41 protein-coding genes and 2 pseudogenes are annotated in these 44,964 nt (G+C 40.4%); 4 read left to right on the top strand and 39 right to left on the bottom strand.

What is annotated here, in order from left to right; genetic code table 11:
• On the top strand, positions 1 to 932 hold a 932-nt coding region (locus ODU55_RS06440), incomplete at its 5' end, for a transposase (RefSeq protein ID WP_398582309.1).
• Positions 933 to 1,982: 1,050 nt separating this feature from the next.
• Here ODU55_RS06440 and ODU55_RS06445 read toward each other — a convergent pair.
• The 16 genes and pseudogenes from ODU55_RS06445 to gyrA form a co-directional block, all read right to left on the bottom strand.
• Entirely contained in the window at positions 1,983 to 3,449 is a 1,467-nt protein-coding gene (locus ODU55_RS06445) for a glucosyltransferase domain-containing protein (RefSeq protein ID WP_398582310.1), read from the bottom strand.
• A 19-nt stretch (positions 3,450 to 3,468) separates the two neighbouring features.
• Positions 3,469 to 5,229: a glucosyltransferase domain-containing protein gene (locus ODU55_RS06450; RefSeq protein WP_398582311.1), complete on the bottom strand. Its 1,761-nt coding sequence runs from the start codon at positions 5,227 to 5,229 to the stop codon at positions 3,469 to 3,471.
• Positions 5,230 to 5,380: 151 nt separating this feature from the next.
• Positions 5,381 to 6,859 carry a nucleotide sugar dehydrogenase gene (locus ODU55_RS06455; RefSeq protein WP_398582312.1) on the bottom strand — a complete coding sequence of 493 codons (1,479 nt, stop codon included), beginning with the start codon at positions 6,857 to 6,859 and terminating at the stop codon, positions 5,381 to 5,383.
• A gap of 116 nt (positions 6,860 to 6,975) precedes the next feature.
• On the bottom strand, positions 6,976 to 8,472 hold the full coding sequence (locus tag ODU55_RS06460) for a hypothetical protein (protein WP_398582313.1): 1,497 nt from the start codon (positions 8,470 to 8,472) through the stop codon (positions 6,976 to 6,978).
• Positions 8,469 to 9,500, bottom strand: a complete 1,032-nt coding sequence (locus tag ODU55_RS06465; protein WP_398582314.1) for a glycosyltransferase family 2 protein — start codon at positions 9,498 to 9,500, stop codon at positions 8,469 to 8,471. The genes ODU55_RS06460 and ODU55_RS06465 overlap by 4 nt, the downstream gene beginning before the upstream one ends.
• Positions 9,501 to 9,502: 2 nt before the next feature.
• The gene (locus tag ODU55_RS06470) at positions 9,503 to 10,504 is read right to left on the bottom strand and encodes a glycosyltransferase family 2 protein (protein WP_398582315.1); all 1,002 of its coding nucleotides are present in this window, start codon (positions 10,502 to 10,504) and stop codon (positions 9,503 to 9,505) included.
• A gap of 2 nt (positions 10,505 to 10,506) precedes the next feature.
• Complete coding sequence (locus ODU55_RS06475) at positions 10,507 to 11,505, bottom strand: glycosyltransferase family 2 protein (protein WP_398582316.1); 999 nt, start codon at positions 11,503 to 11,505, stop codon at positions 10,507 to 10,509.
• Positions 11,502 to 12,524, bottom strand: coding sequence for a glycosyltransferase family 2 protein (locus tag ODU55_RS06480; protein ID WP_398582317.1), 1,023 nt, complete (start codon positions 12,522 to 12,524; stop codon positions 11,502 to 11,504). Before ODU55_RS06480 ends, ODU55_RS06475 begins: the two co-directional genes overlap by 4 nt.
• On the bottom strand, positions 12,521 to 13,525 hold the full coding sequence (locus ODU55_RS06485) for a glycosyltransferase family 2 protein (RefSeq protein ID WP_398582318.1): 1,005 nt from the start codon (positions 13,523 to 13,525) through the stop codon (positions 12,521 to 12,523). The genes ODU55_RS06480 and ODU55_RS06485 overlap by 4 nt, the downstream gene beginning before the upstream one ends.
• A complete protein-coding gene (locus tag ODU55_RS06490; RefSeq protein WP_398582319.1) occupies positions 13,515 to 14,465 on the bottom strand; it encodes a capsular polysaccharide synthesis protein in 951 nt (316 codons plus the stop codon). Before ODU55_RS06490 ends, ODU55_RS06485 begins: the two co-directional genes overlap by 11 nt.
• Positions 14,466 to 14,535: 70 nt before the next feature.
• Positions 14,536 to 15,123 carry a glycosyltransferase gene (locus ODU55_RS06495; protein WP_398582320.1) on the bottom strand — a complete coding sequence of 196 codons (588 nt, stop codon included), beginning with the start codon at positions 15,121 to 15,123 and terminating at the stop codon, positions 14,536 to 14,538.
• Between the two features lie 29 nt (positions 15,124 to 15,152).
• Complete coding sequence (locus ODU55_RS06500) at positions 15,153 to 15,359, bottom strand: glycosyltransferase (RefSeq protein WP_398582321.1); 207 nt, start codon at positions 15,357 to 15,359, stop codon at positions 15,153 to 15,155.
• A gap of 361 nt (positions 15,360 to 15,720) precedes the next feature.
• Positions 15,721 to 16,356 (bottom strand): annotated as a pseudogene (gene galE / locus ODU55_RS06505) (UDP-glucose 4-epimerase GalE); the annotation flags it as partial.
• A 389-nt stretch (positions 16,357 to 16,745) separates the two neighbouring features.
• Positions 16,746 to 17,899 (bottom strand): annotated as a pseudogene (locus ODU55_RS06510) (IS630 family transposase).
• Between the two features lie 225 nt (positions 17,900 to 18,124).
• Positions 18,125 to 18,874, bottom strand: coding sequence for a class A sortase (locus tag ODU55_RS06515; RefSeq protein WP_105131043.1), 750 nt, complete (start codon positions 18,872 to 18,874; stop codon positions 18,125 to 18,127).
• Between the two features lie 6 nt (positions 18,875 to 18,880).
• Positions 18,881 to 21,325 (bottom strand): DNA gyrase subunit A, encoded by a 2,445-nt coding sequence (gene gyrA, locus ODU55_RS06520; RefSeq protein WP_398582322.1) that lies wholly within the window; start codon positions 21,323 to 21,325, stop codon positions 18,881 to 18,883.
• 188 nt (positions 21,326 to 21,513) lie between these two features.
• Between gyrA and ODU55_RS06525 the strand changes: the two genes are divergently transcribed.
• Complete coding sequence (locus ODU55_RS06525; RefSeq protein WP_002940816.1) at positions 21,514 to 22,497, top strand: L-lactate dehydrogenase; 984 nt, start codon at positions 21,514 to 21,516, stop codon at positions 22,495 to 22,497.
• A 42-nt stretch (positions 22,498 to 22,539) separates the two neighbouring features.
• On the opposite strand, the gene ODU55_RS06530 is transcribed toward ODU55_RS06525, so the two are convergent.
• From ODU55_RS06530 to ODU55_RS06570, 9 genes are all read right to left on the bottom strand, one after another.
• Complete coding sequence (locus ODU55_RS06530; RefSeq protein WP_029176385.1) at positions 22,540 to 23,070, bottom strand: dihydrofolate reductase family protein; 531 nt, start codon at positions 23,068 to 23,070, stop codon at positions 22,540 to 22,542.
• 155 nt (positions 23,071 to 23,225) lie between these two features.
• On the bottom strand, positions 23,226 to 24,179 hold the full coding sequence (locus ODU55_RS06535) for an ABC transporter permease (protein ID WP_012775589.1): 954 nt from the start codon (positions 24,177 to 24,179) through the stop codon (positions 23,226 to 23,228).
• A gap of 1 nt (position 24,180) precedes the next feature.
• Positions 24,181 to 25,242 carry an ABC transporter permease gene (locus tag ODU55_RS06540; RefSeq protein WP_398582323.1) on the bottom strand — a complete coding sequence of 354 codons (1,062 nt, stop codon included), beginning with the start codon at positions 25,240 to 25,242 and terminating at the stop codon, positions 24,181 to 24,183.
• On the bottom strand, positions 25,235 to 26,770 hold the full coding sequence (locus ODU55_RS06545; RefSeq protein ID WP_014637858.1) for an ABC transporter ATP-binding protein: 1,536 nt from the start codon (positions 26,768 to 26,770) through the stop codon (positions 25,235 to 25,237). The genes ODU55_RS06540 and ODU55_RS06545 overlap by 8 nt, the downstream gene beginning before the upstream one ends.
• A 194-nt stretch (positions 26,771 to 26,964) precedes the next feature.
• Positions 26,965 to 28,032 (bottom strand): BMP family protein, encoded by a 1,068-nt coding sequence (locus ODU55_RS06550; protein ID WP_002940836.1) that lies wholly within the window; start codon positions 28,030 to 28,032, stop codon positions 26,965 to 26,967.
• Between the two features lie 80 nt (positions 28,033 to 28,112).
• Positions 28,113 to 28,502, bottom strand: a complete 390-nt coding sequence (locus ODU55_RS06555) for a cytidine deaminase (protein ID WP_002940839.1) — start codon at positions 28,500 to 28,502, stop codon at positions 28,113 to 28,115.
• Positions 28,489 to 29,151, bottom strand: coding sequence for a deoxyribose-phosphate aldolase (gene deoC / locus ODU55_RS06560; RefSeq protein WP_398582324.1), 663 nt, complete (start codon positions 29,149 to 29,151; stop codon positions 28,489 to 28,491). The genes ODU55_RS06555 and deoC overlap by 14 nt, the downstream gene beginning before the upstream one ends.
• 15 nt (positions 29,152 to 29,166) lie before the next feature.
• The gene (locus tag ODU55_RS06565; RefSeq protein ID WP_398582325.1) at positions 29,167 to 30,444 is read right to left on the bottom strand and encodes a pyrimidine-nucleoside phosphorylase; all 1,278 of its coding nucleotides are present in this window, start codon (positions 30,442 to 30,444) and stop codon (positions 29,167 to 29,169) included.
• Complete coding sequence (locus ODU55_RS06570; RefSeq protein WP_398582326.1) at positions 30,441 to 31,031, bottom strand: class I SAM-dependent methyltransferase; 591 nt, start codon at positions 31,029 to 31,031, stop codon at positions 30,441 to 30,443. The genes ODU55_RS06565 and ODU55_RS06570 overlap by 4 nt, the downstream gene beginning before the upstream one ends.
• A gap of 108 nt (positions 31,032 to 31,139) precedes the next feature.
• Here ODU55_RS06570 and coaA point away from each other — a divergent pair, with 108 nt between their 5' ends.
• Positions 31,140 to 32,060 (top strand): type I pantothenate kinase, encoded by a 921-nt coding sequence (coaA, locus tag ODU55_RS06575; RefSeq protein ID WP_398582327.1) that lies wholly within the window; start codon positions 31,140 to 31,142, stop codon positions 32,058 to 32,060.
• Positions 32,061 to 32,118: 58 nt separating this feature from the next.
• Positions 32,119 to 32,367, top strand: a complete 249-nt coding sequence (gene rpsT, locus ODU55_RS06580; RefSeq protein WP_012027069.1) for a 30S ribosomal protein S20 — start codon at positions 32,119 to 32,121, stop codon at positions 32,365 to 32,367.
• A gap of 240 nt (positions 32,368 to 32,607) precedes the next feature.
• Here rpsT and ODU55_RS06585 read toward each other — a convergent pair whose 3' ends face one another.
• From ODU55_RS06585 to ODU55_RS06650, 14 genes are all read right to left on the bottom strand, one after another.
• Positions 32,608 to 33,837 carry a transglutaminase domain-containing protein gene (locus ODU55_RS06585; protein WP_398582328.1) on the bottom strand — a complete coding sequence of 410 codons (1,230 nt, stop codon included), beginning with the start codon at positions 33,835 to 33,837 and terminating at the stop codon, positions 32,608 to 32,610.
• Between the two features lie 285 nt (positions 33,838 to 34,122).
• Complete coding sequence (locus ODU55_RS06590) at positions 34,123 to 35,502, bottom strand: sensor histidine kinase (RefSeq protein ID WP_398582329.1); 1,380 nt, start codon at positions 35,500 to 35,502, stop codon at positions 34,123 to 34,125.
• Positions 35,495 to 36,166, bottom strand: coding sequence for a response regulator transcription factor (locus ODU55_RS06595; protein WP_009909965.1), 672 nt, complete (start codon positions 36,164 to 36,166; stop codon positions 35,495 to 35,497). Before ODU55_RS06595 ends, ODU55_RS06590 begins: the two co-directional genes overlap by 8 nt.
• 192 nt (positions 36,167 to 36,358) lie before the next feature.
• Positions 36,359 to 36,772 carry a hypothetical protein gene (locus ODU55_RS06600; protein WP_398582330.1) on the bottom strand — a complete coding sequence of 138 codons (414 nt, stop codon included), beginning with the start codon at positions 36,770 to 36,772 and terminating at the stop codon, positions 36,359 to 36,361.
• 165 nt (positions 36,773 to 36,937) lie between these two features.
• Positions 36,938 to 37,594, bottom strand: coding sequence for a phosphate signaling complex protein PhoU (gene phoU / locus ODU55_RS06605; RefSeq protein ID WP_398582331.1), 657 nt, complete (start codon positions 37,592 to 37,594; stop codon positions 36,938 to 36,940).
• Positions 37,595 to 37,620: 26 nt separating this feature from the next.
• Positions 37,621 to 38,379 (bottom strand): phosphate ABC transporter ATP-binding protein PstB, encoded by a 759-nt coding sequence (gene pstB / locus ODU55_RS06610; RefSeq protein WP_105114823.1) that lies wholly within the window; start codon positions 38,377 to 38,379, stop codon positions 37,621 to 37,623.
• A gap of 11 nt (positions 38,380 to 38,390) precedes the next feature.
• Positions 38,391 to 39,194 (bottom strand): phosphate ABC transporter ATP-binding protein PstB, encoded by an 804-nt coding sequence (gene pstB, locus ODU55_RS06615; protein WP_105114824.1) that lies wholly within the window; start codon positions 39,192 to 39,194, stop codon positions 38,391 to 38,393.
• A 24-nt stretch (positions 39,195 to 39,218) separates the two neighbouring features.
• Positions 39,219 to 40,106 (bottom strand): phosphate ABC transporter permease PstA, encoded by an 888-nt coding sequence (pstA, locus tag ODU55_RS06620; protein WP_014635996.1) that lies wholly within the window; start codon positions 40,104 to 40,106, stop codon positions 39,219 to 39,221.
• Positions 40,096 to 41,013, bottom strand: coding sequence for a phosphate ABC transporter permease subunit PstC (pstC, locus tag ODU55_RS06625; RefSeq protein ID WP_002937619.1), 918 nt, complete (start codon positions 41,011 to 41,013; stop codon positions 40,096 to 40,098). Before pstC ends, pstA begins: the two co-directional genes overlap by 11 nt.
• 2 nt (positions 41,014 to 41,015) lie before the next feature.
• On the bottom strand, positions 41,016 to 41,885 hold the full coding sequence (locus ODU55_RS06630; RefSeq protein ID WP_398582332.1) for a phosphate ABC transporter substrate-binding protein PstS family protein: 870 nt from the start codon (positions 41,883 to 41,885) through the stop codon (positions 41,016 to 41,018).
• Positions 41,886 to 42,023: 138 nt separating this feature from the next.
• A complete protein-coding gene (locus ODU55_RS06635; protein WP_398582333.1) occupies positions 42,024 to 43,325 on the bottom strand; it encodes an RsmF rRNA methyltransferase first C-terminal domain-containing protein in 1,302 nt (433 codons plus the stop codon).
• A complete protein-coding gene (locus ODU55_RS06640; protein WP_105139916.1) occupies positions 43,325 to 44,083 on the bottom strand; it encodes an inositol monophosphatase family protein in 759 nt (252 codons plus the stop codon). The genes ODU55_RS06635 and ODU55_RS06640 overlap by 1 nt, the downstream gene beginning before the upstream one ends.
• On the bottom strand, positions 44,073 to 44,351 hold the full coding sequence (locus ODU55_RS06645) for a UPF0223 family protein (protein WP_024379624.1): 279 nt from the start codon (positions 44,349 to 44,351) through the stop codon (positions 44,073 to 44,075). The genes ODU55_RS06640 and ODU55_RS06645 overlap by 11 nt, the downstream gene beginning before the upstream one ends.
• Positions 44,352 to 44,356: 5 nt before the next feature.
• Positions 44,357 to 44,758 carry a Spx/MgsR family RNA polymerase-binding regulatory protein gene (locus tag ODU55_RS06650; RefSeq protein WP_398582334.1) on the bottom strand — a complete coding sequence of 134 codons (402 nt, stop codon included), beginning with the start codon at positions 44,756 to 44,758 and terminating at the stop codon, positions 44,357 to 44,359.
• Positions 44,759 to 44,964: the final 206 nt, after the last annotated feature.

Raw genomic sequence — 44,964 nt, forward strand, 5'->3', positions numbered from 1 at the left:
AAAAAATAAAGGATGAATTTCCTACAAAACCTCAGGAAGATAATCTTGAAAAAGAGTTGGAATACTCTCAACAACTGATTTCTGTTATCGAGAAACACCAAGAATTAACCGATTTACCTGCAATTTCACAGAAACTCAACTATCTGAAAGAGGCTGTCGAGGATGATATTGAACACATGGAAGCTTCTGTGAAAGAGGAAGCAAGAATCGGGCATAAATCAGCGGACACCTCATTTTATGGTTACAAAGAGCATATTGCCATGACAGATGAACGAATTATTACTGCTTGTGTCGTAACTTCTGGTGAGAAGAGTGATGGTAAGTATTTGAAAGACCTTTATGAGAAGACTCTGCGGAATGGAGTTCCTGTTGAAACAATTATCGGTGATGCGGCTTATTCGGGCAAAGAGAACTTAAAACTGGCACGTAAAGAAAACGTTCATTTGGTTTCAAAACTAAATCCTTCTGTTTCCAAGGGCTGTCGTAAGGAAGGCGATTGCTTTGAATACAACAAGGATGCGGGGCTTTTTGTCTGCCCTCAAGGACATATGGCTGTTCGAAAAGCTCGGACGGGTAAGAAAAATCAGAATAGTAATCAGGTTATTACCCATTACTTTGATGTGGAAAAATGTAAGATTTGCCCTAGTAAAGAGGGCTGTTATAAAGAAGGTGCACAGACTAAGACCTATTCCGTTACGATTAAGAGTCATGAGCATCTTTTTCAAAAACGATTTCAGGAAACACCTTACTTCAAAGAAATGGCAAGAAACCGTTACAAGATTGAAGCCAAAAATGCGGAATTGAAACAAAGACACGGTCTTGATGTCGCCAGAGCATCAGGTCTTTTCAACATGGAATTACAAGCAGCCACCACCATATTTGTAGTCAATATGAAGCGAATTATGACCTTAATAGACCAAAAGGAAGAATAGAAAAATAGGAATTCTCCCAATCATTTAGGAGAATTCCTATTTTTTATAAGAGTCGGAGTAACTGGAGACTTTTTCAGTGGGCTCGGTTTTTCAGCTCTTTTTATAAAACCAAAGAATCTCTCCTCAGTTTTATACCACTTCTTTATTCGATTTTGATTGCCTTGAACAGTGAAAAGGGCTGGGGATAGCCCTTTTCAGCTTATCTCCTGAAAATAGGAAAGAGATAAAGAAAGGGAGTGGGAAAGAACTCGACCATTCATAGAAGAGTTCCCTTCACTTCCAAATATGTAGATTCGGGCAAAAATAGTCCACTGGACTATTTTGACACAAACTTCGTTTGTTTTATTTCCGCGCTCAAACAGTCACTACTCTGACTGTTTGACCTCCCATCCCCGTACAGCTCCAACTGTCTGGGAGACAGTTGGAGGTTGGAAATAAGGCGAACTCTGTTCGCATCAGTCGTAGAGGTCAGATTTGGAGTGTGAAACACGAAGTGCTGAGATTTGCAAAGCAAATCCTATCTCCCACCTTTAACAGTCTCCCAGACTGTTAAAGCCAATCAACCACTGCGCTGAGTTGTTGACACGAACTCTGACTAGTGGAGCTGGGCTTTTTGCCCAGCCTCTAGATGTTAACATTTCATCTACCCACTACAGTTTTATTTACGTTAAAATAAGGTAAAATAAGTTTCAAGATTATTGATAAACCAAGACTTCGTCATCATCTTGGATATATATCGTCATTTAGTTTTTCTTTTATTACTTCGTTAACTCGCTTTGCCGTACTCCAGTACAGCCTGCAGCTCGTTGCCTAGTACTAAAAGTAAACTAAAAGACTATAAAAATCTCAAAGGTAGACCAATTGTTGACTCAAAAATACTCTACATATGCAGAGAAGTATAGGAAGTATTCTCAGATCAAAGACAAAGTCGCTAGAATGACATTTCTAACGACTTTCAGAATGAAGACAAACATCAATCGAGATATTTGTCTTTTTTCCATCTTCTAGCCTAAATTTTTTTCTTTTTTCTAAAATAGAGGACATTTCCCCTCAATACACCGCCATATGGATGGTATCACCTTTGATGATGATTTGGTCTGGTGAGAAGGTTGACCAGTCCTTGCTTTTAAAATAGGCTTTTATAGCAGAATCTCTTTCTACTCGTTCAAGCTTTTCCCCTGTCATATACGTATAGATTGAAAATGGGTAGAGATTTGTAACGGGGCTTTTCACTAAATTCCCCGTGTTAAGTATTCCCGAATGACTATCTATAAAGTCTGTATATTGATTATCCAAGCGAGGATGTGCATCTGTATATATTGCTCGCTTTGTTACTTTTATCTGCGTCTTTTCCTCATAGTCACGAACCATTTGCTGTACCACCTGCATACGGTTTTGGTCCAACTGGGTGACGACTATCTGTTGTAAAAATATTTTGTTAAATGTCAGCGTAAGGACTGCTAGATAGAGGGTGACTAGTGTACCTTTGACTAGCTTAGCCTTTTTGAAGTCTAGTCTAGCCAATAATAAGAATAGACCAACCAAACAAGCAGCCGAATACGTAGACCGAGCACCTGAACCAGCTTTTGTAACCAAACTTAGGGCACATGGCAAAAGAAACAATAAAGGAAGAGCCAGCAAGATAAGCTTCGCTCTTGTCTTCTCAGCTGCTGTCCCATTAAGTTGTCGCTTCACTCTCCAAAGGAGATAGCCAATGGCAAGCAAAAGGGAAAACAAAAGAAAACCATCGGGACCAATGTTGAAACCTAAAATATATGATTTAATCAAACTTTTTAAAAGTTGTAACATTCGAGCGACTAGTCCAAGATTTTCAAGATTAAATCGACCAATGCCGAATAATTTTAGGTAAAAAAGTGAAACAAGACCACTCACGACAAATGGGATAGAGGAGATGAGAAAGCTACGAATAGCAGTCTTAACATCTCGTTTTTCCACCGCAAAACACAGACAAAGCATCAAGTACAAGGAAGTAAAGGACTGGTAGGTGAGCATGGATACTGTCGCTAAAACGGTAGAAACCAGGAGCCAATGCGTGATCGGTTTGCAAATCCGTATATAAGTGGCAAGAATAGCCATCAATAAAGCAAACATCATCATACCACGTTCAACAAATAAAAAATAGCTGATGATAAAGGGATTGACCAAGATGATCAATGATAAAAAAGGAGCCATCAAAGAGGAAGCTACCTCAGTCTTTTCAAACAATCTCGCTAAACACCACACAGACAAGCCCAGAAAACAAAGTGCTAAACAACTTGAGATAAGCAAATAGAGTTCTGGCGCTTGATGCAGACTCCCCATCAGGATAAAGAATAAAGAAATAAAGGGACGACCATTTCTACTAGACATGTTGATGGCAGTTTCCATCCATGTGCGATTAAAATGAATATACGTATCAGCTGTAAAACTCGGATAGAAACTCAATCCAAGGACGAGTAGCAGGAACAGGATTACCCCCCCTGCTACTATTTTTTTATTGTTTTCTTTTGCGGACATGCAATCTCCTTCTCATTTATCATTCAATCAGCTTTCCATCTTCTTTCCATTTAATAATAATCGTCTTATCATCTCCGTAAATCGTATGATAGTAAGTATCTACTAGCATGGGAAGTTGAATATCGGGTATGCCACCAATTATTTCCTCAATAATAAAGTCATTCAACTTTCCTCGTTCCCAATACTCCTTATAGCTTATCTCTAACATTGGGTAGGCAAGAAACTGTTTTCTTAAGGCTGGTGGAGGAGGAGTCTTTTCAGGAAAATACACTTCTACACTTTCTCGATTCTTAAACTGTGGTAAGTGAATCAAATCCTCATAGACCAACTGATAACGGAAGTCTTTATAGTCCTTAGAAACTGTCAAAGAATTCCCATAGACCAAACTATAGATAAAAAAGCTGTAGGCAAGGACAAGAATTGGTAAACGAAAAACAGGTCGTCCCCCCTGCTCTACTAAAACCACTCCACAGAGGACGACAACGACCGCTAGACCGTACATGGCACGAGTATGTGTCTGCGGTTCTACCAGAATGGGGTAGAAACCAAAAGATAGTAACAACATCAATACAAGCGAGACAAGAGGTAGGCTAAATCCAAAAAGATTTCTCTTTTTTCTAATAAAGTACACTAGGAAACTTCCAAAAATGACCAAAGTGGAAATAAGCCACAAAGGGGTAAAACCATTCAATCCCTTGCTAAAATAAGCTGTGTAATTTTTTAGGAGAAACTCAGGAATCTCCAAAAGAGCAGGAATACTTACATCAAGATAATCTTTACGAGGAGCAATCATAACAACTAGATAGAAGTACAGAGCACCTGCTCCATATCCTAACAGCGACTGCCAGAAGAAGTCAACTAACTCCTGATGCCAGCCCTTCTCCTGCCACATTCTCAGGAGCAATAGGATGACTAGCATGGGAAAAATCCCAAAAGAAGCCTGGTAGGATGTCATGACCAGTAAGCTTCCAAGAAAACAAGCTAAGACATACCATCTAGCCCCTGAAAAGCGGAACACAAGCGGAAAGACCGCAGCAAGCAGTGAGAAAGCCATAAAAGGAGCATCAAATTTATAGCTAAGATTGACGATGAAAAAAGGATTTAATCCCAAAGGTACAAGTGCTACTACTTCCCAAATCGTAAATACCTTTCGCCTATAAAGCAGGCCTAATAGGAGGATACCAACAAGAGCTAGTATAGCGACTGCCAGTATCTGACTATAGGGAGAGACATCAACCGCAAACTTACCCCCAAAAAAGTAAATGGAGCTTCTCTCCGTAAAAAAGCGACTCCAATCATCCCATCCACGACTACCACCAGAAAATCGCCAGTTATCATCATTATAGTAGACATTTGCTCTCAAAAGAGCACTAATCCCAAGGAGATAAATGCCAAACAGGATGGCAAAGCTTTTCTTCGCCGAAAAGACCCACTTCTTCTTGGTCACTACTTCACATGATAGACCCTGCCACCAATTGACAAGTAGTCTATGAAAATGCGATAAAACCTGAGCAATAATCGGAATAGCAAGAATCCGAAGAATGTTAGTGGTGATAAAGCCAATCCCCATCCCATCAAAAAGTTTTGTCACCATACCTCCTGCAATCAAGACTGCTAGAGGGAAGTAAGTCGCATAGCGAGACCAATCATAGATTGACCCAAGCCCGTTATATATATATATACAGTCGCTATCGCTCCCAACATCACCAATAGGGCTACGGGTGTACGATGAGTGACAGTCAGCATGAAAAAGGCCGATAGCGATAGCAAACTCGCCCATCTAGGCGGAATGATTTTCTGAACGTTCTTTAAAATCATGGGTTTCCTTTCTGAATATTAAGACGTTTTTCTTACACACTCCATCAACTTTGAAACAAGTAAACAAGAGAGTTGGTGTAGAAGCTACCTCCCCATTCTTTTATCTTTTTCATCTAATCTCTCCTAAAAATATCTCTGGTGTATACCTTATCCGCTACATCATCTAAAACTGCATCGTAGCGATTGGCGATGATGGCATGGCTTTTCTTTTTGAAGCTGGCTAGATGATTGACCACCTTAGAGCCAAAGAAGCGGCTACCATTTTCCAAGGTCGGCTCGTAGACAATGACCTGTGCCCCCTTGGCCTTTATCCGCTTCATCACGCCTTGAATGGCGCTCTGTCTGAAATTATCCGACTGACTCTTCATGGTCAAGCGGTAAATCCCAATCACCAAGTCCTTCTCATTCTCCTGATTATAGCTTCCATGGTCAGTGTAATCATAGTAACCAGCCATCTTCAACACCTGATCAGCGATAAAATCCTTTCTTGTCCGATTGGCTTCGACAATGGCAGACATCATATTTTGAGGTACCTCATCGTAATTAGCTAGTAACTGCTTGGTATCTTTTGGTAAACAGTAACCACCATAGCCAAATGACGGATTGTTGTAGTGCTGACCTATCCGTGGATCCAAACCGATACCAGTAATAATATCCTGAGTATCCAAACCCTTCAACTCTGCGTAGGTATCCAGTTCATTAAAATACGACACACGAAGCGCTAGATAGGTATTGGCAAAAAGCTTCACCGCTTCAGCTTCTGTCGCACCCATCTGTAGCAGTGGTGCATCATTCAAGGCTGCATGAGCAAGTAAAGCAGCAAACTGGCTAGAAAGCTCCTGAACCTCTTCACTGTCTGTAGCTTCGCAAGATACGATAATGCGTGATGGATAGAGATTATCGTATAGTGCTTTTGATTCTCTCAAAAACTCTGGACTAAAGAGGATACGATCCGTTTGGAACTGTTCACGCATCCGCTGGGTAAAACCAACTGGCACCGTTGATTTGATGATCATAACCGCCTGCGGATTGACAGCCCTAACAAGGGCAATCACCGCCTCGACATGACTCGTATCAAAGTAATTTTTCGCACTATCGTAGTTTGTCGGAGCAGCAATTACAATAAAATCTGCTTCTGCATAGGCCGTCTCAGCATCCAAGGTCGCTGTCAAGCTCAAGTCCTTTTCAGCCAGATAGGCTTCAATATAGTCATCCTGGATGGGAGAACGACCAGCCTGTAAAAGCGCCACCTTTTCCTCCACGACATCTACTGCGGTGACATCATGGTATTGTGCCAGCAGAACAGCCAAGGAGAGGCCGACATAACCAGTCCCAGCCACTGCAATCTTCGCCCGAGAAGGGAGGTCTCGCTCCTTCTTTTTCTCCACATAAAAATCCGTCACATCACATGCCAATGCCTGAGCCAGCAACTCCAACTGAGTTAGACTGGGAGTATGTTCTCTCTGCTCAATACGACTGATGACAGAGCGATTGATGCCTGTCCTATCAGCTATATCTTGCTGTGACAGGCTGTCTTGACGGCGTTTGTTTAGTAATGTATTCGCTAAAACTGCTAATGAAAATTGTTTCATCACATCTATCTCCTAACATAATTGATAAAATCTATTATACAATTTGTGACGAAAACAATCAAATCGTGAATTTGTTGCGATATTTATTTACGAAAATGTTTCATTTAAGAACACTGTTACCCGAATACTCTTGCTACAAGTTTTTTTGTCAGTTGTCGAAATTCCTGACTCAAGACCCAGTTACAGACAAATAAGAGTACGGATACATAGACAAGTGCCGCAAGCCCTGGAAGGATAAAATCGAGATAGCTCGTGACCTGAAATGGATATAGGAATTGAAAAGATAAACCTACCACCACGATAAACAAAGCACCGCCAACACTCATCAGAGAAGATTTTTTTCCATCTATATAGAGTATCTCTCGGCTCAGATAGTGATTATTGTAGAACAGGCGGTATAAATTGGCAACGACTGCTGCTACCGCCAAGCCCACGAGACCAACGGATAAAAACAAAACAAGAGACAAGACGATGAGCACTATAGACTCAAAAATAAAACTCTTTCGATTCCTTTCCCAATGTCCTGCCGCCTTAAAAGCATAGGAAGACATCGTCCGTGCATTTTGTAAAAAGTCAGCCACAAGGTAAACATAGGCAAAGAGAGGCTGTACATAATCTGCTCCTGAAAATTTTCTCGCATAGTGGGATAAAAATGCCATGAAGAGACAGGCCGCCACTGTATAGATATAGACAAACCAATTATGCCAGAGATAGACCTGATGCTGGTAACTCTTCCGAGTTTCCTCGATTGACTTCGTGGCTAACTGATGCCCCAAAACAAAGTCCAGATTATTAAAAGCTGTTATAGCTAGACTGCTAAACATGGAGACAAATCTCGTATAGAGCGTAAAAACGGACACCAGCGCTAGCCCATTGAAATACGAAATAATAAAAATAGCACTGGAGTTTCGAGTGGTATAAAGGATATGGTCAATGACCGCCAGAGGGTTATTTTTCAAAGGGATAACTTCTGTCGATTCATTCTTGAGAAAAGGATAGTGTCGCTTCACATACAGCCAGATTAGGATAGGGGTTAGCAAGCCAAGTCCAGCCATCAAGCTCTTATAGCCAAGATAGGAAATTCCTGCTGTTACAGCCACAATCACAGAAAGCTGCGTCACGACCCGTATCCCAATACCGATGCTCATGTATACATAGGACTTCCCATCTGCCCGAAGCAACATCCGATGCTTGCGCCGAAACATATACTCTACAAACGTACCGAATGCTGAAATAAGAGTCAATACAAGTATGGTCCAGCGGTCAAACGGCATCTGGATAATAAAGGGCAAACCAATACCAATCAACAGTGCATACAGCACAAACATCAGCCCCTGCCGTTTAAAGAACTGATCCGCAGAACTCAAAATCGTATTGACTTTCTTATAGTCCTTATCCGCCAAAGGTTTGTAAAGCTGAGCCTGGACAATGGTCGGAACACTAGAGTCAAAGGCAGCAAAATAACCCAGATAGGCAGACAAGGTAACCCCCAAGCCTCTCAAATCTGATCCAAAATGACTGATAATCAACCCCGGAGCAATTAAGCCAAATACAATCCCAACCAGTTGAGAAAGATAGGAGGTTAAAACCGTTCTAAAAATCTTTTTTTTCATCTTTGTTTTCTCAACTTCCATATCTTTCTAGCATACCAATGATACCCTATCGCAAGATGATAGTGGTGTTTGGCAACGAGCTTCACCAGCTTTTTATAGCGGTGAAAAATGGGCATTGTATCTAGATAGTCAACACTCTCTTGAAAGTAAGGAGATTGACCTAATTGTTTTAAAAACAGATATTTTTCGGTGTAACTTCCACTGCTTCGTAAGCCATTTTTTAGCAACTTCACCTGATTGCGAAGGGCGACTTCTCGCAGAGATTGTTGATAAACGTTTCTCTCTTCCAAAGGATAAGCCTGTAACCGCTCAAAAAGAAGAGCATTGAGGTAGCTCCTAATCTGGTAACGCTTGGCTAGCGTGAGTGACATAAACTTGCTCTCCTCGTATATCCGATGAAAATAAAGATTTTCCCCCAGATAATAGGGCGACTGACATTTTTCAAAGAGGACAATCGTAGGCAAGACATCTCCAAATATACTTGGATCATGCTCGCCACATTCCTCTACTGTAGGAGCTAACTCACGTTTAAACGCCTTGTACCACATGGCAGACCCATACTGACTATAATACCATGAGAGCAAGTCTTTTTTAGCAATCCTCTCAGACGACGTAAAAGGAAAGTCCTTACAGGCCACCTCAAAATCTGCCTGCTCTGAAAAATTATATAATACCATATCGGCATGGGTCTCTACTACTAAGTTATAAATCTGCTCCAGACAGTCCTTGCGAAGGAGGTCATCATGGTCAAGACTGACGATATAGCGACCTCTTGAAGCTTGATAGCCCGTCAAACGAGATGCCAGCTCCCCTTTATTGACCACATGAGATAGGATACGCAGAGGCTGATCCAACTTCTTCTGAAACTCTTGGCTGATACCAACCGTCCTATCTGTCGAACAATCATCCACCAAAACAATCTCAAAATCTTGAAAAGTCTGATAACGACAGGATTCTAAAGCCTGTTCCAGATAATCTTCGCCATTGTAAACAGGGATATTGATCGAAAAAAAAGGTCTGTGACTCATTTTCAAAATAACCTTCTCCAAATTCTTGATAGGTAGGTAGTGAGATACGCTACTGACGCTAAAATAGGGTAACGATGAACTGTAAACCAGCGACGTTGCTGAAGAGCGACTGCATCAAACTCCAGATAAGCCAAGCTCTGCTGAAAGACAACAGAGGAGCGCACATGCCTTAATCGTTTCAAAAAATCAAGATAATTCTTCGCCGCTGAAAGATAGAGAGCGGAAAACCAGCTCACACGACGAACCATACTAGACTTCACAACATCGCCAAGTTTTTTATACTTTTCTTGAAAATAAAGCTCTTGTTCCACTTTTGAGTCAAAAAAATATGTGTCCAGTGTATTACTCAAACTATTTGGAACCTGTCGATAAAAATAATAGGCTTCATCAATAGAAAGTGGTTTCTGAGCATGCTCAATCACATAAGCAGAAACAACGGCATCCGTACCTGTTCGAAAGTCAGGCAAGTCCTTGTAAAAATCAGTAGGCGGGCAAAGCGAACGGTGAAAGACTTTAGTCCACAGTGTCATCAGATTCCCTTTACTAAAAAAAGCATCTAACACTTGCTTAGGGTCTAAAATCTCATCTGTCGGAAAGAGACAAGGTCTTTTTTTCCTTGAAAAATCAGCTTTGATAGAATAATTTGTCAACACTAGATCCGCACCCGTCTTCTGTATCCGCTGATAGACACCCTCAAGATAGTCACTTCTCATCTTATCGTCAGCGTCAATACAGAGGATGTAGTTTCCTCTAGCTTTTTCCATCCCTAAAGCACGCGCAACCAATGACCCCTGATGGTGGCCTTCAATCAAGGTTATCTGCTTCTCATACCGCTTCTGAAAGTCTGTGACAATCGCCATACTACCATCATCTGACCCATCATCGACCGCTATCAATTCAAAGTCTTGGTTGGTCTGCCCAAATACAGCCTCCAAAGCCTCTACCAGATAAGGCTCGGCATTGTAAATCGGCATGACAATCGAAAAAAAAGGTCTGTGACTCATTTTCAAAATAACCTTCTCCAAATTTTTAATAGATAGGGAACAACATATGCTAACGGGTCTAGGATGGGATAGCGATGAACGGTAAACCAGCGGCGTTGGTAGCGAGTGACTTCGTCAAAATTCAGATAGACCAAGCTTTGCTGAAAGACAGCAGAGGAACGCACATGCCTTAATCGTTTCAAAAAATCAAGATAATTCTTCGCCGCTCGAAGGTAGAGGGTGGAAAACCAACTTATACGACGAACCATACTGACTTTTACAACATCGCCAAGGTCCTTGTACTTTTCTTGAAAATAAAGCTCTAGTACCACTTTTGAATCAAAAAAATTTGCGTCCAGAGTATTACTCAAACTATTTGGAACCTTACGATAAAAATAATAGGCTTCGTCAATAGAAAGTGGTTTCTGTGCATGCTCAATCACGTAAGCAGAAACAACGGCATCCGTACCCGTTCGAAAGGCAGGCAAGTCCTTGTAAAAACCAGCAGGTGGACAAAGGGAACGGTGAAAGACTTTGCTCCACAATGTCCTCAGATGCCCTCTTCTAAAAAAAGTATCCAACACTTCTTGCGAATCTAGTAGCTCGTCCGTTGGAAAGAGGCAAGGGCGTTCTTTGTTGGAAAAATCAGCATAGATAGAATAATTAGTCAATACCAAATCAGCACCAGTCTTTTGTATCCGCTGGAAGACCCCCTCAAGATAGTCATGTCTCATCTTATCGTCAGCATCAATGCAGAGAATATAATCACCTTTCGCCTTTTCCATTCCTATGGCACGTGCAACTAATGACCCCTGATGAGGACTTTGAATCAAGGTCAGCTGCTTCTCATATCGCTTCTGAAACGCTTTGACAATCGCCACACTGCTATCATGTGAGCCATCATCAACCGCTATCAATTCAAAGTCTTGGAGGGTCTGTCCAAAAACAGCATCCAAAGCCTCTACCAGATAGGATTCAGCATTGTAGATTGGCATGATAATAGAAAAATACGGTTTATTCATCTAGCCTCCCTCTGCAGATACCATTTTCTGATGCGTCCCAATGGAAAATACAACAATAACATTGGGTGTGTAAAACGATGCTCAACAAGATACAAGAATACCTTATCACTAAAACGCAATTTTGCGGAACTTCCAACTGCTATTGCTCTCTTGAAAAATAAAGATTCCTTGATATGCTGAGTATTTTTTAATATATCACTTAAAGGACTTGAGAGCAGTAATCGTTTTCCTGACCAAGAAACACGTCTCATCAAACGTTCCGCCATCTCCACTGGCAAATCGGTCGCATATTTTTCATGAAAATACCAATCTGAAAAGGCTACGGATTCAAAGTGTTTTACCGTGTAAGAGTTGCTGAGGCTACTTGGCACAAATCGATAATAATAGAGTGCCTCATCAAGAACAACAACATGATGGATGTTTGAAAAAATGGCTTCAATGGTCACTAAGTCAGAACCACATACTAATCGCTGAAAAGACCCAAAAAAGTGGTCATCTGGTAAAAAACGTGACTGAAAGACCGTACACCACAAGGTCATTAGCACACGATTTGCCAGTATCATCTCTTTCACAACCTCTGGTCCAGTCATCTGACGATGAACATAAGGAGTGTAATCAACAGGCTTTTGTGAAAAATCTATCCGACGAGAAGAGTTAATCACCACAGCCTCTGCCTGCGTCTCATCAATCGTTTGCCTAACCATTTCTAAATAATCCGCTCTCAAGACATCATCCGCATCCATGCACAGGCAATACTGACCTCGCACTTCTGCCATGCCTGTCGCACGTGTCAAAAGTAAGCCCTTGTTTTCAGGATGAGAGTAGAGGCGGACTTTATCCTGATGCGAAGCGACAAACTCCTGACAAAGCGTCTCAGACTGGTCAGTCGATGCATCATTGACCAAGATCAGCTCAAAATCCTGATAGGTCTGAGCTAGAACAGACATAATCGCCTCAGTTAAATAGAGCTCCGCATTATAGACTGGCATGACAATCGAGAAAAAGGGATTGGTCTTCATAATAACCTCCTTAAACGCTTTCTATACCAATTGATAGCCAAAAGCAAATGTAGGATTCGGTAGTTCAAGAGTAAGAGAAATAGGCGGTCATACTGTGACTGCGTGTCTTTCTTTATTTCCATTACCTTCCTAAAAACGAGAGACTGACGAATCACCCTTGCTCTATCACACACTTCCTTGAAAGATTTACTTTTTAGCAACACTTTTTTGCTACACCAGAGAAATCTCCTTACCAAATATGCATCCATTTTTTCTGGAAATTTCTTATGATAACTATCATACAAATACAAATCTGTCTGGGCATACACTTCAAAGTTAGTTATATTGAAGCTATGGCTCAAACTTGTTTCTACCTGACGGTAATAATAGAGAGCTTCATCTAAAACAATCGCTCTTTCTACCCTTGCCAAAATATGGTGCAAGGTTATCCGATCCACACTCCGAACAAAATGTCCAAAACGCTGGTAAAAAGCTTCATCAGGTATAAAAGAAGCCTTAAACACCAGTTGCCATATAGTTGTCAGCTGAGTCTTTTCCAGAAGTAGTTCTTCAATGACTTCCAAGCCTGTCATTTGACGATTCAGAAAAGGACTAAAATCTCTTCGCTTGATAGAAAAATCGGACTCCATCGAAAAATTGATCACCACAGCATCTACCTGCGTCTCATCAATTGTTTGCTTAACAAGCTCTAGATAGTCCACACGCAAGACATCATCCGCATCCATACACAGGCAATACTGACCACGTACCTCTGCCATACCTGTCGCGCGTGTCAAAAGCAAACCCTTATTTTCAGGATGAGAGTAGAGGCGGACTTTGTCCTGATGCGAAGCGACAAACTCCTGACAAATCGTCTCGGACTGGTCAGTCGAGGCATCATTGACCAAAATCAACTCAAAATCCTGATAGGTCTGAGCTAGAACAGACATAATCGCCTCAGTTAAATAGAGCTCCGCATTATAGACTGGCATGACAATCGAGAAAAAAGGCTTAGTCTTCATTGGTCTCCTTTACGTTTGGAAAAAATGGACGATAAATCATATCCGCATAACTGCCATCGAGAATGGATTTACGATAAAATTTCCAAGAAAATTTCACTATGGGACTTGTCTTTAGCACTTCTTGCCATCGCTTCTCATCAAATGGTTCATTAAAATGAACAGACACGAAATCTCTATTTTCAATCCCAGAAACAATAGGCAGGTAATCAATCACCTCTCGAAACTCAGGATGAAGCCGGTAATGAATATCTTGAAATAAATCAATCGTATAGTTGATAGGATTATCTACTTGACTAAAATAATAAAGTAAACAATCACGAATATAGCAAACATGAGGATTTCCCTTCTTTGCAGAAAAACAAAACGAAGTCCACCGCCCTTGCTCTATCCAATATAGATAATAGTTTCTGACACTTTCAATCTGATGTCGAAAGGCAAAAAAATCATTTGCAAACAAATGACTGTCTAATTGGTCAGTGACATAAAGCGTCGCATCCATCCAAACGCCACCATGTTGGGCAAGCAGAGCATAGCGAACATAGTTTGAAAAAGGGGTAAACGCCATCTTTTTTCGTGCCAGCTTATCCAACAAATCCTCTGGAATCGCTATATAATCAGCCAGATTATCCTTTGTCAAGAAGATGTGCTGGTAACCATTTTTCTGTGCAAAGCGTTTTTGACTCTCAATCGCATGGCGACAGACTGCGGGAAGCTCTGACTCACCCTGCCACCACAAGGTCCAGATGATTGGTGTTAGGGAGTCAGCTGTATTGTCATTCTCTAAATAAGCAGAAAACGGAGACAAGTGACGAGTAACTGTCTTCTCATAAAAACGTGAATGAACTCGCCACTTTAGGCGCGAAAGCTGCATTCCCAAAAAGGAATCAGGCTTTATGGCCTCTTCAGCCCCAAACTTTGTCAGAACTTTAAACAAAGCCATACTCGGCGATTGTCTGAATACAGTCATAAATTTTCCGACATTCCTTATCATCTAGCGACAAACTCCTTTTCTATCTTCGTAGCATATACTTATAAAACGCCCTTTGTACACGTAAAGGAAGAATCACCATCATCAAGTGAATAAGACTTACCGATAGGAAATCCCAAACTGTCATCTCCTGCCGTCGATAGGAAGCATACCGCAACCGTATCAGTTGCAAGAGACTCGTCCAAGATTTCCGCCTTTTCAAGGTATCACGGTTAAAGCGGAAGTCAAGCAAAATCTCAGGGATATTGGCCGCACGATAGCCATGATGAAGCATCCGCAACCACAAATCCCAATCTTGATTGTAGCGAATGGTAGGATTATATCCACCAACTGCATCAACCGCCGATTTGCGAAACATGACACTTGAGTGATTAAATGGATTTCTTCGTTTCGAAAAATTCACAATCGCCTCGTGATTCAAGGGAACTTTTCGGATACTCAGTGATTCGCTAGTCGTTTCTTCAAATTCTGATACATAACTTCCTACAAGCGAAAGCGTCGGGTCACTCTCAAAACAGCTCACTTGCTTTTCGCACCGCTCCTGCCGTGAGACGTCATCCGCATCCATACGAGCAATCAAGTCTGTCTTAGCAACTGATAAACCAGCCATCAGAGCTGTAGCCAGTCCCGAATGTTTCTCTAAAGCCACTTCAACAATGGGAATTTGTACATTTTTTTTGGGTAATCATTGATAACATCTTGTAAACTAGCTGGAACAGGTCCATCTTTTACAATGATACATTCCTCTGCTGGATAGGTTTGTGAAAGCATACTTTCTATTGCCTCACGAAAATGGTCAGGATTTTCTTCCCGCCACACCGCTAATAAAATCGAATACGGCTCCATGTTCCTCCTTAAACTATTTTTAGAACCTGCATTTACAGTTCAGCACTTCTATCTAAAACTCCTTTTTCATCTTCTCACCCCCGCACAGCTCACAAGGTTCAGTGAACCTTGTGAGGTTGGAAATGAAGCGAACTCTGTTCGCAACAGTCGTAGAGGTCAGATTTGGAGTGTAAAACACGAATTGCTGAGATTTGTTTCACAAATCCTATCTCCAACCTTTAACAGTCCACTGGACTGTTAAAGCCAATCAACCACTGCGCTGAGATGTTGACACGAACTCTGAGAAGTGGCATTAGTCTCAAAAACTGCTTTGATTAGCAAAAAATTTTCTTACATAAAAGCACGAGACATGTGAATAGGGAAGCTGACCAATAGCGACCTGTGTGATATAGGGAAGCAAATTATTAGGGATGTCTTGTGGACTTTCTCCCAGTAATCCCGACTGATGAGCACCAATAGGATTAAAATACCTTAACAGGGTTATCTTCCAAGTCTGATCTGAGTGGTACAAATCACGCAAAATATTCTCAAGCATCAATTTTGTTCTACCGTATGGATTGGTTACAGAAAGTTTTGCATCTTCTGGAATTGGATTTATCTCGGGAGCTCCATACACTGTGGCTGAAGAACTAAATATTATCTTTTTACAATTGTACTGTCGCATCACCTCGAGTAATGTCAATGTTCCTGCCACATTATTGTGATAATATTCCAAAGGTATTTCAACTGATTCCCCAACAGCTTTTAGCCCTGCAAAATGTATAACAGCTTCTATCTGTTCCTGTTTGAAAATATTCTCCAACAATTCCTTATCACGAATATCACCTTGGTAAAATGTTAAAGATTTTCCTGTAACTGTTTCGATAGCCTCTAAACTTTTCTTGCTAGAGTTAATCAAGTTATCAATCACAACAACATCATAGCTTGCTTCAAGTAACGCTATGCAAGTATGAGAACCAATATAACCACAACCACCTGTAATTAATATTCTCTTCATTTTTTCCTTCTATTTTCAGACACTAATATTTCTATTGTACCCCCCCCCGTCATTTTGTCAAATTTTCAACCCACGCCGTCGCAGGACAAACGCATGAAGAAAATGCATGTAACCATACTGTTAAAAGACTAAATTCAGAAATACGAAAAATATTAAAATTCGCTAAACGAGACAAACTTTCTATTACTGATTTTACTGACGGAGTTATCATCGCAGGACAAGCTAGTCGGAAAATCAAAACTGAAAAAGCTATCACAAGTACTGTTGATTACTATAAGCTTCTATCAACTTGAAAATATAACATAAACAAGGAATACAATATTCTTGACTACTTGCTCTATCTTCAATTAAAAACAGGTCTACGCTTTGGTGAAGTCTTAGGTTTATACTCATTCAATTTCAAAATCTGAACAAACCCATTTTCTATGGACAATACTTTTTAGATTCTCACTATTTAACCCTCAAATGATTTCTTGGAGCTTATCAATGACTGATTCCAATGTTTGAAAGGCTCTGTTCTTAAAGCCACGTTTCCGGATTTCTGCCCAAACTTGTTCAATGGGATTCATCTCTGGGGTATATGGTGGTATGAATGTAAATTCAATATTATCAGGAATTTCAAGTGTCTGAGATTTATGCCAATTTGCATTGTCCATGACTAAAATGATGTAGTCATTGGGATAAGCTTCTGATAATTGTCGTAAAAATTCATTCACCCAAGCGGTATTACAACCACCAGCTATTATGAAGAAAGATTCACCTGTATGGGCATCTACCGCACCATAGCAGTAACGAAATTCGCGGATGTGATGACTTGAGATATTCGGACGGTGGTTTTTAGGGCTCCAACATGTCCCTAGTTTACTAATCCGACCAAACCCTGCCTCATCTTGATACAAAAAGTCTGCTGGGAGCAGACTTTTTCCTGAGCTCGGAAATTGGAAAGCGAAGGCGGATTTTTTGATATTCTTTCCCGTCAATAAAACGCTTACTCGTTCTCTCCTCGAATAAAGATTTTATTTTTAGACGCTAAAATGGTTTCGGCGTCTGCTTTTTTCGGATGTTGAGGACGTGGGCTAACTTTTGTTGCTTACTGCGTAAGCTTTAGTTCCCGTCTCAAAGAATCTTTTGATTCTTTGACCCATCCATGACGTTTCAATAGTTGGTAGAAACCATCTTTAGTTGTCGTGCGACCAATTTTATCTTGATAAGCTCTATAGAGGGATTCAACAGTTACAAATTCTCCATTTATAGCAGAAGTTAACTGCTCACTCAAGAAAGCTTGTTCTTCTTCAACTGTCATATAAGAGTGGCGACGACCTCCTCTAGCATCTGAAGTAAGACCTGTTAAACCATGTTCTTGATATTTCTTAGTCAGTCTCCAAATTGTATCGTGTGAGACATCCAGCATGTCCATAATCGTTTTGTAGGGAGTATGGATAGCCCTGAGATATACTGCTTGAATACGTTTGTGATGAGGTGCTAAGTTTTTATCTTTTAGAGCTGTTTTAAGCTCTTTAATCATTTCGTTAGTAAATTCCATGTTTCTATCATACTTCAGTTTTTGAAATTAGTTAAGTATAAGAAATTAGTCCAAGATAATAGAGATAAAAATAAAAACACAAATAGTTCGGCTGGATTTCATTAAAATCAGCTTGAATCTATCTGTGTTTTAAACATAAGGAAAGAGAGAACGCATTTCGTCCTCTCTAGGTGTTAGCTTTTCATCTACCCACTACAGTTGACAAAGAGCCAATATATAGATGTTTTATTGTCCATAATCATACTGATTATAACTCTTATTGAAGGAATCTAAGATGTCTTTTGCAGTTTCATTATATGGAGTTGTTGATTCAAGAACTCCTTTTACAATGATACGTTGTGTTGCATTATAGTCCGTACATGTTACCAATGTAACTTCTGTACGTCCTTCTACATCATCAATGACATAGACACTTTCAGGCGAAACAATTTCCACACTATCAATAACGTAGGTGTAAACATTGGTCTTGTCAGTAATATATATTTTCATGCCGTTTTTAGCACGATCAAGCGGTGAAAAGAGAACATCTGCCGCACCAGTTACACCAAAAATATGGTGGCTGGCCAACGCATAATTTCCTTTCCCCATCTCTTGGTTTTCCTTCATGGTACCAGCTCCATACATGAGCGAAGTATTGAAGACCCCTTTAAAAATAGGAAGGTTGATACCAAGCTCAGGAACCGCAATTCCACCAATTACAGGTAAGCGTTGTGCATCCCACTGAGCTGCTAAAATAGCCTCTGTAGAAATAGACTGAACCTGATCGAAATCAAATGTTGTTTCAGCCTGTTTATTCTTTTCGATATCCTCTGTCGTAACATTGCTAATCTGGTATTTATTCGTATTCCAACCAATAATAAAATTTCTAATTGATGTATTAAAAATCAATGCTAAAGAAATCAATATCAATACAACTGTTAAAAGATTGCGCCAAAAAGAACCTTTACTCTTCTTCTTTTTTTCACGTTTTGACATGATTATTTATTCCTTTTCTTCTTTAATTTCGGCAGCATCTACCAAGGCAAAGGTCATGATTTTCGCTTCATCATTCAAGCGCATCACTTTTACACCCATGGTTGAACGACCTGTTTGTGAAATATTTGCAACACTTGTACGAATAATCACACCAGTATCGGTAATAACCATAATATCTTCATCACCAGATACCGTTGTCAAACCTGCCAGAGAACCGTTTTTCTCAGCAACCTTAAGGGTCTTAATTCCCTTACCGCCACGACCTTTTGTTGGGTACTCGCTGGCTGGGGTACGCTTACCAAAACCTTTTTCTGTCAAGACAAGAACTTCCTGATCATCTGAAATCATGGTCGCACCAACTAACTGGTCTCCCTCGCGTAGTTTAATACCGCGAACACCAGTCGCAGTACGGCCCATATTACGAACATCTGTTTCTGTAAAACGAACAGAATAGCCAAATTTGGTCCCCATGATAACATCTGCCTGGCCATTGGTCAAGAAAACGTTAATCAACTCGTCATCTTCTTTCAAGTTCAATGCCTTGAGACCACTTTGACGGATATTAGCAAATTCTGAAACACTTGTCCGCTTGACCACACCTTGACGGGTTGCAAAGAAGAGATAGCTATCTGCTTCCTGATCTTTGGTCACATTGATAATGGTTTGAATGGACTCATTTTCTTCCAACTTGAGGAGGTTAACCACTGGAAGTCCCTTGGCAGTACGGCCATATTCTGGAATTTCATACCCTTTGAGACGGTAAACCCGTCCCTTGTTAGTGAAGAAGAGCAAGCGATCATGAGTGCTTGTAGAGACTAATTCTCGTACAAAATCATCATCCTTGACGCCAGTTCCTTGAACCCCACGTCCTCCACGCTTCTGAGCTTGAAACTCATCCTGTGCCAAACGCTTGATGTAGCCTTGGTTTGACAGGGTAATCAAGACATCTGTTTCTTCAATCAAGTCCTCATCTTCAAGGGAAAGAACTTCACCAACCATCAATTCTGTACGGCGTGGGTCAGCATATTTACGTTTGACTTCTTCTAATTCGTCTTTAATAATCTGAACAACACGCTCAGGCTTAGCTAGAATGTCAGCCAAATCTGCAATCAATGCCACTAACTCATCATATTCTGATTGAATCTTGTCGCGTTCCAAACCTGTCAAACGACGAAGACGCATATCAAGAATAGCCTGACTCTGACGTTCAGAAAGGTCAAATTTCTCCATCAATTCAGCTTGAGCAATAGCATCAGTTTCTGAATTACGGATAATACGAATGACTTCATCAATATGGTCAAGAGCAATCAGCAAGCCTTCTAAGATATGGGCACGCGCTTCTGCTTTTTCCTTATCGAATTGCGTACGACGAGTGACTACTTCCTTCTGGTGTTCAATATAAGACTCTAGAATCTGACGTACAGAAAGGATTTTCGGTACACCATTTTGGATGGCCAACATGTTGAAACTAAAGTTGGTTTGAAGCTGTGTTTGCTTGAATAGGTTATTCAAAATAACGTTAGCAGAGGCATCACGACGAACTTCGATAACAAATCGTACACCCTCACGGTTGGATTCGTCTCGAACAGCAGTGATTCCTTCAATACGTTTTTCTTGGACTAATTTGACAATATGTTCTTGAACCTTGGACTTATTGACCATGTATGGAAACTCTGTAACAACAATGCGTTCACGACCATTTCCATATTCTTCAATTTCTGTGCGGGAACGAAGAACTATTGAACCTTTACCAGTTTCATATGCACGGTGAATTCCAGATTTCCCCATAACCAAGGCACCTGTCGGAAAATCTGGTCCAGGCAAGACTTCCATAATCTCACGTGTTGTTACCTCGGGATTGTCCATAACCAGCTTAACTGCCTCGATAGTCTCACCCAAGTTGTGTGGAGGAATGTTGGTAGCCATACCAACGGCGATACCTGTCGTTCCGTTTACTAGCAGGTTAGGAAAACGTGCAGGTAGGACTTCTGGCTCACGCTCACTTGCATCGTAGTTGTCCGCAAAGTTTACAGTGTTTTTGTTTATATCACGGAGCATTTCAAGCGCAATCTTGCTCATGCGTGCTTCTGTATAACGCTGAGCGGCTGCTCCGTCGCCGTCCATGGAACCAAAGTTTCCGTGACCATCAACTAACATGTGACGGTAGCTCCACCATTGTGCCATACGAACCATTGCTTCGTAAATCGCACTATCTCCATGTGGGTGATATTTACCCATAACATCCCCTGTGATACGGGCTGATTTTTTATGTGGTTTATCCGGTGTAATTCCTAATTCATTCATCCCATACAAAATACGGCGATGAACCGGCTTCAGACCATCACGTACATCAGGCAGAGCACGTGAAACGATAACACTCATCGCATAGTCGATGAAGGATGATTTCATCTCATTGGTCAGATTAACCGTTACTAAATTTTTATCTTGCATTATATGCCTCTTTCAACAGTCATTGTGCTTCTATTATACCATATTGGCGAATAAATTTCTTTGTTGGAAACTAGCATGTAAACATTTTCAAAGGCGCTTTCACAAGTGACAAAAAGCTTAAAACATGCTAGAATGTATTATGGTCGGGATGAAGTCATCCCCAAATAAAACTAAGGAGATGTTTAGCAATGACTGCAACTAAACAACACAAAAAAGTAATCCTTGTCGGTGACGGTGCCGTAGGTTCTGCTTATGCTTATGCTCTTGTTAACCAAGGGATTGGTCAAGAATTGGGTATCATCGATATCAACAAAGACCGTACTCAAGGTGATGCAGAAGACTTGAGCCACGCATTGGCCTTCACATTCCCTAAAAAAATCTACTCTGCTGAGTATTCAGATGCTCACGACGCAGACTTGGTTGTTTTGACAGCTGGTTTGCCACAAAAACCAGGTGAAACTCGCCTTGAATTGGTAGAGAAAAACCTTCGTATCAACCAACAAATCGTTACAGAAATCGTTAACTCTGGTTTCAACGGTATCTTCCTTGTTGCTGCTAACCCTGTTGACGTATTGACTTACTCAACTTGGAAATTCTCTGGTTTCCCTAAAGAGCGTGTTATCGGTTCTGGTACTTCTCTTGACTCAGCTCGTTTCCGTCAAGCATTGGCTGAGAAAATCGGTATCGACGCACGTTCAGTTCACGCTTACATCATGGGTGAGCACGGTGACTCAGAATTTGCAGTTTGGTCACATGCCAACGTTGCCGGTGTGAAATTGTATGACTGGTTGCAAGATAACCGCGATATTGATGAGCAAGGTCTTGTTGACTTGTTTGTATCTGTTCGTGATGCAGCCTACTCAATCATCAACAAAAAAGGTGCAACTTACTACGGTATCGGTGTTGCACTTGCACGTATCACTAAAGCAATCTTTGATGATGAAAATGCAGTACTTCCATTGTCAGTTTACCAAGCTGGCCAATACGAAGGTGTTGAAGATGTCTTCATCGGTCAACCTGCTATCATCGGTGCCCACGGTATCGTTCGTCCAGTCAATATCCCATTGAGCGAAGCTGAATTGCAAAAAATGCAAGCATCTGCTAAACAATTGAAAGACATCATCGATGATGCTTTCGCAAACCCAGAAATTGCAGCTGGTGTTAAAAACTAATTATATAAAATAGTAAAAAAGGTGAGCAATAGCTCGCCTTTTTTACCTTCTAATATCATAACGTAACATAGCAATTCCATCTGTGACAGTGGACTCTACCAAGAGCAATTTCTTTTCTTTCAAAAGTGAGGCGAAAAGTGGAATACCGTCACCCAAAATAGTAGGAATAATCCCAATAATAAGGTGATCAATCACTCCCGCCTCTAAACAGTCCTGAGCCAGACTTGCTCCACCAAACAACCAAATATCTCCACCTTCTCTAGAACGAAGTTCCATAATCTCCCCGATGATGTCCCTTACAAAACGCACATTACCATAGTCCGTCTGCTCGGTATGACTCGCAACGATAAATTGCTTTTCCTGATATCCTTCAATCATTTCCAACGGACAATCTTCTAATGATTTTCTCCCCATCACAACTGTATCACAGTTGTTAAAGAATTTTTGATTATCAAACTGTAAGACTGTATCGTATTTATCGGTACCATGTCCTTCAATCCAATCGTAGCTTCCATCCTTACGTGCAATGAATCCATCTAAACTCATTGCAATATTTAACACCAATCGTCTCACAATTAACCTCATTTCATAGCTTAGTGACAAAATATTATACCAGTCATTCTTCCTATTTTCAACCAAAAGTCCCTCTAACTCCTCTTCCTTTGAATAGGACAATTATTCATTTCCTGTACAGCAAAGAACATGATAAAAAGGTCCAGTGGACCTTTTTATTTAGATTTGATATAGTTGATACCGTCTGCTTTAGGAGCGACTGCTTTACCAAAGAAAGCAGACAGAGCAATAACAGTAATCAAATATGGTGCAATTTGAAGATAAACCGTTGGAATATCTTTCAATCCTGGTAATTGTCCACCCACTACTGCCAAACTTTGCGAAAGGCCGAAGAATAGACTGGCGAGCATAGCGCCAATTGGATTCCACTTACCGAAAATTACAGCTGCTAGAGCGATGAAACCTGAACCTACGATTGTTGTTGCAGAGAAGTTGATATTCACTGATTGAGCACTTACAGCTCCACCAACACCACCAAGGAAACCAGCAATCAACACACCTGCATAACGCATAGCGTAGACATTGATTCCCAAAGTATCCGCTGCCTGCGGATGTTCACCTACTGAACGAAGGCGCAAACCGAACTTGGTTTTATAAAGGATGAACCAAGCAAGAAATGCTGTTGCAATAGCTACATAACCCATCAAGCTTGTATTTTTGAAGAAAATTTCACCAATGATTGGAATATCTGCCAAGATAGGGAATGAAAATTTACCAAATGATTCAGTAATACTATCAGTTTGACCCTTATTATAGATAACTTTGACTAGGAAAACTCCCAATGCTGGAGCCAAAAGGTTCAACACCGTACCTGATACAACGTGGTCTGCACGGAAATTAATCGTCGCCATCGCATGAATAGCGGCAAAGACAACACCAGCAAGACCTCCTACAATAACAGCTAATAATGGAGTAGCATTACCAAATGTCCCTGCAAATTCGATATTGAAAACAACACCAGCAAAGGCACCGATAACCATGATTCCTTCTAGACCAACGTTTACAATACCACCGCGTTCAGAGAAAACTCCTCCAAGACTGGTAAAGATTAAGGGTGCTGAATAAATCAACATTTGCGAAATGAGTAAGGCAAGAATTGAAACATTCATCTTATTTCGCTCCTTTCGCTTTATTTCTAGATTTTAATAATTGTTCAAAAATAAATTTCACACCGATAAAGAAAATGATTGATGCCGTAACCACGTTGATCAATTCAGGTGGAATCTGTGCACGTACCATACCTGGGGCACCGACAGAAAGAACACCGAATAGAAAGGCAGCCAATGGAATACCTAACGGTGAATTAGAAGCTAAAAGCGCTACTGACATACCATTAAAACCAATATCCAAGTTACCGCTTTGGATGTAAACGTTTTGGAAAGTACCCAAACCTTGGATAGCTCCTCCAAGACCCGCAAGAGCACCTGAAATAACCATAGATAGAATAATCGTACGTTTCGCAGACATACCCGCATAATCCGATGCTGTTGGGTTAAGCCCCACTGAGCGAATCTCAAAACCAAGAGTCGTTTTGGTCAATAGGAACCAAATCACAAAAACTGCAATAATGGCAAAGAAAATACCAATATTCATACGTGAGTTATCTGTCAATGCACGGAGCCACTCTGTTTGGTAAGAGGCATTTGCTGACACGTTAACTGTTGAGTCTGTATTCTTCATCAAACTATCTGCAAATACATCACGAATGATATAGTTACATGAATAGAGTAAGATGTAGTTCATCATAATCGTAACGATAACTTCACTTGTTCCCAAATAGGCACGTAGAATACCTGGAATAGCTCCAGCAATACCGCCTGCCAACATAGCAATCAAGACTGTTCCCAAAATCAAAACTGGACGTGGTAAGTCAGGATTCGCCAAGGCAAACCATCCAGCAAAAACCCAACCAACATAGGCCTGACCAGACAAACCAACGTTGAAGAAACCTGCACGACTAGCTACTGCGAAACCGAGAGCAGTGAAAACAAGTGGTGCCATTGCACGGAAAATTTCACCAATTGATTTGATATTACCAAAAGCTGAATAGAATAACTCTTCATAGCCCCAAATTGGATCGTAGCCAAAAACAAGCATGACAACCGCTCCAAGTAGGATACCACTGACCACAGCCATTAATGGAAGGGCCAAATTCTTATATTTATTAAGCATGTTCTTCTCCCTTCTCAATATGTCCACCTGCCATCAAGACACCTAACTCTTGTTTATTGGTCTTAGCAGGTTCAACAATACCATGGATGACACCATCATGGATAACAGCAATTCTATCTGATACATCCAAAATTTCATCCAATTCGAAGCTGACAACAAGAACAGCCTTACCCTTATCACGTTCTGCAATGAGACGCTTACGAATATACTCAATAGCACCAACGTCCAAACCGCGTGTTGGTTGGCTAACAATGAAAAGGTCTGGGTTGCGATCGATTTCACGCGCGATAATAGCCTTTTGCTGGTTACCGCCTGAAAGAGCCTTGATTGGGACGAGTTCACTCGCCCCACGAACGTCAAATTCTTCCATTAACGCGCGTGCTTTTTCATTAATGACATTATAGTTCAAGATACCATTTTTTGAAATCGGTTCTTTATAGTAAGTTTGAAGCGCAAAGTTCTCAGCAACAGTCATCGGAAGAACGAGTCCATCACGATGACGATCTTCGGGAACGTGGCTCACTTGCATTTCTGTAATTTTACGTGGAGTTTTACCAACTACTTCCTCACCTTTGATAGTGATTGAGCCAGATTTTACCTTACGCAAACCAGTGATTGCCTGAATCAACTCACTTTGACCGTTTCCGTCGATACCGGCAATACCAACAACCTCACCTGCTCGAACATCAAGCGACAAGCCCTTAACTGCTGGAATACCACGGTTTTCATTGACAACCAAATCCTTAATTGACAAAATGACTTCTTTAGGACTCGCTTCAACTTTCTCTGTTTTAAAGGAAACGGAACGTCCAACCATCCACTCAGCCAAATCTTGGTTTGTTGCTCCTTCAACGGCAACTGTTTCGATTGATTTACCTCGACGAATAACTGTTACACTATCGGCAACTGCACGAATTTCATCCAATTTGTGCGTAATCAAAATAATAGATTTACCTTCTTCAACCAAGGCTTTCATAATTTTCAAGAGCTCTGCAATTTCCGCCGGGGTCAATACAGCTGTCGGCTCATCAAAAATTAAAAGGTCTGCTCCACGGTAAAGTGTTTTAAGGATTTCTACACGTTGCTGTGCACCTACAGAAATATCTGCAACCTTTGCAGTTGGATCAACTTCAAGACCATATTTAGCAGAAAGTTCTTTAATTTCTGCGATAGCTTTTTTAAGGTCAATCACGCCACCTTTGGTGGTTTCAGAACCAAGAATGATGTTCTCAGCAACTGTGAAAGCATCAACCAACATAAAATGTTGGTGCACCATACCAATCCCCAATTGGGCTGCTTTGGATGGAGAGTCAATCTTCACGGATTGACCGTTGATAACAATTTCACCGCTTGTAGGTTCCAACAAGCCAGCAAGCATGTTCATCAGAGTAGATTTACCCGCACCATTCTCACCAAGAAGGGCATGGATTTCACCACGTCTGACATTCAAATTGATGTGGTCATTTGCTACAAATTCACCAAATATCTTAGTAATATTGCGCATTTCAATGACATAATCCTTAGTCATAATCTATTATCCTTTCTGACTATAGCCTTCTGAAAATTCTTCAGTACTACTTTAGTACCTTAAAATTCTTCATCAACTATACCATTTTTGTCAGTAAAACCTACCATAGCTGATAGGCTTTACTGAGAAAAATCTCAGCCCGAAAACGGCGACCCCGTCGGGTCGCCGAATCGGAATTGTCGAAAAGAAATTCATTAAGGTTTTTCAGGAACTTCTACTTTGCCATCCAAGATAGCTTGCTTAGCATCTGCAACTGCTTTAGAAGCATCTTCTGAAAGGTTAGTTTCTGCCAATTCAACACCTTTATCTTTCAATGAGAATTGAAGTACTTGACCACCAGGGAATTCACCTGCGACAGCTTTAGTTGCAATATCTTTAACTGAAGTACCAACTTGTTTCAATGTTGAAGCCAATACAAAGTTAGAAGACTTACCATCTTTAGAAGTGTATTCACCTTCTGCTGATTGGTCACGGTCAACACCGATTACCCAAACTTTATCTGCTTCATTACGAGTTTCATTTTCTGCTTTAGCAGCAGCAAATACACCGTTACCAGTACCACCAGAAGCGTGGAAGATAACATCTGCACCTGCAGCATATTGAGCAGCTGCAAGAGTTTGACCTTTAGCAGCATCACCAAATGAACCTGCATAGTCAACTGTAATCTTGATGTCTTTGTTTACAGACTTAGCACCCGCAACGAAACCAGCTTCAAAGCGATCGATGATGACACCTTCCATACCACCGATGAAACCTACGTGGTTTGTTTTAGTTGACTTAGCTGCAGCAACACCAGCAAGATATGATGCTTCATGGTCTGCGAAACCTACGCTAACTACGTTGTCTTGATCTGGAACAACACTATCCACGATTACATAGTGTGTATCAGGATTATTTGGTGCAACCTCAGCAATCGCACTCTCCAAGGCAAAACCAATACCGAACACAAGGTTGTAACCACCAGCAACAGCTGAATCAAGGTTTGTAATGTATTCTGATTCATTAGCTGATTGGAAGTAATCGTAGCCATTACCTTTAGAAAGACCAGCTGCATTACCCCATTCTTGAAGACCTTCCCATGCAGATTGGTTGAATGAACGGTCATCAACACCACCAATGTCAGTAACGATAGCAGCTTTCACAGATGTGTCCGCTGATGAAGATGCTTCTGAGCTACTGCTTTTTGAAGCACGGTTACCACATGCAGCCAAAGATACAGCCGCAACAGCTGCTAGACCAAGTCCAACAAGTTTCTTGTTCATTTCTGAACCCTCCTAAAAATCTTTTTGCAACTACATTGTTGCAGAGTAATATTGCTACAGTCAAATGACTGTCATACAGACTAGGTTAAGTCTGTAAAGGAATATGGAAGTAATTCCCCGACTGTCATCTCGACTGTCGATTTATCTTTAGCGACCAAGGTCACTTTTAAATCCTTATCAAAAAATTCTGCCATAACTTGGCGACAAGCTCCACAAGGAGATATTGGCTTTTCTGTTTCACCATAAATAATGATTTCAGAAAAATCTTTCACTCCTTCAGAAATGGCCTTGAAAATAGCTGTCCTTTCAGCGCAATTGGTCAAACCAAAGCTCGCATTTTCAATGTTTACACCCGTAAATATTTCCCCTGTCTTAGCTACAAGAACTGCACTAACTGGAAACTTTGAGTACGGTACGTATGCTTTTTGACTGTTTTTTACAGCTAATTCAATTAAATCAATAGTCTCCATCCGCCTGTGCTCCATTCATGATTGCAACGCCAGAAGATGCACCGATACGGCTAGCCCCAGCATCGATAAAGGCAATGGCATCTTCATAGGAACGAGCTCCACCAGAAGCTTTAACACCCATCTCAGCACCAACTGTTTTTCTCATAAGGGCGACATCTTCAACAGTTGCACCACCAGTTGAGAAACCAGTTGACGTCTTGACGAAATCTGCACCTGCTTGTTTTGATAGTTCACAAGCTTTTACTTTCTCTTCATCTGTTAGAAGGCAAGTTTCGATAATCACTTTTACAAGCTTATCACCACTTGCATCGACAACTGCTTTAATATCTTCTAAAACAAGGTCATAGTTTTTATCTTTCAAGGCACCGATATTGATGACCATGTCGATTTCGTCAGCACCATTTTCAATAGCATCTTTGGTCTCAAAGGCTTTGACAGCTGGTGTATTAGCTCCTAGAGGAAAACCGATAACAGTACATACCTTAACATCTGTACCTTTCAAGCCTTCTGCAACAAATGATACCCAGGTTGGGTTGATGCAAACACTTGCAAAGTCATATTCTTTAGCTTCTTCTAGCACCTTTGCAACTTGTTCTTTTGTAGTTTCAGGTTTAAGAACTGTATGATCGATGAATTTATTTAATTTCATTATTTTCTCCGTACATTACGAAATAATCTCAATGATTTCTTTCGTTTTTACACTATCTTTATCTATTTTAACATTTTTCTTGAAATTTGTAAGCATATTTTCCGAAATATTTTCATTTGCGTAAATTGTTGCTACGGTTTCTCCTTTGGAAACTGGCTCACCAACTTTCTTATGGAAAACAATTCCGGTCTCGTAATCCAAATCGTCTGTTTTTACAGCCCGACCTGCTCCAATTCTCATAGCGAATAAACCAAATTCCAAGGCTGGCAAACCAACAATGTAGCCATCTTCATCCGCTAAGACAGAAACTTGATGTGAAACCTCGACTGGACGATATAAGTCTTCTAAATCACCACCCTGAGCTATAACCATCTCTTCAAATTTCTTGAGGGCAGCTCCGTTTTCGATATGTTGGCGAACTTCTTCCACTGTCTTTTCAACATTTGCCAAACCAAGCATGATTTGAGCCAATTCACAGATGAATTCTGTCACATCTTCTCTGCCATTGCCCTTAAGAATGTCGATAGCTTCTAGAATTTCCAAACGGTTACCGATGGAAGTACCTACCGGTTGGGACATGTCTGTCAAGACCGCTACTGTCTTGCGACCGACAGCTTTCCCAAGGTCGACCATTGTTCGAGCAAGAACACGCGCATCTTCGATATTTTTCATGAAGGCACCTTCGCCAACCGTTACATCAAGAAGGATGGCGTCCGCACCAGCCGCAATCTTTTTAGACATAACCGAACTTGCAATCAGCGGAATGATATCCACAGTGGCAGTCACATCACGCAGGGCATAAAGCAATTTATCAGCCTTCACTAAATTGTCCGATTGACCAATAACTGCCACACCTGTTTCCTGAACTTGCTTGATAAAGTCTTCTTGACTCACTTCGATTTGGTAGCCTTTGATTGATTCTAGTTTATCAAGTGTACCACCCGTATGCCCCAAACCTCGACCACTCATCTTGGCAACAGGAACACCAAAACTTGCCACAAGCGGTGCTAAAATCAAGGTAACCTTGTCACCTACACCACCTGTAGAATGCTTATCTACCTTGATACCTGAAATAGCAGACAAATCAATCTGCTCCCCAGAACCTACCATGGCCATGGTCAAGTCCGAGATTTCTCTTGTAGACATTCCTTTAAAGTAAATCGCCATTGCCAAGGCAGACATCTGATAATCCGGAACACTGCCGTCAACATAGCCATCAATCAGCCATTGGATTTCTTCTGTAGACAACTCCAAACCGTCACGTTTTTTCTGAATTAAATCAACTGTTCTCATTCTTTCACACTTTCAAGGATGTAATAACCCTTATCTTTTTTTAGAATTTGGCAATTTCCAAATACTTCTTCCATACGTTTCTTTGCACTAGGTGCGCCTTGCTTTTTCTGAATGACAATTGTCAAGCTACCCCCTGTATTCAAATGGTCTTTCGCTCCTGTTATCACCTCATGAACGACAGACTTACCTGCTCGTATTGGTGGATTTGAAATGACATAGTCGAATGTTCCTTCAACCGCTTCATAGACATCTGATTGGAAAATAGTCGCTGATATACCGTTTTTCTCTGCATTTTTCTCAGCCAACTCTAAAGCTCTGCTATTGACATCAATCATCGTAACATCTAAATCATAGACTTTTGCTAGGGTCAATCCCAGAGGACCGTAGCCACAACCAACATCCAAAAGCGTTTTCCCGTTTGCTAAATCAAGGGTCTTTAAAAGCACCTGACTTCCATAATCAACCATCTTCTTGCTAAAAACACCTGCATCTGTCATGAAAGACATTGGGGTGTCTAGTAAGTTTACGTGGATTTCATGAATATCATGTGCTACTGTAGGATTTTTTTCATAATACATATTGGACATGTACTTATTATAACATTTCCTAAAAACGTTTTCAAGAGTTTTTCTTACATGAAAAATATGATAAAATGAAATTGATATTGAAACGCTTACCTATAGGAAGAATTATGTATGAAAAATGAATTTTTAAATTTTGAACAAATTGACCGAGCCACTTGGCAACAACTACATCGTAAAACTACCATTCCACTTAGTCAAAGCGAACTAAATTCTATTAAAAGTTTTAACGACCGCATCCAATTACATGAGGTTTCTGACATCTATCTTCCTTTGGTTAATCTTATCCATATCTATCGGAAAGCACGCAAAGACTTAAATTTTACGAAGAGTTTATTTCTACAGAAAACTATCAAGCCTCAACCATTTATCATTGGCGTTTCTGGAAGTGTTGCTGTCGGCAAATCAACAACTAGTAGATTGCTGCAAATTCTTATCGCTCGGACATTTAAACACGCCAAGGTTGAATTAGTGACAACTGATGGATTTCTCCATCCAAATGCGGTTTTAGAAGAACGGCAACTGTTAAATAAAAAGGGGTTTCCTGAGTCCTATGACATGGAGAAATTGATTGATTTCCTTGATAAGATAAAAAACGGCTACGACTGCCAAATTCCTGTCTATTCACATGAAATCTATGATATTGTCCCCAACAAAACTCAGGAGATTAAGTCTCCAGATTTCTTGATTGTTGAAGGAATCAATGTATTTCAAAATCCACAAAACCAGCGCCTCTATGTCAGCGATTATTTTGACTTGTCTATATACGTTGACGCCGATGTGGAACATATTGAAACCTGGTACTTGGAACGATTCCAAAAATTGCTGACATTAGCAAAGAATGACCCGAATAACTACTACCATCGTTTTACTCGAATGACCTATCCAGAAATTATTGCCATTGCTCAAAATACTTGGAAAAATATCAATCTAGCTAACTTGGAAAAGTTCATCGAACCTACACGAAATAGGGCTGATATTATTCTCCACAAGGCAGACAACCACGAAATTGATAAAATTTATCTAAAAAAATAAATTTCACTTGTCAAAAATACTCTTTTCAGATATAATGGTATAGTTAGTACAAGAAAGGGTGGAGGTGAAACCATTGGCAAACATTAAGTCAGCTATCAAACGCGCTGAATTGAACGTTAAACAAAACGAGAAAAACTCAGCACAAAAATCAGCTATGCGTACTGCAATCAAAGCATTTGAAGCTAACCCATCTGAAGAGCTTTTCCGTGCTGCTAGTTCAGCAATCGATAAAGCAGAAACTAAAGGTTTGATTCACAAAAACAAAGCAAGCCGCGACAAAGCACGTCTTGCATCAAAACTTGCTTAATTAAAAGAGAAACCTTTGGGTTTCCTTTTTTTATTTTTTCCATCGGACAAAGTGGAACAGTTTTCCCCTCGATGAATAACATCATTAACTCGTCAACCACAAAGCCCTCACTAAAATTATACACCTAGTGAGGGCTTTATGTTTGTTTTCATTGAGGGCGGAGCCACCATGGATGTCTTTCCCACTCCCTATTTTTTATTATTAGGGAAGAACACGCTCCTAGAGATTCAAACTAATTCCTTAAAACCAATCTGCCAGTTCAAATGTATAGGTTTGGTCATTATAATAGTACTGATACTCTCCTACATCGCCCAAAGCCTGAAAAATAGCATTATTTTCAGTAGAGACCAATGTAATCATTTGTTGCATTGCTTCGGCTGTTCCGAATTGCAAGACTACTTTATCCGTACCTTGTAGTCGCTGATCAGTGATGGACTGTAAAACTGCAGCTTCATCAAAGCTTGTGAAATAGACTCCCTTTTGAACATAGTAATTCAATGAATTATCTGTGCACTTTGGATAAGTCAATGCTCTAGGTTCATAATACTGTTCTTCTCCCCAGTAGTCGAGGAGGTCGGTATCAGCAATTCTACTTCTCTCTAAGATTTCATCAGGGACACATAGATAATCGTATGAAATATCTGTATGCGCTTCTCCACTTATAGCTTGATCAAAAACTGGGTCTCCCCAAGTCGTATCAACACCATAGTATTGTCCATTTATCTTGACTAGATTCCAAGCATGCCCAAACTCACCGTTTTGCCCATTTTTTGCAATCCCTGTGACATAGATACAATCAATGCCTGCTTTTTTACATAGATATTGGAAGGTGCGACTATAGCCAGCACAAACTGATTTCTTATCTAAGAGTACACTGGTAATTCCTTGGCTTCTCCATGTGACAGAGTTGGTCTGTAGGGCTTCAAGGTCGTAATCCGTTTGCTTTATAATCACCTCGTAAAAATATTTAACCTTCTCATAGTCCGACCCTGTTGGTGCCTGAGCAAGTATCTTATTCACTTCCTCTTCTATTTTATTTCGTGTCGGAGATAAATCAGTCGGATACGCTGGCTCTTCTAAATCCAATATATCAACTCCGCCAGTCATTGCCGCTTCATCTGTTAGCCAGAAAAATTCTGGATAATCGTGAGCGACAGAAAAATAGACGCGCGAATATATTTCATCGTTAACAGAATCAATATCAATCACTTGCATCCGCTTGCTGAGTCCATTAACAAATTGGAGATAGACACGACGTTCCTTATCAGTATCCAATTGTTGGTAGTAGAAATTTCCTTGAACCTCTTCTTTTAATGCTGTTAATTCTGCTTCTAGTTGCTTTTTTTCTTTAGAAAATTCAATTTTAGCTGCTTCCAAACGTTCACTCAGCTCTTGTCCTCCTCCTGAACAAGCAGAAAGGACTGTCGCCGACAATAATATGGTTAAAACGCCACGAGAAACTTTCCTCATATTTACCTCCATTCTTGTTTAATACTCAATAAAAATCAAAAATAGCAAGTCTAAGCTACTTATAACATGTGAAACCTTAATTTATAAGTTTGAGTTGAGGACTGTGGATTTCAAGTAGCTGTTTTCTTCTAAAAAAATAACAAAATCGAAACGCTCCATATCCACTTTGAGTGGTAGGTGGCTATTTTTGATTTTAAATGAGTATAAGTATAACATAATTAGGAGGCTTCTGACGAACTACACAAAAAAATTAGACTAGAATTTTCCTAGCCTAATAATATTGTTTTATTTAGGTAATCCTACCTCAAAAATAGTTCCTTTCGGTTGGTTATCTCTAACAGAGATTTTCCCACCTAGTGTCTTGATAATTTGCTGAGCCAGCGATAATCCTAGACCGAAACCACCTTTTTGACGTGTTCTGGCCTTATCAACTCGATAAAAGCGATCAAAGATTTTCTTCTTATCGGCATCGCTGATTCCCAAACCATTGTCGGCAACTGTGAAGTAGACAGATTTATCCTTGATATTAGCTGTAATTTGAATTCTGCCATCATCGTCGGTATACTTCATGGCATTGTCAAATAAAATGGTAAGCAACTGTTTAATCAGGACCTTATCTGTTCGAATCGGCTGATGAATCAAATTATTAACTGCTAGTATTTTTCCATTCTCTTCGGCAATCATAAGGTAATTAGCAAAGATTTCATCAAAATAGTTCGGTTGGACATCGATCATATCGACTTTTAAGCCATCATCACGACGAGCCAAATTGAGCAGGTTCGTTGTCAATAATCGCATATTTCGGACTTCTTCCAAGCTAGACCCGATGCTTTCACTACTCTCTAAAATCGTCGCTTCGGGATGGCGAAACAGGCTCTCCAAACGATTTTGGAGAACAGCCAACGGCGTACGCAACTCATGACTAGCATTTTCGACAAAGTCCTTTTGTTTTTGATAGCTGATTAGAATTGGACGCATGCTAAGATTTGATAGGTAAATGCTGGCCAAGATAGAAATGAGCCAAGCTGATACCATAACAATAGCAACTGTCGATTCATAGCTCTCAATGGAAGATTTAATTTGGCTGACATTCACCAAAATTGTCGCATATTTTATATCATAGGACGAATAATAACCTAGTTCATCTGTAGCCAGCCCAATCGTTATATAGCGATAATCTTCAGACATACCGAAGCTTGATTCAACCGTTGCTTCCTTAATTTCACCCAATTTTTCCTTATCTAACGGTAGATCGGCCAAACCAGTAAAAGTATCCGGATTGACCATTTCTCCACTTTTACTATAGAGTAAGACATGAGTATTGATACCTAATCTCAGCTGTTCTCCAGCTCTAGTATTTTTTTGATTTTTAGGAACAGGCATGCTATCTGAACTAGAGTTCGTAGTTTCTTCACCAGTTGGACTATCTTGAAGGATAAATACAGAATTGGGCTCATAGGTTCTTGCAATTGCAAAACCAACAGCCATCGCTGGTTCTTCCTTAATCCGTTTCAAGGTATTATCGGAATTTTGATACATAGTCGAACGCATTAATTGAAAAATGATAGCTGTCATCAAGCCAAAAATCAGGGTAAATACTGCAAAATAACGGATAAAGAAGGAAAATTTATCCGTGTACATTAATTTTTTAAATCGCTTAGGCATTTTTTAGAATGTATCCGACACTACGCAGGGTTTGAAGATTTTCCCCAAAAGTCGTTCCTTTCAACTTTTTCCTAATTTTAGAAACATATACTTCTACTACTGAAATTGTAGTATCACTGTCAAAGCCCCAAATACGGTCAAAAATTTGTGTTTTTGGCAAAATAACATTTTGGTTTTGCAAGAAATAAACTAGTAGGTCAAATTCTTTTCCTAGCAGTTCAACTTCTTCGCCATTTACCATCGTCATATTTGTAGATAGGTCAACTGTCACATCTCCAAAGGTTAGTGTGTTTTCATTAAACTTACCCGCTCGTTTTAATAGAGCTTGAATTCGCATCTTCAATTCTTCTAAATAAAACGGTTTTGTCAAGTAGTCATCAGCCCCCAATTCAAAACCATGGCCTTTATCCTCTAGACTTTCCTTGGCTGTTGTAATCAGAACAGGTGTCGTAACACCTTTTTCACGTAACTCTTTCAAAACTTGGAAGCCATCTTTTTCAGGCAACATCAAATCCAAAAGAATCAAATCATAAACGCCTGTTTCCGCCTCATAAACGCCCTCTTCACCATCAAAAACCTGCATAACATCCGCAAAATCATCTAAGAAATCGAAAACAGAATTTGATAGGCTTAAATCATCTTCCACTAACAATATTTTAATCATCATATACTCCTTACGTTTCGGTTTAATAAACAAACCAAAGACCTAGGCACAGGGCATGGTCTTTAATAGAAATGGTTAGATAAAGCCCCACGTGACCATCTTAAAAATGAATGATCGGGTAGGCTTTATCTGACTATTTATTGATACGTGTTCATTATATCATGGAACAAGTAGAAACCAAAATCTCAATGTTTATTGATTAGAAGAACTACTATCCCCTGAAATTTGATCTTTAATTTCTTGATTCCTCTCTTTTAAAGCATTCACTTCATCAGAAGAAGTACTCGAGTTTGACTGGGTTGCTCCACTTGTTGCATCAGGAGGGGTTGTACCTTGTCCTGGTGGCATACCTTTGGGAGCTCCACCCTGTCCTGGCAACATGCCTTGAGGTGCTCCACCCTGTCCTGGTGGCATGTCTTGGGTAGCTACTTGTCCACTCTTAGCTACGGAACCATTTTGCGCCAAAGTTGCCTGACTTTGTGTTGAAACTCCTGCTGAGCTTTTAGAAATACTCATTCCCCCTGCAAAGCCCAAGGTAGCAGCTGAAATAGCAACAGCAGCTAGTACTGTTTTTGACTGTGACTTAAATTGATTAATAAATGACATAAAATTCCCCTTTTCAATAGAATATTATCAGAATGAGCCCTGCTAAATAACTCCTCTTTACCTGATGATAATAGTATAGTATTAAAAACTTAAACCAAGCTAAAGAAGTTCAGCATTTTTATAAAGGTTTATTACATAAAAAAGAAGCCCTCTCGGACTTCTGAATTACAACTCTGTAATATCACCTGTGCGTAGATAAACAACCCACTCACAAATATTTTTAGCATAATCACCGACACGTTCCAAATAAGTCAACACTTGGAAATAGTCACGACCAGCAACCAAAGAATCTGGATTCTTTTTGATTTCTTCTGTAGTTAATTCTTGGATACTTGAATAAAACTCATTAACAACCTCATCACGAGCAGCTACTTCATATGCGACTTCCATATCCGCATCACCAAGATAAAGCTCCAAAGTTTCTTCAACAAGTTTTCGAACTTCGCGCCCCATCTTCTTCACTTCATCTTCTACTACTGGAATACGGACTTCGCCTTTCATACGAATAGCAGCTTTTGCGATCGAAACTGCGTGGTCTCCCATACGTTCCAAGTCACTTGTTGCTTTCAAGACAGTGATTACACGACGTAAATCTGTAGAAACTGGCTGTTGCAATGCAATAATCTCTAAAGATTTCTTTTCAAGTTTAATTTCAAAATCATTAATTTTCTTATCGGCTTCGATCACTTCTTTCGCCAATTCACGATCATGAGTTGTAAAGGCACGAACAGCATTATTAATTTGAGCCAAAACTTCATTTCCCATCGCGTAAAATTGGTTGTGGAGTTTTCCTAATTCTTCTTCAAACTGCGCTCTTAACATATAAACCTCTTTTCTTTTTAACAGGATTAACCAAACTTACCTGTAATATAATCTTCTGTCTCTTTGTTTACCGGGTTCATGAACATTTCTTTAGTAGAATTGTATTCGATTAAATCTCCATCTAAGAAGAAACCTGTTCTATCTGAAATACGAGACGCTTGTTGCATAGATCGTGTTACCAAAACCATGGTGTACTTGTCCTTTAAACCATACAAGGTATCTTCAATCTTACCAGCTGAGATAGGGTCAAGGGCTGATGTTGGCTCATCCAACAAGATAATCTTTGGACTGGTCGCCAATACACGTGCCACACAGACACGTTGTTGCTGACCACCAGACAAACCAACTGCTGAATCGTGTAAACGATCCTTAACCTCGTTCCAAATAGAAGCACCAATCAAGGCACGCTCTACAGTCTCATCAAGAAGTTGCTTGTCCTTAATACCATTGATACGAAGACCGTAGACAACATTTTCATAGATAGACATAGGGAATGGGTTTGGTTGCTGAAAGACCATCCCGATTTCCTTACGAAGGTCTACAGTATCCGTACGAGGACTGTAAATATTTTTACCATTGTAATCAATAGCACCAGTCAAGGTTACTTCTGGGTTCAAATCACCCATACGGTTAATCGCACGCAAGAGCGTTGACTTACCAGAACCTGACGGACCAATCAAGGCTGTAATTTCATTTGGATAGAAATCAATTGAAACACTATTCAAAGCCTTTTTCTTATTGTAGTAAACAGACAAATCTTTTACTTGTAAAATAGGTGATGTCATTGTTTCCCTTTCTATCCAAAGTGTCCTGAAACGTAATCGTTAGTAGACTTGAGTTTGGCATTTTGGAAGATATTTGCTGTTTTATCGTACTCGATTAAGTCACCAAGATAGAAGAAAGCTGTGTAATCACTTGCACGGGCTGCCTGTTGCATGTTGTGCGTAACGATGATAATCGTGTAATCTTTCTTCAACTCAAACATGGTTTCTTCCAACTGCATAGTTGCAATTGGGTCCAAGGCTGAGGCTGGTTCATCCATGAGCAAGATTTGTGGCTTAACGGAGATAGCACGTGCGATACACAAACGTTGCTGTTGTCCACCAGACAAGGTAAAGGCTGACTTATGCAAATCGTCTTTTACCTGATCCCAAAGTGCTGCTTGTCTCAGTGAGGTTTCAACAATCTCATCCAAGACTTCCTTATCTTTTACACCTGCACGCTCATGAGCAAAAGTAATATTGCGATAAATTGATTTTGCAAATGGGTTAGGACGTTGGAAAACCATTCCGATATGCTTACGAATTTCGTAAACGTTCATATCTGGTCTGTTGATGTCAATTCCTTCGTAGAGGATTTGGCCTGTTACCTTAGCAATATCGATCGTATCATTCATACGATTGAGACTGCGAAGATAGGTTGATTTACCACAGCCTGAAGGACCAATCAAGGCTGTAATTTTATTTTTCTCGAACTGCATATCAATGCCCTTGATGGCTTCATTTTTACCATAGTAAACATGAACATCTTTTGTTGAAAGGGCGATTTTTTCCTCTGGGAAAGTGATGATATGGCGTTCATTCCAGTTGTAATCTGCCATTTTTTCTCCTTAAAAGTCAGACTTCTAGGCTGCTGAAGTCATTTTCGCATGAAGTTTCTTACCGATATAACGGGCAGAAAGGTTGAAAATCAAGATGAAGACCAAGAGGATTGCTGCTGAACCAGCGGAAACTTGGGTTGCATCTGGAATTGTACCTTCACTGTTTACCTTCCAAATGTGAACCGCGAGGGTTTCTGATTGACGGAAGATAGAGATTGGACTTGTAACGCTCAAAGGATTCCAGTTTGACCAGTCAAGTGCCGGTGCTGATTGACCTGCTGTATAGATAAGGGCCGCTGCTTCACCAAAGATACGACCAGATGCCAAGACGATACCTGTGACAATCCCTGGAAGGGCTTCTGGAATGACCACGTGAAGGACTGTTTCCCAACGTGACAAGCCAAGTGCCAAACCTGCCTCGCGTTGCGTATGGTGAACGTGGCGAAGGCTGTCTTCTACGTTACGTGTCATCTGTGGCAAGTTAAAGACCGTGAGTGCTAAGGCACCTGATAAGATTGAGAATCCATACTCAAACTGAACAACGAAAATCAAGTAACCAAACAAACCAACGACAACGGATGGCAGGGATGACAAAATCTCAATACAGGTACGGATAAAGTTCGTCAATGGACCTTTTTTAGCATATTCCGCCAAATAAATACCTGCACCGGTTGACAAGGGAACAGAAATTAAGAGCGTTACAACCAATAGGAAGAATGAGTTGTAGAGCTGAATTCCAATACCACCACCAGCTTTGTAAGATGAAGATTTACTTGTCAAAAAATCCCAGCTTACATGTGGCAGACCACGTAGCAAGATGTAAAGAATCAGTGACGTCAAGATAACGACAATCACACCAGCGATTGAGTAAAGAATACCAGTCGCCAATTTATCAAATTTTTTAGCGTGCATAGTTTTTCTTACCCTCTCTCGTAATAAATTTCATAATCATGTTAAAGATAAGGCTCATCAAGAGCAAGACTAGGGCCAAGGACCATAGGACGTTGTTCTGAACAGTTCCCATAACCGTATTACCGATACCCATTGTCAAAACAGAAGTCAAAGTCGCTGCTGGCGTTGTCAAGGAAGTCGGGATAACCGCAGAGTTACCAACCACCATCTGAATCGCCAAGGCTTCACCAAAGGCACGCGCCATACCAAAGATAACGGCCGTAAAAATACCTGGCTTAGCTGCGTTCAAAATAACACGCCAAATCGTCTGCCAGCGAGTGGCTCCCATAGCCAAACTTGCTTCGCGGTAGTGACGAGGTACTGCACGCAAACTGTCAACCGTCATAAAGGTTACTGTTGGCAAAATCATAACGAAAAGTACAAATACACCCGACAAGATACCGAAACCTGTTCCACCGAAGATTGAACGTACAAATGGTACAACTACTTGCAAACCAATGAAACCATATACAACCGATGGAATACCAACCAAAAGTTCGATAACAGGTTGTAAGATTTTTGCACCACGTTTTGGTGATATTTCTGTCATGAAGACCGCTGCACCGATTGCGATAGGGGTCGCAACAACAGCTGACAGAATCGTAACAATGAAAGAACCTGAAATCATTGGCAGGGCACCAAATATTTTCGAGCTTGGTTCCCACTTACTTCCAAATAAGAAATCAGTGATGCTCACACCGTCAACAAAGAAAGTCGATAATCCACGCTGCGCAACGAAAATCAAAATCATTGCAACAATAAAGACAATCAATGATAGACAAAGGAATGTAATTACCTTACCAAACTTCTCTAATCGAGAATTTTTAGATGGAGACGATAACTCTTTTGCTAGTTGTTCGTTTTTCATGCTTACTCCTTCTCAGTCACCGTGCCATCAGCACTTTTCACAACTTTCATATCGTTGATAGAAATGTATCCCATACTTTCAACGATACCATTTTGAACTTCATCTGACATCATGTATGTTAGAAACTCTTCTGTTAATTCAGTAGGCTCTCCCTTAGTGTACATATGCTCATATGACCAAATTGCCCAAGCATTGGAAGCAACGTTTTCAGCAGTTGGTTCAAAACCGTTTAGCTTAATTGTTTTAACGGAATCATCTATATAAGCAAATGATAGGTAGGAAATTGCACCTGGTGTCTGAGCAACAATAGATTTTACCATACCGTTAGAATCTTGTTCTTGACTCTGAGCTGCGGTTTGTCCATCCATGATAACACTATCAAAGGTCGCACGTGAACCTGAACTAGCTGCACGGTTGATGATAGAAATTGGCAAGTCTTTTCCACCAAGCTCCTTCCAGTTGGTAATTTCACCTGTGAAAATCTTACGAAGATCTTCTGTGGTAATATCCTCAACCGTCACTTTTTCATTGACAATAACGGCTAGACCCGCAACGGCAACCTGATGGTCTACCAATTTACTTGCGTCAATACCTTCTTTTTCCTCAGCGAACACGTCTGAGTTACCAATCTGAACTGCTCCAGACTGAACCTGTGACAAACCAGTACCAGAACCACCGCCCTGCACGTTTACAGATTTTCCGATATTAACACTACCGAATTCATCTGCTGCGGCCTCAACCAATGGTTGAAGGGCTGTCGATCCTACTGCAGTGATAGACTCTCCTCGATCAATCCATGAGGAACAACCTGAAAGAGCTATACTACTCAAAAGAAACAAAGCTGCAATTCCAAGCTTCTGCTTTTTTTTCATTTCGTTTTTTCCTTTACATTTTTCAGTGGAATCTCCAATAATTTACTCTGTATTTTACAAGGAATTTACAAGATATTTCCACTCATCCACTATATCATATAAAAAGACAAGTTGCAAAAAAAATCTGCTTATTTTCTTTTAAAATCTGAGACCTTTTGGAAAGGCATTCTTAAGGGTTCCAGACACAATTTTAGCAAATCCTAAACCGTTTCCTTGAACTGCTACCTGATACCAACCATTTGGCAAGTCTTTGGGTACTGCAACGGTTTGTCCAGCAACATAGGCCGGGAAATCTTCTAGGCTGATGTCAACTCGATTCTTGACTTCTGTGCTGTGAAGGGCCAAGCCAAAGGCAAAACTAGGTTCAAAGCGTTTTTTCTTGAAAGTTCCCAAATGAAGCCCATTGCGAGCAATCTTAACTTTTGACAAGTCTGGCAAACCATCTGGTAGGAGATAGAGATTATCGCCAAAAACCTGCAGTAAACCATCCAATTGAACCTTTAAATGCTTCTGTTCAAATTCTTTCCAGAGAGCTTGCTGTTCTCTATTCAAATTGGATTTTCCTGGTTTTAATTTTTTCTGACTGACTTCCCCTAGAAATCTAAATTTGGCAACGAACTGACCTTCTCCTGTAAAATGGTGGGGATACATACGAGCAACTTCTGGATAACCGACTCCTTCTACCATTCCATTGATTTTAGGAATGTCTATTAGTTCCAAATCATACTGTTCTAAGAGCCAAGTCACTACTTCTTCATTTTCCTCTGGTGACCAAGTGCAAGTAGAATAAATCAATTGACCACCTGGAGCCAACATGTTCAAGGCCGATTCTAAAATCTCTCTTTGTAAGCTTGCACATTGTGCTGGATAATGTTTGGACCAATATTGAATCGCTTCGGGGTCTTTTCGAAACATCCCTTCACCTGAACAGGGAGCATCTAGGACGATCATATCGAAATATCCTGGAAAGACCTTTTCCAAGCGGTCTGCTGATTCATTTGTTACAACAACATTCCTCGCTCCGAAACGCTCAATATTTTCAGCCAAGATTTTTGCTCGTTTGTTGGAAATTTCATTACTAACCAAGAGCCCCGTATTTTCTAAGTATGAAAGCAAGTGAGTAGACTTTCCTCCTGGCGCTGCTGCCAAGTCCAACACTTTCATCCCTTTTTCCGGAGCTGCAATCTGACCGACAACCTGTGCAGCTGGGTCTTGTGAGTAGACTAAGCCAGTTACATGTTCTGGAGACTTTCCTGAGACCTTACCATAGTATGACCAAGTCATATTAGGGATTGGTTGCTCAAAATCCAATTGGCTTTCTTTAAGAGGATTTGTGCGAAAGCCTGAGATTGGGTCTTGTTCGAAACTCTTAAAAAATGCTTGGGCTTCACTACCAAGCAAATGATTATATTTATCTATAAAATCCTGTGGCAATTGCATTAGAATATATACCCCTTCACTTCCTCAAGATGGGATTCTGATACTAGCATGACAAACTCTCGCTTATCATAGGCCAGACTCGGACCATCAAAACTTAACATGACTAAGCCTAAAGAGGAACCAATAATACTGGCTGCTGCGTAGTCCCATGGACACAGATAAGAAGCATAGGCAAATAATCTTCCTTCCAGAACGTGAGCAAAACCAATTCCAGCACTTCCTACAGATCTTGTACCTAAACTTTGATTTGCTAATTCTGCCACTCCATGTGCATTGGCTGCATACAACTGTGCATTGACTCCTATCAAACTCTGGCGAAGAGGGCGTAGCTCTGGTTTCTTTAAGCGTTCTTGATTGCAATAAACAGGGAATGAATCTCCTCCATGGAAAAGTTTGTCTCGCATGACATCATAAATGATACCGAACTTTCCTACTCCATTTTCAAAATAGGCAATCATAATGGCAAAATCAGTTTTCTGAGCAATAAAATTTGTGGTGCCATCAATTGGATCAATAACCCAAACATTTCCCTCATGAATAGAAGAAACGTCTCCACCTTCCTCACCTAAAATCCCATCACCTTGATAGCGAGATTGAATCTGTTGAGTCAGCATTTCTTGCACTTGTTTATCAAGGTGCGTTACCAAGTCTGTAAAGTCACCCTTTTCTTCAATCTGAAGATCATCATGTAGATGCTGTCGGAGAAAATTTCCAGCCTCCAGGACAATCGTTTGGGCAAAGTGATACTTAGTTTCCAAAACGAATAACTCCTTTCCCCTTATCTCGAGCAGCCTTAACAACTCGATAGGTTGAATAACCAGAAACTGCTTCAAAGTCACGATCAATTTGACGTTCCTGTCCCTTACTTTTAACAACATCTTTGAAGCTTTTATAACTAGCTAATATAGCTACCGCATCTGCTCCTTTTTCATAAGCTGCCTCCACCTGATTCAAAAAAGAAAGCACGGAGGAAATCTCCTCTGTGCTCCACGAAAAATCAAGTGGATATGAATAATTCTTGTTCATATCTTTTATCCTATTTCTGATCGTAATGTGGCATTTCTCAATTCTTGTTTGCGGTACTTGCGCGGAAGAAATGCACGAATTTCATCTTCGTTAAAACCAATCTGCATCCGCTTCTCATCCAAAATAATCGGACGCCGTAAGAGACTCGGATAGGTTTCGATTAACCCAATAAGCTGCTTCACAGAAAGCTCATCAACATCAATATCTAGTTTCTGAAAAATTTTTGAACGGGTAGAAATCAAATCATCTGTCCCATTTTCTGTCAATGCTAAAATGTTCTTCAATTCCTCAGTAGTTAGAGGGCTAGTCATAATATTGTGCTCAATAAAAGGGACTTCGTGACTTGTCAGCCAAGCACGAGCTTTACGACAACTGGTACAACTCGGTGACAAAAATAAAGTAATCATGTCTTCCATCCCCTCTAAAAACATTTTTCTTCTTACTATTATACTCTAACTTAAAAGAGTTTTCAATAGTAAATCTAATCGAATCATTCCCGTAGTTCGTATTTTATCCAATTTGTTACCGTCCAAAAGAAGATTCTAACGACTTTCCTTATCTCACAATTGGTCTACAATATTCGCTAGTGCCCTTTTTTCCAATAAAATGCAAA

This window comes from Streptococcus sp. 2022WUSS037 (assembly GCF_044427225.1).
Taxonomy (GTDB): Bacteria; Bacillota; Bacilli; order Lactobacillales; family Streptococcaceae; genus Streptococcus.

Excerpts from the sequence above, each read along its gene's own strand:
- ODU55_RS06445 (WP_398582310.1), bottom strand. The coding sequence starts at position 3,449 with ATGTCCGCAAAAGAAAACAATAAAAAAATAGTAGCAGGGGGGGTAATC.
- ODU55_RS06450 (WP_398582311.1), bottom strand. The coding sequence starts at position 5,229 with ATGGGCGAGTTTGCTATCGCTATCGGCCTTTTTCATGCTGACTGTCAC.
- ODU55_RS06455 (WP_398582312.1), bottom strand. The coding sequence starts at position 6,859 with ATGAAACAATTTTCATTAGCAGTTTTAGCGAATACATTACTAAACAAA.
- ODU55_RS06460 (WP_398582313.1), bottom strand. The coding sequence starts at position 8,472 with ATGAAAAAAAAGATTTTTAGAACGGTTTTAACCTCCTATCTTTCTCAA.
- ODU55_RS06465 (WP_398582314.1), bottom strand. The coding sequence starts at position 9,500 with ATGAGTCACAGACCTTTTTTTTCGATCAATATCCCTGTTTACAATGGC.
- ODU55_RS06470 (WP_398582315.1), bottom strand. The coding sequence starts at position 10,504 with ATGAGTCACAGACCTTTTTTTTCGATTGTCATGCCGATTTACAATGCC.
- ODU55_RS06475 (WP_398582316.1), bottom strand. The coding sequence starts at position 11,505 with ATGAATAAACCGTATTTTTCTATTATCATGCCAATCTACAATGCTGAA.
- ODU55_RS06480 (WP_398582317.1), bottom strand. The coding sequence starts at position 12,524 with ATGAAGACCAATCCCTTTTTCTCGATTGTCATGCCAGTCTATAATGCG.
- ODU55_RS06485 (WP_398582318.1), bottom strand. The coding sequence starts at position 13,525 with ATGAAGACTAAGCCTTTTTTCTCGATTGTCATGCCAGTCTATAATGCG.
- ODU55_RS06490 (WP_398582319.1), bottom strand. The coding sequence starts at position 14,465 with ATGGCTTTGTTTAAAGTTCTGACAAAGTTTGGGGCTGAAGAGGCCATA.
- ODU55_RS06495 (WP_398582320.1), bottom strand. The coding sequence starts at position 15,123 with ATGGCTGGTTTATCAGTTGCTAAGACAGACTTGATTGCTCGTATGGAT.
- ODU55_RS06500 (WP_398582321.1), bottom strand. The coding sequence starts at position 15,359 with ATGGAGCCGTATTCGATTTTATTAGCGGTGTGGCGGGAAGAAAATCCT.
- ODU55_RS06515 (WP_105131043.1), bottom strand. The coding sequence starts at position 18,874 with ATGTCAAAACGTGAAAAAAAGAAGAAGAGTAAAGGTTCTTTTTGGCGC.
- gyrA (WP_398582322.1), bottom strand. The coding sequence starts at position 21,325 with ATGCAAGATAAAAATTTAGTAACGGTTAATCTGACCAATGAGATGAAA.
- ODU55_RS06525 (WP_002940816.1), top strand. The coding sequence starts at position 21,514 with ATGACTGCAACTAAACAACACAAAAAAGTAATCCTTGTCGGTGACGGT.
- ODU55_RS06535 (WP_012775589.1), bottom strand. The coding sequence starts at position 24,179 with ATGAATGTTTCAATTCTTGCCTTACTCATTTCGCAAATGTTGATTTAT.
- ODU55_RS06540 (WP_398582323.1), bottom strand. The coding sequence starts at position 25,242 with ATGCTTAATAAATATAAGAATTTGGCCCTTCCATTAATGGCTGTGGTC.
- ODU55_RS06545 (WP_014637858.1), bottom strand. The coding sequence starts at position 26,770 with ATGACTAAGGATTATGTCATTGAAATGCGCAATATTACTAAGATATTT.
- ODU55_RS06550 (WP_002940836.1), bottom strand. The coding sequence starts at position 28,032 with ATGAACAAGAAACTTGTTGGACTTGGTCTAGCAGCTGTTGCGGCTGTA.
- ODU55_RS06555 (WP_002940839.1), bottom strand. The coding sequence starts at position 28,502 with ATGGAGACTATTGATTTAATTGAATTAGCTGTAAAAAACAGTCAAAAA.
- deoC (WP_398582324.1), bottom strand. The coding sequence starts at position 29,151 with ATGAAATTAAATAAATTCATCGATCATACAGTTCTTAAACCTGAAACT.
- ODU55_RS06565 (WP_398582325.1), bottom strand. The coding sequence starts at position 30,444 with ATGAGAACAGTTGATTTAATTCAGAAAAAACGTGACGGTTTGGAGTTG.
- ODU55_RS06570 (WP_398582326.1), bottom strand. The coding sequence starts at position 31,031 with ATGTCCAATATGTATTATGAAAAAAATCCTACAGTAGCACATGATATT.
- coaA (WP_398582327.1), top strand. The coding sequence starts at position 31,140 with ATGAAAAATGAATTTTTAAATTTTGAACAAATTGACCGAGCCACTTGG.
- ODU55_RS06585 (WP_398582328.1), bottom strand. The coding sequence starts at position 33,837 with ATGAGGAAAGTTTCTCGTGGCGTTTTAACCATATTATTGTCGGCGACA.
- ODU55_RS06590 (WP_398582329.1), bottom strand. The coding sequence starts at position 35,502 with ATGCCTAAGCGATTTAAAAAATTAATGTACACGGATAAATTTTCCTTC.
- ODU55_RS06595 (WP_009909965.1), bottom strand. The coding sequence starts at position 36,166 with ATGATTAAAATATTGTTAGTGGAAGATGATTTAAGCCTATCAAATTCT.
- ODU55_RS06600 (WP_398582330.1), bottom strand. The coding sequence starts at position 36,772 with ATGTCATTTATTAATCAATTTAAGTCACAGTCAAAAACAGTACTAGCT.
- phoU (WP_398582331.1), bottom strand. The coding sequence starts at position 37,594 with ATGTTAAGAGCGCAGTTTGAAGAAGAATTAGGAAAACTCCACAACCAA.
- pstB (WP_105114823.1), bottom strand. The coding sequence starts at position 38,379 with ATGACATCACCTATTTTACAAGTAAAAGATTTGTCTGTTTACTACAAT.
- pstB (WP_105114824.1), bottom strand. The coding sequence starts at position 39,194 with ATGGCAGATTACAACTGGAATGAACGCCATATCATCACTTTCCCAGAG.
- pstA (WP_014635996.1), bottom strand. The coding sequence starts at position 40,106 with ATGCACGCTAAAAAATTTGATAAATTGGCGACTGGTATTCTTTACTCA.
- pstC (WP_002937619.1), bottom strand. The coding sequence starts at position 41,013 with ATGAAAAACGAACAACTAGCAAAAGAGTTATCGTCTCCATCTAAAAAT.
- ODU55_RS06630 (WP_398582332.1), bottom strand. The coding sequence starts at position 41,885 with ATGAAAAAAAAGCAGAAGCTTGGAATTGCAGCTTTGTTTCTTTTGAGT.
- ODU55_RS06635 (WP_398582333.1), bottom strand. The coding sequence starts at position 43,325 with ATGCAATTGCCACAGGATTTTATAGATAAATATAATCATTTGCTTGGT.
- ODU55_RS06645 (WP_024379624.1), bottom strand. The coding sequence starts at position 44,351 with ATGAACAAGAATTATTCATATCCACTTGATTTTTCGTGGAGCACAGAG.
- ODU55_RS06650 (WP_398582334.1), bottom strand. The coding sequence starts at position 44,758 with ATGATTACTTTATTTTTGTCACCGAGTTGTACCAGTTGTCGTAAAGCT.